Genomic DNA, 57,077 nt, shown 5'->3' on the forward strand with positions numbered 1-57,077 from the left:
AACTACTCCCAAGCCAAGCTCAATGCAGTGGCAAGGAAACTAAATGAACGCCCTAGAAAAACACTAAACTATCAAACACCGGCAGAACGTTTTGCTCAATCTGTTGCGTTGACCGGTTGAATCCAAGACCCAAAGCAGACATCCAAATAAAAAACCACCCGAAGGTGGTTTTAGTGTTTCTTGGTGGCCCGGGGCGGAATCGAACCAGGGCAGAGGATATCTAGACATAATAACTGTCGTTTAAATAGATATTTTTAATATTAGAGGCTTATTATTGCTTTTTATACAGCCTTGGATTCTAGAAAACGATTATCCTAAGACCATGAAAAAATATTTGTCCACCTTAAGCATATCCCTGATCTGGTTTGGAATTCCTATGGTAGGCCATGCCCAACCTGATGGAGTCGCACAAAATGATGCTATTAAGGCTACGGTTAGTGTTACGGGAATAAACCAATTTAATACCAGCCTAAATACGGGTGGGAATTTTGGGTGGTCTAGTGCTGGCGCCACGCTCAATTTGCTGAAACCCATTTCAGCGGCAACTTCAATTGGCGTCTCTGTTCGCTATGGCAGCCAGTTTTGGAACTGGAGCAATATGAATAGCTACGGCTATGGTGGGAAGAGTCCATGGACGACGATTAGCACTCCGGCACTGGGCCTCAGCTATTCTCACAAACTCGACTCTGATTGGAGGCTCAACTTTATTCCCACAATAGAGTCTTCTGCAGAGACTGGCGCCAATCTAAATAACTCCCTTACTTATGGCGCTATTTTTAATGGCTCAAAACAACTCTCGCCCACCTTAAATCTAGGCCTGGGTACTGGCGTCTTTCGCCAGATTGATACGAACCGAGTATTTCCATTTATTGTGATTGATTGGAAGATCTCTGATCGCTGGAATCTAAATAATCCATTCCCAGGTGGTCCAGCGGGTGGCGCAGGTCTGGAGCTAACCTATAAGGTTACTAGTGACTTTAAAGTGTCGGGCGGTGCAGCCTATAATAGCTATCGCTTTCGCCTAAATGATTCAGGCCCTTACGCTGGTGGCGTTGGTCAAAACAAGTTCATTCCCGTATTTGCCAAGTTTTCCTATGCGATTGATAGAACCACAGCCCTAGATCTTTACGCCCTTGCCAATATGGGAGGAAGTGTGACTGCCATTAACACCAACGGCAATACTGCCCTTAGCACCAATTACAGAACTGCTCCCGCAGTCGCTCTAAACCTCGTTAAGCGTTTTTGATTTCAGCGTCTAATTTGTCGTTTAAAACGACATCGACTGACGCAGGGATGTCTAACTGATTTGTCCTTTTAAAGGACGCTTCTTAATCAGGGTATCCGAAAGTAATGGTGGCTAACCATGCCAAGCCTTAAAAGAAAATAGCCCAACAAGTAGGCTATTGAGATTCTTGGTGGCCCGGGGCGGAATCGAACCACCGACACAAGGATTTTCAATCCTCTGCTCTAGCGGCTGCTATTGGCCGAACTGAGACTGTCATACTCCTTAAAAATACCTGTTGTTGAATGACTGGAATATATCTATAAATGGACATTAGTTGAAAAAATGACTAATCGTTTGAGCAGATTAATGTGCAAGGGTTATCTGTATGGGACCCTTTTCAAAAATGGGGGGTGCCGGGTGGGTGGGGGTCAGTTTTCAAGAAATTCGTATGGGGTACCCCTTAGAAAATTTGATAGAGTAATCTCATGGACTTTGATAGCTCAGACAATAGCGGCACCCACTATTCTAGTAAGGTAAAAATCAAAACCTTCGAGGAGTTCCAGTTGGAACGATTAATAAAGGAAGGGAAGGTTATGCCAGCGTCGAAGCTGGCCGAAGTCAAGGCTAACGAGCTGCAACGCATTAAGGAATTTGAAGAGGCAGCTCAAGAGGAGCGGCGGCAACGCAGAGCCATTTCTCGTGTAGCCCCTCAAAATTTAGATCCCCCATTAACCAGAGAGCGTTTTGAGGAGTAGTGCTTGTGGGGAAACTTGTGGGGAAAAAGTAGAAAAGGGCCCGAAGGCCCTTAATCTACTTGACAAAATGGTGGAGTCGGCGGGAATCGAACCCGCGTCCGCAAATCCTCTACAACAAGTTCTACATACTTAGTCATATCATTTAATTTAGCTAGCTAGTCACAGACTGACATGTTCCACGCTGGCGATTCACTAAGTTTTCGAACCATTCCCCGTGACATGAAATGATCTTATCTCTTGTAAATGACCCTGATCTAGCTTGCGCTAGCTGACCCAAGAGAGAATCAGTTCAGGGGCAACCGCAATTAAGCGGCTAGTGCGAAACGTTCGTCGTTTGCAGTTATTACATTCCCATTGATTTACGAGATAACGGGTCCTCGGTATGCCCTTGATGCTTTGTAATCCACGTCGAAACCATGTCGACCCCGGAGTTCATGCATTGGAAGCTCTATTTTAAGGCTCTTAGCCTTAAATTGTTGGATATCTTGCAGATTCCTAATTAAGCCCTACTGCGGGAAGATGATTTGGAGTAATTCTTTTGGGTGGCGCACTAGATAGTCAGCGCCCCAGGCTTCTGGCGGCTCTTCACAGCCGCAATAGCCGTAGGCAGCTGCAATCGTCTTCATGCCTGCCGCTTTGCCCGCCACGATGTCTCTAATGTCATCACCAACGTATACCGAGTTACTTGGGTCAATATTGGCGATTCTGGCGGCATGCAGTATGGGCTCAGGATGTGGTTTTGAATAAGGGGTGGTATCACCAGAGACTGTCGATGCTGCTCTTTGGCGCAGACCCATTAAGTCAGTAAGGGGGTTGGTAAAGCGCTCGCTCTTATTGGTCACAATGCCCCAAGGAAGCTTAGCGCCATCCAGTTGATCCAGTAAGTGATCTACGCCCTCAAAAAGAACACTGTTGACTAGTAAAGCCTTCTCATAGTTCGCAAAAAACTCATCCCGCAAGGGAATGAAGTCGGGGTGGTCGGGGTCAATTCCAAAAGCACCGCCGATTAGTCCGCGAGCCCCAGCAGATGCGCAGGGGCGCAAGACCTCATATTGTTTAGGGGCGAGATTTCTGGCAATGAGGAGCTGATTTGCAGCTGCCACAAGGTCTGGGGCAGTATCGGCAAGGGTGCCATCTAGGTCAAAAAAGACTCCCTTGAACGGACTTGCAAAGGCGCCGCTCATTTGCATACAGCAATCATGTAGTTCACATCGACATCATCACCGAGGCTGTAGACCTGGGTAATGGGGTTGTAGCTCATTCCCTTCATGCCAATCATTTCCAAGCCTGCTTGGCGAGTAAATGCGACCAGCTCTGAAGGTTTGATGAATTTGGCGTATTCGTGAGTACCTTTAGGGAGTAGGCGCAGGATGTATTCCGCGCCAATAATGGCAAATAAGTAGGACTTAGGACTGCGATTGAGGGTGCTAAAAAAGAGGGTGCCTCCCGGTTTGCAGAGCTTTGCGCAAGCCCGAACTACTGAGGCGGGGTCTGGAACATGCTCTAGCATCTCCATGCAAGTAACTACGTCATACTGCTCTGGCTCTTCTTCAGCTAGCGCCTCCGCTGATATTGAGCGGTATTTGAGGGTAGCGCCTACTTCAAGGGCGTGTAATTCAGCAACCTTGAGGGCCTTTTCAGATAAATCAATGCCGCAGGTATCAGCTCCAGATTGCGCAATAGATTCCGCTAGAATTCCGCCGCCACAACCGACATCCAGCACTTTCCTGCCTTCTAGATCAACAAAGGATTTAATCCAATTAAGGCGCAACGGGTTGATTGCATGCAAAGGCTTGAATTCGCTATGGGGATCCCACCAGCGATGGGCTAGGGCACTAAATTTAGCAATTTCGGATTGATCGACGTTCATAAGGATAAAGGCGCGAGAGGCCTACTGGGATAAATGAATTACGAATATAGCGGAAATAAAAAAGCCCGGCAGAACCGGGCTTTTTTACAAGTAAAAAGAATTACTTAACTGCAGCTGTACCAACAACTTCGATGTCGGTGCGGCGGTTCTTAGCGCGGCCTTCAGCAGTTGCATTTGATGCAACTGGATTGCTCTTGCCTTTTGATTCTGTGTAAATACGGCTACCGTCAACACCTTTGCTTACCAAGTAAGCTTTAACGGACTGAGCACGACGTTGGCCGAGAGCCATGTTGTAAGCATCAGTACCAACGCTATCAGTGTTACCAACAGCAATAATTACTTCTAATTTGATCTTGTTCAAGTCAGCAGCGATCTTGTCCAATGTAGCTTTACCTTCTGGCTTCAATGTAGCTTTGTCGAAGTCATAGAGTGTGTCAGCTTGCAAAGTGATCTTGCTTTGGCTAATGCCAGGAGCAGCTTTAGGAGCTAACCAGCCATCACAACCCTTAGCAGCAGTTGCAGGTGTCCAGTTGTTATCACGCCAGCACAATGTGCCGTCGCCGTTTTTCCAATTCAAGCCAGAGCTGTTTTCCCAGTTATCAGAAGCCATCGCTGCAGAAGCAGAAACAGTGATAACAGAAGCTAGCAACACTTTTAGGGTTTTGTTCATTTTTAGTCCTCAAAAATCTCTTTTTTAATTAAAGTCAAACTTAAATGTAATTCGCCCTACTTTGAAGCAAAAAACCGCAAAGCGACACATCTCAATTTCGTACAAACTGACAGAATATTAGCATAGGGGCTATCAGTCATCAAAATGATATTATTTCTAAATGGAACAAGCCGCTAAAGAAACACTACCAATATCCCTAGAAGACGAAATGCGGCGGTCCTATTTGGACTACGCAATGAGCGTCATTGTCGGCAGAGCCCTGCCAGACGTACGTGACGGCCTCAAACCGGTTCATCGCCGGGTCTTATTCGCGATGTATGAATTAAACAACGATTGGAACCGTGCTTACAAAAAATCTGCCCGTATAGTTGGCGATGTGATCGGTAAATACCATCCACATGGCGATTCTGCGGTGTATGACACCATTGTTCGCATGGCCCAGGACTTCTCCCTGCGCTATATGCTGGTTGACGGACAGGGTAACTTTGGCTCCGTAGACGGTGATAACGCTGCTGCAATGCGGTATACCGAGATCCGCCTTCGTAAGATCGCCCATGAGTTATTGGCCGATTTGGACAAAGAAACCGTGGATTTTGGGCCAAATTACGACGGTAGTGAGAAAGAACCCCTGATTCTTCCTGCAAAAGTGCCTAATTTGCTGATTAACGGCAGCTCAGGCATTGCTGTGGGTATGGCGACCAATATCCCCCCACACAACCTGGATGAGGTGGTTACAGCCTGTTTACACGTCCTTCACAACCCAGATTGCACTATTGATGAGCTGATTGAGATCATTCCAGCCCCAGATTTCCCGACCGCCGGCATCATTTATGGGGTTCAAGGGGTTCGCGAAGGCTATCGCACTGGCCGTGGCCGTGTTGTGATGCGCGCTAAGACGCACTTTGAAGACCTTGATAAGGGTGCTCGTCAAGCGATCATCGTTGACGAGTTGCCATACCAGGTAAATAAAAAGAACTTGCTCGAGCGTATTGCTGAGTTGGTGAATGAGAAAAAAGTAGAAGGCATTTCTGATCTGCGCGATGAATCTGATAAGTCAGGTATGCGCGTAGTGATTGAACTCAAGCGTGGTGAAGTGCCTGAAGTCGTTCTTAATAATTTGTACAAGAGCACTCAGCTACAAGATAACTTCGGTATGAATATGGTGGCATTGGTTGATAACCAACCGCGCCTATTGAACTTGAAGCAAATGCTTGAGTACTTCTTGCAGCATCGTCGTGAAGTAGTTACACGTCGTACGATTTTTGAATTACGCAAAGCGCGTGAACGTGGTCATGTCTTGGAAGGCTTAGCTGTTGCATTAGCAAACATTGATGAATTTATTGCCATCATTAAAGCTGCTGCAAACCCAGTGATTGCTAAATCAGAATTGATGAGCAAGGCATGGGATTCTTCCATGGTGCGCGAGATGTTGGCGCGTGCTGAGGCGGATACTCCGGGCGGTCGCAATGCCTATCGTCCTGAAGGTTTATTGCCTGAGTACGGCATGCAATCTACTGGTCTCTATCGTTTGTCTGATAGCCAAGCGCAAGAAATTTTGCAGATGCGTTTGCAACGTTTGACTGGCCTTGAGCAAGACAAGATCGTTAATGAGTATAAAGATGTGATGGCAGAGATTTCTGACTTGCTCGACTTACTTGCTAAGCCAGAGCGCGTCACTCAAGTCATTGAGTCTGAATTGAAAGAAGTGCAAGCTGAGTTTGGTATTGCAGGTGGTGACTCCGGTCGTCGTTCATTCATTGAGATGAATGCAACTGAGTTGTTCACAGAAGATTTGATCACTCCACAAGATATGGTGGTCACACTTTCTAATACTGGTTACATGAAGAGTCAGCCTCTGAGTGAATACCGTGCGCAAAAACGTGGTGGTCGTGGCAAGCAAGCTGCCGCTACGAAGAATGAAGATTGGATTGAAACACTCTTCGTTGCGAATACGCATGACATCATTTTGTGCTTCTCAGATCGTGGACGCATGTATTGGCTCAAAGTGTGGGAGGTTCCACAAGGTAGCCGCAATTCACGTGGTAAGCCGATCGTCAACATGTTCCCATTGATTGAAGGCGAAAAGATTACTGTGATTCTCCCAATCAAGGGGTATCAAGATGATCATTACGTCTTTATGGCAACGAGCCTGGGTACAGTGAAGAAGACACGTTTGTCCGACTTCTCTAATCCACGTAAGGCCGGAATTATTGCTGTTGATTTAAATGAAAACGACTTCTTGGTTGGTGCAGCCATTACTGATGGTCAGCATGATGTGATGTTGTTCTCAGACGCAGGTAAAGCGGTTCGCTTTGATGAGAATGATGTTCGTCCAATGGGCCGTACAGCACGCGGTGTGCGCGGTATGAACTTGGGTGAAGGTCATCAAGTGATTGCCATGTTAGTTGCCCCGGCTGAAGCTGCTGAAGGTGCCGAAGCAGTTGTCGTTGATGCGAATGGTCTTGCTATTCCAAGCAGCGTATTGACTGCAACAGAAAATGGTTTTGGTAAACGCACTCCGATTGGTGAATACACCCGTCATGGTCGCGGCACCAAAGGCATGATTGCAATTCAGACAACTGAGCGTAACGGTAAAGTGGTAGCCGCTGCTTTGGTATCTCCTGAGGATCAAATTATGTTGATCACTACGGGCGGTATCTTGGTTCGCACACGTGTTTCAGAGATTCGTGAAATGGGTCGCGCTACTCAGGGCGTCACATTGATCAACGTCGATGAAGGCACACGTTTGTCTGGCTTGCAGCGTATTGCTGAAAGTGATTCTGATGATGAGAATGATTTGGATGATGGTGAAGACGGAGAAGGTGGAGATGTTTCCGCTGATCCAGCAGTTGACTCCAATTCTGATGAAGCTGGTGATGCCTAATTGGCATTCATACAAGGTTAATTAATTCATCATGACGTTTGACCGCCGCATTTTCAATTTCGCTGCGGGGCCTGCTACCGTACCTGAAGAGGTATTAAAGCAGGCTGCTGCAGAGATGTTGAATTGGCAGGGGCTTGGCACTAGTGTGATGGAAATTAGTCACCGCAGTAAAGAGTTCATGGCAGTTTACGAAGAGGTGTTGCACGATTTGCGCACCTTAATGAATATTCCCGACACTTACGAAATCTTGTTGCTACAAGGCGGTGGCCTTGGTCAAAATGCGGCGATCCCAATGAATCTCATGGGTCTAGCTAAGAATGGCCCTGAAGCTGACTTCTTAGTAACTGGTATTTGGTCAGAAAAGTCTTTTAAAGAAGCTGATAAATATGGTGTTGCGAATTTAGTAGCATCTTCTGCTGCAGAAAAATTCAATACGATCCCGGCACGTTCTACTTGGCAGCTCTCAGATGATGCTGCCTATGTTCATTACTGTGCCAATGAAACCATTGGCGGTGTAGAGTTTCCAGATGTGCCTGATGTGAATGGCAAAACTTTAGTTGCGGATATCTCTAGCAATATTCTTTCTAAAGAGATGGATGTCAGCAAGTGCGGCGTCTGGTTTGGTGGAGCTCAGAAAAATATTGGCCCGTCTGGCGTAACAATTGTGATTGTTCGTAAAGATCTGATGGGCCACAGTATGAAGATCACCCCATCGATTTGGGATTGGTCAAAGCAGGCTGCTAATCAATCCATGCTCAACACACCCCCGACCTTTGCAATCTATATGGCTGGTCTAGGCTTCAAATGGCTGTTAAAGCAGGGTGGCGTTAAAGCAATCGAAAAGCGTAATCAAGAAAAAGCGGACTTGCTCTACAACTTCTTGGATCAAAGTAGCTTGTATGAAAATCGCGTTGCAAAAGAATATCGCTCCCGCATGAATGTCACCTTCTTCCTGAAGGATGAGAATTTGAATGCTCAGTTTTTAGAGCAATCTAATGCAGCAGGCTTGGTTGCCTTGCGTGGGCATAAGGCGGCTGGTGGTATGCGCGCCAGTATTTATAACGCAATGCCGATTGAAGGCGTTAAGGCCTTAGTGGAATTTATGCGTGACTTTGAAAGGCGTGCCTAATGAGCTCTAAAGATCAGAGTACCGAAGAACAGCGCCTTGCGCCAATCCGCGACAAGATCGATGCGCTCGATGCGCAGATTTTGGATTTGTTATCCCAGCGTGCAAAAGCCGCTCAAGAGGTTGGTCATATCAAGGGTGGTTTTTCATCGCCGGTATTTAGGCCAGAGCGTGAGCGTCAAGTTGTCGCGCGCTTGCAAGAACTCAGCAAGGGCCCGCTACTAGCAGATGGCATCGCAGCAATCTGGCGTGAAGTCATGTCTGCCTGTCGCGCCTTAGAGGCTCGTCAGACAATTGCCTATCTTGGGCCGGTAGGAACATTTTCTGAGCAAGCGGCGCAAACCTATTTTGGTCACTCGATTGCTGGTTTGCCTTGCAATAGTCTCGATGAAGTATTCAAAGCGGTAGAGAAGGGCGCAGCTCAATTCGGAGTAGTGCCGGTTGAGAACTCTAGCGAGGGTGCTATCTCCCGAACTTTAGATTTACTTCTAGATTCTCCAATGCGTATTAGTGGCGAAGTGGTGCTGCCTATTCGTCATCACCTCTTAACTAAGAGTGGAAATTTGGATGGAGTTACAACCGTTTGTGCGCATGCCCAGGCTTTAGCGCAATGTCAACAATGGTTGAGTTTGCATGCCCCTCAATTAAAGCGTCAGGCTGTCAGTAGCAATGCTGAGGCAGCGCGCATGGCCTCGATCGATCCAACGCTTGCAGCAATTGCTGGTGATCCTGCGCAAGAGGCCTATGGATTACAGGCAGTAGCCGCACAGATTCAGGATGATCCGCATAATCGCACTCGTTTTGTCGTGGTTGGCACCTATGAATGTCAGCCAACCGGCAAAGATCAAACTTCTTTGGTGTTGTCGGTAGATAACCAGCCGGGTGCAGTACACCGCTTGTTAGAGCCCTTGGCTAAGCATGGTGTTTCCATGAATCGTTTTGAGTCTCGTCCAGCTCGCAAGGGAACTTGGGAGTATCACTTCTATATCGATGTTGCTGGTCACGCTGAAGATGCAAAAGTAGCCAAAGCATTAGATGAATTAAAAACAACAGCCGCTTTTTATAAAAACCTCGGCTCTTATCCCCACTCAGCATGAGCTCTAAGTCCAATATTGGTTTAAAGCATATTCATGCGATAGCACCCTATATCGGCGGGCGACCTATTAGTGAGGTTGCGCGCGAATACGGCCTTGATGAAAACAAGATTGTGAAGTTGGCCTCCAATGAGAATCCATTGGGTATGCCAAAGTCAGCGCAAGACGCCATGCTTAAGGCGGCGGCAGACTTGGGTCGTTACCCAGACTCCAATGGCTTTGAATTAAAGAATGTATTGTCAGCGCGCTTAGGTGTTCCAACTGATTGGATTACCTTGGGCAATGGTAGCAACGATATCTTAGAGTTGGCTGCACGCGCAGTTGCTCAAGCTGGTGATGAGGTGATTTTTTCTAAACATGCATTTGCTGTTTATCCACTAGCCACTCAAGCTGTTGGCGCTAAAGCGGTTGAAGTAGCTGCAACTGAAATGTATGGCCATGACCTGCCTGCGATGCTTCAGGCGGTAAAAGCTGCTGGTGATAAAGCCAAGTTGGTATTTGTGGCTAACCCAAATAATCCTACTGGTAGCTACTTAACTGCAAAAGAGATCGAAGATTTTCTTATTGCGGTTCCAGCTCATGTGGTGGTGGTCTTAGATGAAGCTTATAACGAATATCTCGCTGCTGATCAACGCTATGATGCGATTGCTTGGGTGAGGCGTTTCCCAAATATGATTTTGTCGCGCAGCTTTTCTAAGGCATATGGTTTAGCGGGCTTACGTATTGGCTACGGAGTGGCGCAACCTGCTTTGACCGATTTGCTGAATCGCATCCGTCAGCCATTTAATGTGAATAGCCTTGCACAAGCTGCGGCGATTGCAGCATTTCAGGATTCTGCATTCTTGCAACAAGGCTTTGAACTTAATCGTGCTGGCTTTGCCCAATTAACTCAAGCCTTTGATGCACTCGGCCTGACTTATCTCCCGTCGGCTGGAAACTTTGTGCTGGTGAAGGTGGGTGAAGATGATGGCGCTGGCGCTCGCATTAATTTAGAGCTCCTCAAGCGCGGCATCATTGTTCGCCCAGTTGGAAATTACGGCCTGCCACAATGGTTGCGTATTTCAATTGGCTTGCCCGAAGAAAATGCAGCTTTTATTGCTGCGCTTAAAGATGTTTTGGCAAAGCAGTAATTCAATCGTAAATAGACAACCTTCATCAAGCAATGGCCATCATTAATCCATCTAGTAATTACGGTACCGTCACCATTGTTGGTGTTGGCTTGATCGGTGCCTCTTTGGGTTTGGCTCTTAAAAAAGTAGGTGTGGTCAATAAGGTCTTGGGCGTTGGTCGTAGCGCTGCAAATTTAGATCAAGCGCTCAAGATGGGTGCTATTGATGCAGTAGTCGATTTAGTTGAAGCAGCAAAACAATCTGATGTGATTGTGTTGTGTGTGCCAGTGGCGCAGATGCGCGCCGCTTTTGAAGTAATTGAGCCGCACTTAGAGTCTCGGACCATGCTGACAGATGCTGGCAGCACTAAGGGTGATGTGATTTTGGCTGCTAAGGAAGTCCTGGGTAAAAAAGCTTGTCAGTTTGTGCCAGCCCATCCGATTGCAGGTGGCGCGCAACATGGTGCGAGTGCTGCAAAAGCAGATCTCTTTGAGGGTAAGCAAACCATTCTTTGTCCGCTACAAGAAAACTCTCCGCAGGATACCGATTTGATCGAAGGCTTTTGGCAGTCCGTTGGATCTATCGTGAAAAAGATTTCTTGTGTGCAGCATGATGCGATCTACGCAGCTGTTTCTCATTTGCCACATATTCTGTCTTACGCTTTGATGGCGAGCGTAGTGAATTCTGAAGATGCCGATCAAAAACTGAGTCATGTTGGCGCTGGCTTTAAGGATTTCACGCGCATCGCTGCCTCGAGTCCAGAGATGTGGCGCGATATTTGTTTGGGTAATCGCACAGCAGTTCTGAAAGAGCTTGATCAATATCTACTCATCGTCAATCACATGCGTAAATTGATTGCTGATAATGATGGCGCAGGCTTAGAGAAATTATTTAATAAAGCCAGTAAAGCACGTCAAGATTTGGATGTGCTTTGATGAGTGGCTTGCCTGATATCAACATTGGACCATTCAATCGAGCACAAGGCTCGATTATTTTGCCTGGATCAAAAAGTATTTCCAATCGCGCCTTATTGTTGGCAGCTTTGTCTTCAGGCACGACAACTCTTAAAAATCTACTAGATGCTGACGATACTCAGGTGATGCGTAATGCGCTTCGTCAATTGGGTTTGTCGGTAACTGATCAAGCAGACAAAGTCTGCATAGTTGAAGGTTGTGGTGGTAAGTTCCCGATTCAGAATGTAGACCTCTTTATGGGTAATGCAGGTACAGCGATTCGTCCCTTAACGGCGGCTTTGGCGATGCAGGGTGGCAATTACCGTTTATCTGGTGTGCCCCGCATGCATGAGCGTCCTATTCGGGATCTAGTAGACGGATTACGACAAGTCGGCGCAAAGATTGATTACGAATTGCAAGAAGGCTATCCGCCTATCAAGATTCTTGCTGCTGATATTGAAATTAAAGATGTTGTGAAGGTGCGTGGAGATGTTTCTAGTCAGTTCTTAACTGCCTTATTGATGGCTTTGCCTTTGGTAGCAATAGAGCCTGTCAGGATCGAGGTGATTGGTGAATTGATTTCTCGTCCTTATATCGATATCACGCTCAAGCTCATGGCGCGCTTTGGCGTCAAAGTGGCTTGCCCTGATGCGCAGTCGTTTGTCATTCCCGCCAAGACTTCTCACTCGGTATATCAAAGCCCTGGTGTCTTATCGGTTGAGGGCGATGCATCCTCGGCTTCTTACTTCTTAGCGCTTGGTGCGATTGGTAGTGGACCGGTGCGCGTCTTGGGTGTGGGTAGCGAGAGTATTCAGGGTGACGTTGCTTTTGCTGACGCACTCGCATTAATGGGCGCAAAGATTTCTTCTGGTGAAGATTGGATTGAAGTTGCTGGCGTCAATAATGCGAATGGCAAGCTCACGGGTATCACGATTGATTGCACAGAAATTCCGGATGCCGCGATGACGCTCGCTGTTGCTGCATTGTTTGCTGAGGGTCCGACCCGCTTAAACAATATTGCCAGCTGGCGCGTAAAAGAAACTGATCGTATTGCAGCGATGGCAAAAGAATTGAAAAAAGTTGGCGCTATCGTTGAGGAGGGTGCGGATTACATCGTGGTGCAAGCCCCTCAATCACTGGCCGATTGGAGGTCTCCTGCTGAAGGTATTGATACATACGATGACCACCGTATGGCAATGTGCTTCTCATTAGCCGCTTTTGGTCCTAATGCGCTACAGATCAATGATCCCAACTGCGTTGCAAAAACCTTCCCAACTTACTTTGCAGAGTTTGCAAAGATCGTCTTCTAGAAATTTCTTTTCATGAGTTTGCCTCCAGTCATCGCCATTGATGGACCTACCGCCTCGGGCAAGGGGACGGTTGCCTCCTTGGTAGCTGAAAAGCTGGGTTTTCATTACCTGGATAGTGGAGCCTTGTATCGGTTGGTTGCCTTAGGTAGTCAAAAAGCATCCATTGACCCCCAAAATGGCCCAGAACTGGGTATTTTGGCCAAAAAACTGGTGATTTCCTTCAAAAATGGCCAAATTTTGCTCAATTCTGAAGATGTGACTGAAGCCATTCGCACTGAAAGTATCGGTTTGCGTGCTTCGGCAATCGCAGTGCATCCAGAGGTTAGACAGGCTTTAGTGGGTGTTCAGCATGGTTTTAGGGTTGTTCCAGGCTTGGTTGCTGATGGGCGCGATATGGCAAGCGTCATATTTCCCGATGCGGTATTGAAGGTTTTTCTCACTGCAACAGCTGAAGCTAGAGCCGAACGTCGGTATAAGCAATTGATAGCTAAGGGAATTTCTGCTAAACTAGACGACTTGCTGCAGGATTTACAAGAGCGCGATGCCAGAGACAGTAGTCGAGGTACCGCACCTTTGTTGGTTGCAGACGGCGCCAAAGTGCTTGAAACATCAGAATTAACGATAGATCAAGCAGTTAAGACGGTTTTAGATTGGTATCAATCAAAAATAGCTTAATTTTTTGGTGGGCAGTAGAAGTTGTTTTGGCGTCTTAAGAAACTCTACAACGCGATTTTCTAATTTAGCGTGTTTCTTGGGGCTTTTTTAACCTAACCCGTCAGGCCTTCTGGCGGCACAAAGTGAATATATAAATGTCTGAATCATTTGCAGAACTATTTGAAGAATCATTAACCCGATCGAATATGAAGACCGGCCAAGTTATTTCGGCTGAAGTACTTCGCATCGACCATAACTTCGTCGTTGTTAACGCTGGATTGAAATCCGAAGCGTTTATTCCTGTTGAAGAATTCCATAACGACGCTGGTGAGATTGAAGTAGCTCCTGGCGATTTCGTTTCTGTTGCTATTGACGCTCTTGAGAACGGCTATGGCGACACAATCCTTTCCCGTGACAAAGCTAAGCGCTTGGCATCATGGATGAACTTGGAAAAAGCTCTCGAGCAAGCTGAGATTGTTACCGGTACTGTTACTGGTAAGGTTAAAGGCGGCTTGACAGTCATGGTTAACGGTATCCGCGCATTCTTGCCTGGATCACTCGTTGATACACGCCCAATCAAAGACACCAGCCCTTACGAAGGTAAGACGATGGAGTTCAAGGTTATCAAGCTTGACCGTAAGCGTAACAACGTAGTGTTGTCACGTCGTGCAGTTGTTGAAGCTAGCCAGGGTGAAGAGCGCGCGAAGTTGATGTCTAACCTCAAAGAAGGTAGCGTTGTTCAAGGTATCGTTAAGAACATCACTGACTACGGCGCATTCGTGGACCTCGGTGGTATCGATGGCCTCTTGCACATTACCGATTTGGCATGGCGTCGTGTGCGTCACCCAAGCGAGATGTTGACTGTTGGTCAAGAAGTTACAGCTAAGATTTTGAAGTTCGATCAAGAGAAGAACCGTGTTTCACTCGGCGTGAAACAACTTGGTGATGATCCATGGGTTGGTATCGCTCGTCGTTACCCACCAAACACCCGTTTATTCGGTAAGGTTACTAACCTGACTGACTACGGCGCATTCGTAGAAATCGAATCTGGTATCGAAGGTTTGGTACACGTTTCTGAAATGGACTGGACTAACAAGAACGTTGCTCCAAGCAAAGCTACTGCATTAGGAACCGAAGTTGAAGTAATGGTTCTGGATATTGATGAAGACAAGCGTCGTATCAGCTTGGGCATCAAGCAGTGCAAAGCTAATCCATGGGAAGAGTTCTCACGTGGCCAACAAAAAGGCGACAAGCTGACTGGCGCAATCAAGTCTATTACTGACTTTGGTGTGTTCATTGGTTTGCCTGGCGGTATCGACGGTTTAGTTCACCTCTCAGACCTCTCATGGAATGAGCCAGGAGAAGAAGCTGTTAAGAAATACAAAAAAGGCGACGAAGTTGAAGCTACTGTATTGGCCATTGATGTTGAGAAAGAGCGTATCTCTCTCGGTATCAAGCAATTGTCTGGTGATCCATTCAATAACTACACATCCGTAAGCGACAAGGGTAGCCTTGTAACTGGTACTGTGAAGGCTGTTGATGCTAAGGGTGCAACTATTCACTTGGCTGATGAAGTTGAAGCTTACTTACGTGCTTCTGAGATCTCAACAGATCGCGTTGAAGATGCACGCAATGTATTGAAAGAAGGCGATAGCGTAACTGCAATGATCATCAACATTGATCGTAAGTCACGTGTAATCAATCTTTCAATCAAAGCTAAAGATAGCTCTGACCAACAAGACGCTATGAGCAAACTCCAAGGTGATGCGCAGTCCGGCACAACCAACTTGGGTGCTTTGTTAAAAGCGAAGTTGGACAATCAAGGCTAAATCAATATCGCCGCTTTCCACTAGGAGAGCGGCGGTTTTTTATTGATAGATCATGTCAGATCAAGAGCAACAAGCAATTACTCGCTCCGAACTCGTGGAGAGCTTGGCGGAACAGTTTCCCCAGCTACTACCTAGAGATGTGGAGTTGGCAGTAAAAACATTGCTAGACACCATGACTCACGCTTTAGCCGAAGGCAAGCGGATTGAGTTGCGCGGTGTTGGTAGCTTTGTTTTGCATCACCGTCCTGCGCGTACTGGCCGCAACCCAAAATCTGGTGAGAAAGTATTGATCCCAGAAAAACGGGTGCCCCATTTCAAGCCTGGAAAAGAATTACGTGAGCGCGTGGATTACAAGCCTCTGAAGCAAGTGAGCCCTAAAGAGGGTTCTGGTGCCTAGTCACATAGCGCATATCCAGTGGTCCATTCGGACCATTTTTTTATTTAAGTTCTGCACAGCATGATTCAGATCGCAACCTCCTGGCTACTGTTATTACCAGTCATATTTGGTATTGGTTGGTTGGCTTCGCGCTGGGATTTGCGTCTTGAGAATCGCATGGATGAGCGTGAGCGCATGCGTCAGCAGCGTTCAACTTTTAAAGGTTTAAGTCTCTTATTAAATGAGCAGCCAGATCAAGCGATTGAGACCTTGGTCAAGATCGCTCAGCTCGATCCTGAAACAATCGAACTTCATTTTGCTTTAGGGAGTTTATTCCGTCGCCGTGGTGAGACCGAGCGTGCAATTCGAGTTCACCAGCACCTGGCTAATCGTGATGACTTAAAGCCGCGTGATCGCGATCATGCTGCTTATGAGTTGGGCCGTGATTTTCTGCGCGCTGGCTTATTAGATCGCGCCGAAGCATCATTAAATCGTGTTGGTGAAGGTAAGTTCGCTGCTCCTGCAAAAGAGAGCTTGCTCGAGATGTATCAGATCGAGCGAGACTGGAAGAAAGCCATCATTGCTGCTAGTGAGCTTGAGGGCTTACAGGGCAAATCACATCATACCGAGATCGCCCAGTTTCATTGTGAGTTGGGTCAGGAGGCCTTGCGTCGCAAGGATTTACCAGAGGTAGAGCAATCCGTTCAATTGGCCTTACAAGCCGTGCCGCATCATGCGCGTGCGCTGATTTTGCAAGGGGATTATCTGATTGCAATGGATCGTCCAGCGCAAGCTATTGAGGTATGGGCTGTGATTGCTAAAACACATCCTGCTTATATGCACCTACTCGCAGATCGTTGGATGGCGGCGCACACCGCTCTGAATAAAGCGGATGAAGGTTTAAGTGTGCTCTGTGAACTATTAAAAACCCAGGCTTCTGGTGAGTTGCTCGATATTGTTCAAAAGCACATGACTCAAATTCGTGGTGCTCAAGCTGCTGAAGTAATGCTGGTTGAAGTGATGCAGCATTCACCAAGCTTGAGTGCACTTTCTAAGTTGGCCGAGACCCGTTTGGCTTTAGCAGAAAGCAACGGTACGCCAGAGCGAGTATCGGATTTACAGGCAACACTCAGTTTATTAAAGCAGCGCACAACCAGTTTGGCTCGGTATACCTGTGGCAATTGTGGTTTCCGTGCAAGACGTTTTTACTGGCAGTGCCCAGGTTGCAATCATTGGGAGGCGTACTCCCCAAGACGTAGTGAGGGAGCCGTTCCTAGCGGCCCTTCAATGTAATCTAAATTACTTGGAGATATCTTGAAAGTCACCATCATCGGTAGCGGTTACGTTGGTCTTGTTACCGGCGCTTGTTTAGCGGAGCAGGGTAACAACGTCTTTTGCGTTGACGTAGATCCTAAGAAGATCGAGATTCTCAATTCAGGTGGTGTACCGATTTACGAGCCGGGCCTCAAAGAGATGATTGAGCGTAATCGCGCTGCTGGACGTTTGCAGTTCTCTACTGATATTGCCGCTTCTGTTGCGCATGGCGACATTCAATTTATCGCTGTTGGCACCCCTCCTGATGAGGATGGTTCGGCCGATCTTCAGTACGTTGTCGCAGCGGCTCGCAATATTGGTCGTCATATGACCACCCCTAAGGTGATCGTAGATAAGTCGACTGTACCCGTAGGCACTGCTGATAAGGTTGGCGCTGCTATTACTGAAGAGCTCCAAAAGAGAGGCCTCTCACCAGAATTATGTTCTGTAGTCTCCAACCCTGAATTCCTTAAAGAGGGCGCGGCAGTAGAAGACTTTATGCGCCCAGACCGGATTGTGATCGGCACGCAAAATACGCCAGCAGGTCTGAGAGCTAAAGAGCAGATGCGTAAACTCTACGCACCTTTTAATCGCCATCATGAGCGTACCTATTACATGGATGTGAAGAGCGCTGAGCTCACTAAATACGCCGCTAATGCCATGTTAGCTACCCGCATTTCCTTTATGAACGAGTTAGCCAATTTGGCCGACTTGGTTGGCGCTGATATTGAAGCTGTACGCCAGGGTATTGGTTCGGATTCTCGTATTGGCTATGGCTTCTTGTACTCCGGTACTGGCTATGGCGGTTCTTGCTTTCCGAAGGATGTTTCCGCTTTATCCAAAACGGCTATTGAGCATGGCAGAGATCTGAAGATCCTCGATGCCGTAGAAGCGGTCAATGAAGCCCAGAAATACATCTTGGTAGAAAAGATTGAAAAGCGCTTTGGCGCCGACCTTAAAGGTAAGAAGTTTGCTCTCTGGGGTCTAGCCTTCAAACCCAATACCGACGACATGCGCGAAGCACCTAGCCGTGTGATTATTCAAGAGCTAGTCAAGCGCGGAGCCCAGATTGTGGCTCACGATCCAGTAGCCATGCCAGAAACCAAACACTGCCTCGAGACGGACTTTAAAGGCAATCCAGAAGGCCTTAAACAAGTGACTTTGGTAGATGATCCTATGGCAGCCACCCAAGATGCGGATGCATTAGTGATTGTTACCGAGTGGAAAGCATTCCGCAGTCCGGATTTTGACCTTCTCAAAGCCAAACTCAAGAACCCCATTATCTTCGATGGCCGCAATCTGTATGAGCCACAAGCTATGCAAGAATTAGGCATTGAGTACCAAGGTATTGGCCGTCATAATTAATTACAAGTAAAAAAGTATCCATTAGAGAGATTAGTTATATCGTGGAAAAAGCTAACCGAGAACAATTTTCTAAAGCCCGCTTATTAGTGGTGGGTGATGTCATGCTTGATCGCTATTGGTTTGGCGATACGAATCGGATCTCTCCTGAGGCGCCAGTACCCGTTGTTCAGGTGGGTAAGATTGATGAACGTTTAGGTGGCGCTGCCAACGTGGCTCGCAACGTTGCTGCCCTCGGTGCGAAGACAACGATCTTGGGTGTGATTGGTGATGATGAGCCGGGTAATCGCGTTAATGAATTGTTGAAGTCAAGTGGCGTTGACAGCCAGCTTGAAATCGATAGCAAAGTTCCGACTACAGTGAAGTTGCGTGTGATTGCAAGACAACAGCAATTGATTCGTTTGGATTTTGAAGAGGCTCCTAGTGAGGCTGCTTTGGCACATAAGCTAGAGCGCTATGAGAAGCTTGTGGGCGATGCTGATGTGGTGATTTTGTCTGATTACGGCAAAGGCGCATTAGGCCAAGTTGCCCTGATGATTGAGCAAGCACGCGCTCAAAAGAAAATGATCCTAGTCGATCCTAAGGGTGATGATTACGCTAAATATCGTGGTGCTACCGTGCTCACACCTAACCGCAGTGAATTACGTCAAGTAGTTGGTCAGTGGACTAGCGAAGAAGATCTCACAAAGAGGGTGCAGGATCTCAGAAAATCTTTAGATCTTGAGGCACTTCTGCTTACCCGCTCTGAAGAGGGTATGAGTTTATTTACCGATGCTGGAGTGAGTCACGTTAAGGCGCAGGCACGTGAAGTGTTTGATGTTTCTGGTGCGGGTGATACGGTTATTGGCACGCTCGCAGTGGCCTTAGCAGCTGGCTGGCCACTTGAAAGAGCGATGGCTTTGGCAAACCGAGCTGGTGGCATAGTGGTAGGCAAGTTAGGTACAGCCACCGTTACTTCTGAGGAATTGCAATGACAATTATCGTAACTGGCGCTGCTGGGTTTATTGGCGCCAATATTGTTCAAGCGCTCAATGTGCGTGGCGAGAAAAATATTATTGCGGTCGATGATTTACGTCCCGCTGATAAGTATCGCAATCTTGCGGACTTAGACATCATTGACTATCTTGATAAAGACGAATTTCTGGAAGCATTTAGAAGTGGTCGCTTTGGCAAGGTGAGGGCAGTGTTTCATGAAGGGGCTTGCTCCGATACGATGGAAACTGACGGCATCTTTATGATGGCGAATAATTTCCGTTACACCATGAACTTGCTCGATATCTGTACTGAACAAAAAGTGCAATTACTCTACGCCTCTTCAGCTGCTACCTATGGTGGTTCTGATGTATTTGTAGAGAGTCGCGAGCATGAGAAGCCATTAAATATTTATGGTTACTCTAAGTTCTTATTTGATCAAGTGATGCGCAAGCGCTTTGCTGAAAAATCGAATGCTGCTCAAGTAGTTGGATTTAGGTACTTCAATGTCTACGGCCCACGTGAATCCCACAAGGGTCGCATGGCCTCTGTAGCCTTTCATCAATACCACCAGTACAAGGCCAATGGCAAAGTTAAGCTCTTTGGCGAATATGGTGGTTATGGTGCTGGCGAGCAAAGTCGTGACTTTGTCTCGGTAGAGGACGTAGTAAAAGTGAATTTGTATTTCTTGGATCATCCAGAAATCAGCGGCATCTTTAATTTGGGTAGTGGCCGTGCGCAACCATTCAATGACGTTGCTCATGCAGTGGCCAATGCCATGCGCAAAATCGATAATGCCAATCCCGCTAGCTTAGAAGAGTTGGTCAAAGAAAAAGCAATTGAGTACATTCCATTTCCAGATGCACTCAAAGGCAAGTACCAGTGCTTTACACAAGCGGATTTAACCAAGCTACGCGTGGCTGGATACTCAGAACCCTTCCTGAATGTGGAGCAGGGCGTCAGTCGTTATATTGCCTGGCTATCGGCTAATGCAGATTTCTTGGCAAGCCCACTGTAGGTAGTTAAAAACAGTCAACCGACTGAATCTTCATTCGTTGTAACTGATCCACTTGCACTTCGTGTAAGTGGATTTTTTATTAACCGATGGAGATTAAATGAATCAATTATTAAAGTCTTTGGTATTTTCAGTATTGGTAGCTGTCTCAGGATTGGCTGCTGCTTCACCAGTCAATGTCAATACTGCTACTCAGTCTGAGTTAGAGAGCATTAAGGGAATCGGACCATCAAAAGCAAAAACAATTATTGCTGAACGTTTAGATGGTGGACATTTTCAGGATGCCAATGATCTACAAAAACGGGTGCGCGGCATTGGCATGAAATCTGTAGAAAAGATGGTGGATAACGGTTTAACCATTGAGGCCCCGAGTTCTTTTCGTGAGCCGCACGGCAGGACTGATAAAGAGGGCTCCAAGGCTAGCAGACGTGGCTCACGCGGTCAAAGCGGTTCGCGCCATCCTTCGGATCGTGCGGAACCAAGTCGCCGAAATTAAACCCTTTACCGTCTAGCCTGGCTTATGGCTAAAATGGTTTCATGAGCACACCTTCTTACTTAACTATTTCACAGACCGTGGGTAATACACCCTTGGTTCGTTTGCAACGCATTCCTGGCGCAGAAAATGATTCCAAAAATAATCTGATCTTAGGAAAGTTGGAGGGTAATAATCCAGCGGGGTCGGTGAAAGACCGGCCTGCGCTGTCGATGATCCTGCGCGCCCAAGAGCGTGGCGAAATTAAACCTGGTGACACTCTCATTGAAGCCACCAGCGGCAATACTGGCATTGCTTTGGCGATGACTGCTGCGATGTTGGGTTACAAGATGGTTTTGGTGATGCCTGAGAACCAGAGTATTGAGCGTCGACAAAGTATGGCTGCTTATGGTGCTGAGTTAATTTTGACGGCAGCCTCTGGTGGTATGGAATTTGCCCGTGACTATGCGCTGCAATTACAGAAAGAGGGCCGCGGTAGATTACTGGATCAATTTGCGAATCCGGATAACCCACGTGCTCATATCGAAACTACTGGTCCAGAAATCTGGCGTGATACGGATGGCCAAGTTACCCATTTCATTTCAGCGATGGGAACCACCGGAACAATCACTGGAGTTTCTACTTATCTGAAGTCCATGAATCCCAATATCCAAATTATTGGTGCTCAACCGGAGGAAGGGTCGCAAATTCCGGGTATCCGTAAATGGGCTCCAGAGTACCTGCCGAAGATTTATCAAGGTGATAAGGTTGATCGCATTGAGTATGTGAGCCAAGCAGACGCTGAAGAGATGGCTCGTCGCCTTGCTGCTGAAGAGGGTATTTTCTGTGGGATTTCAGCTGGGGGTGCTTTAGTTGTTGCTTTACGAATCGCTCGCCAGGTAGAGAATGCAACGATTGTATTTATCGTCTGCGACCGTGGTGATCGCTATCTTTCGACTGGGGTTTTTCCAGCGTAAGACATTCAGTCGAGGGTAAATTAAGTCTGCTTTGGTTTTTTCTTGCTAGCAGTCTTCTTGGGTTTGGATTTAACCGCTTCACCTGACTTTACTTCTGACTTTGCTTTGGTTGGGGCGGCTGGTACTACGCTTTTGTTCTTGTATCCCAGCGCTTCTGCAAACTCAGCAACGCTTTGGGCGTAAAAGTAACTGCGGTTGTACTGCACAATTGTTAGGAAATTATTTAAACCAACTACATAACGAACCTGATCATTGCCATCTTTATCGGGGTAGGGAAGGTCGACAATGAGCGCCTTGCTTTGTGGCTCAACTCCACCCGCTTGAAGATCGCCTTGCTCTTTAGTCAAAATGCCTTTTGCGATGAGTTCTTGAACTGAGTATTTGAGTTGAGGTTCGCCGTCAGCTAGGGCTCTTGCCTCACTAATGGCCCCCTCCTGCACAGGGAAGTAAATCGGCATTCCCGGTTGCCAGCCATGCTTTCTCATAAAGTTAGCCACGCTAGCAATCGCATCTTTGGGGCTCTGCTTCAGGTCAATATGCCCATCACCATCACCATCTACTGCAAAGCTGCGAATACTACTTGGCATGAATTGGGGCAGGCCAATGGCGCCTGCATAAGAGCTGTTCTGATTTAAGCAGGCATTAAAGCGAGTTTGGTTCAATCCTTGCTTGCTATTGTTGGCGGGCAAGCTGCCGCCACCCTCGGTCCAGCACATGAGGATGAGTTCCTTAAGCTGGTCTTTAAAGAGTTGTTCTCGGCTGGCTTTGTTGGGGGTATCTGGATAGCTGAAGGCTAATGTAGAAAGTACATCCTTTACCCGGAAATTACCAGTTTGACGGCCATAAATGGTTTCAATCCCAATAATGGATACGATGATTTCGGCTGGAACCCCTGATTCTTGTTGAACCTTGGTCAAGTAGGCCTGGTTTTGCTCCCAAAAGGCCTTGCCGGCCTTAAGGCGAACCGGCTCAATGAAACGCTTGCGATAGGCCACCCAATTCTTTTTAAAGGTGCCTGATGGGGGTAACACCAATTTGCGTATGGATGGAATCGTTTTAGCATCTGAGAAGCCTGATTCAAGGCTTGCCTGAGGGATCCCCTGGGCTTGGGCAATTTGAGTGATTAATTGATTGAGGTTTTGGCTAAAGCGGGCTTCTGTTGCTGCATCCTCAGACTGGTTTACGATAGTCTCTGTAGGGCTAACTTGCTGGGTGGGGGTGCTTGAGCAAGCGCCAAGCAGTAGCGTTATGAACAGTGTTGAAGCAAGGTAGGAGACACGAAAATTCATGGATAAGAAAATGGGTTTTTGAAGGGTTGGCAGGTTTTATTAGATTATAAAAATTATAGTTTTGCTATTGAGGATTTCTAGTAATGACAACAGGATACATAACTCATCCAGACTTTCTAAAACATGAGATGGGCAGTCATCATCCAGAGTGCCCAGAACGTATTCAGGCAATCAATGATCAGTTAATTCGCAGTGGCATCGATCGCTTTTTGCACCATCTCGATGCGCCGCTAGCAACTGAAGATCAACTGGAGTTGGTTCACAGCCCAGATCACATTGCCTTTGTTAAAGAGCGCTCACCAGCCAGCGGGTATTTCATGCTCGATGGCGACACCATTATGAACCCCCATACCTGGAGCGCTGCGCTACGTGCCGCAGGTGCTGCTATTGCGGGTGTTGATGCAGTAATGAAAGGCGAAGTTGAAAATGTATTTTGTGCAGTTCGCCCCCCAGGCCACCATGCAGAACCAACTCGATCCATGGGCTTTTGTGTTTTTGATAACGTCGCTGTAGCTGCGCGCTATGCAATGGAGACGTACGGTATCGAACGTGTAGCCATCATCGATTTTGATGTGCATCACGGCAATGGGACTGAGGCGGCATTTTTTAATGATCCCAATGTACTGATGTGCAGCTTCTTTCAGCATCCGTTTTATCCATACAGCGGCTTGGATGGAGCCAATAATATGGTGAACGTACCCTTGCCGGCCTCTACTCGAGGTGATGTAGTGCGCTCGATAGTAGAGGAGCAGTGGTTGCCGCGTCTAAGGGATTTTGAGCCAGAGCTCATCATCATCTCTGCAGGCTTCGACGCTCACCGTGAGGATGATTTAGGGCAAATGGGCTTGGTAGAAGACGACTATGCTTGGATTACCAAGCAGCTTAAGGTGATTGCAAACCAATACGCGCAAGGCCGCATTGTCAGCTGCTTGGAGGGTGGTTACAACCTTTCCGCTTTGGGTCGCAGCGTGGTGGCTCATGTCAAGGCACTTGCTGATATTTAAACGTCACCGAAATTCAGATTAAAAAAAGACCAATATTTAAGGAACGCATGGCTAATATTTTTGAGCAGGGTTTAGATCGTAACCCAGCGAACTTCACTCCAATCACTCCACTATTATTTCTTGAGCGATCAGCTGAAGTCTATCCAGATCGCCTGGCAATTATTCATGGCAAATTACGTCAGACTTGGAGTCAGACTTATGAACGTTGCCGTCGCTTTGCAAGCGCACTGCAAAAGCATGGCATTGGCTTGGGGGATACGGTTGCCGTGATGTTGCCCAATACGCCGCCTATGGTTGAGGCGCATTTTGGGATTCCGATGGCAGGAGCGGTATTAAATGCCTTGAATACGCGTCTTGATGCAGAGTCAGTTGCCTTTATGTTGAATCACGGCGAAGCAAAAGTCGTGATCGTAGATCCAGAATTCTCCGGGGTAATGAAAAAAGCCCTTGAGATCGCCAAGAAGGAAAGTGGGCGCGAGTTTTTGGTAATTGATGTCGAGGAAAAAGAATTTGATGTTCCTGGCGAAAAGCTTGGCAAGCTTACTTATGAAAAGTTCTTATCCGAAGGGGATCCTCAATTTGATTGGCAGGTGCCTGCAGATGAATGGCAAGCGATTTGCTTAAATTACACATCGGGAACTACTGGCAATCCTAAGGGCGTGGTGTATCACCATCGTGGCGCAGCAATTAATGCCGTGTCGAATATTTTGGATTGGGATATTAATAAGCATCCCATTTACCTCTGGACACTCCCAATGTTCCATTGCAATGGCTGGTGTTTCCCGTGGACGATAGCTGCACGTGCCGGTATTAACGTGTGTTTGCGTCGCGTAGATGCGCAACATATTTTTGCCGCTATTAAAGAGCACGCTGTCACGCATTACTGCGCTGCCCCGATTGTGCACAACCTATTAGTCAATGCTCCCGATGAATTGAAAGAGGGGGTGCCTGCTGGCGTAAAAGGCTTGATCGCAGGCGCTGCACCTCCAGCTTCGATTATTGAGGGCATGGAAAAGCTTGGCTTTGATTTGACACACGTCTACGGCTTAACTGAAGTCTATGGTCCGGCAGCTGTTTGTGTGAAGCAGGATGAGTGGAATGAAGTGGATATTGGTGAGAGAGCTCGCCTTAATGCTCGCCAAGGTGTTCGTTATCACATGCAACAAGCGATTGCCGTTCTTGATCCTGAAACCCTTGAACCCGTTCCCGCCGATGGCGAGACGATGGGTGAGATTATGTTTAAGGGCAATATCGCCATGAAGGGTTACCTCAAGAATGAGAAGGCAACCAAAGAGGCTTTTGAGGGAGGCTGGTTTCATTCGGGCGACTTAGCCGTAATGAATCCGGACGGCTATGTGAAGATGAAAGATCGCAGTAAGGACATCATCATCTCTGGTGGCGAAAATATTTCTTCCGTAGAGGTTGAAGATGTTCTATATCGCCACCCAGCAGTGATCGCGGCGGCAGTGGTTGCCAAGCCCGACGATAAGTGGGGTGAGACACCTTGCGCTTTCTTAGAAATTAAGCCTGGCATGGAAGTTACCCCTGCTGACATCATCACCCATTGCAAACAGCATCTGGCTGGATTTAAGGTTCCCAGAGCGATTGTATTTTGTGAGCTACCGAAGACCTCTACCGGCAAGATCCAGAAGTTTGAACTTCGTAAGCAGGCAGGATCTGCTTCAGCAATCGACGTCTAACCTTACTTGGCGCTAGACGGGTAAAATAGAAAAGTTACTCAAAAATAGAGAATCCAGCATGAAAATCTTAGTGGCAGTAAAACGCGTTGTTGATTACAACGTCAAAATTCGGGTGAAATCAGATAACTCTGGTGTCGATCTGGCAAACGTCAAAATGAGCATGAATCCTTTTGATGAGATTGCAGTAGAAGAGGCGGTGCGATTAAAAGAGGCTGGAGTTGCTACTGAGGTAGTAGTAGTTTCTGCTGGCCCAACTCAGTGCCAGGAAACCTTGCGTACTGCTTTAGCAATTGGGGCTGATCGTGCCATCTTGGTAGAAACCGATGCTGAATTACAGCCTTTAGCAGTTGCAAAAATTCTTAAAGCGCTCTCTGAAAAAGAACAGGCGCAGATCGTGATCTTGGGTAAACAAGCGATTGATGACGATAGCAATCAGACGGGTCAGATGTTGGCGAGCTTGATGGATATTCCACAAGCTACCTTTGCTTCCAAAGTGCTTGTTGCAGACGGTAAAGCGAGCGTGACTCGTGAGGTAGATGGTGGCTTGGAAACGATTGCAATTACTTTGCCCGCAGTCATCACGACTGACTTGCGTTTGAATGAGCCCCGTTATGTGACTCTGCCAAACATCATGAAGGCCAAGAAGAAGACTTTGGAAATTGTGAAGCCTGAAGAGCTTGGTGTTGATATTGCTGCGCGCCTCAAAACACTCAAAGTAGAAGAGCCGCCAAAGCGCTCTGCTGGTGTGATGGTTGCTGATGTAGCAGCTCTAGTAGATAAACTTAAAAATGAAGCGAAGGTGATTTAAATGGCCGCACTTGTTATTGCTGAACACGACAATCAATCCTTAAAGGCGGCTACGCTCAATGCGGTAGCAGCTGCCCTGCAGTGCTCCCCTGAGGTAGATGTATTGGTGGCTGGTAGCGGTGCTGATGGCGCCGCTTCTGCCGCAGCTCAAATTGCTGGAGTACGTAAAGTGATTCAGGTGGATGCCCCATCTTTGGCTGATCAATTGGCTGAGCCTTTAGCTGCGCAGATCCTTGCGATTGCCGATAGCTATAGCCATATCCTCGCGCCAGCAACGGCTAATGGTAAGAATGTATTGCCACGTGTTGCTGCTAAGTTAGATGTCGCGCAGTTATCGGATATCACTAAGGTTGTCTCGCCTGATACCTTCGAGCGCCCGATTTATGCAGGTAATGCAATTGCTACCGTGCAATCCGCCGACCCAGTGAAGGTGATTACAGTTCGTACAACTGGATTTGATCCCGTTGCTGCAAGTGGTGGATCAGCGACAGTAGAAAAACAAGCTGCTACTGAGGTTCCCAGTAAATCATCTTTCGTGGGTCGCGAGCTCACCAAGTCAGATCGTCCTGAACTCACTGCCGCCAAAATCATCGTATCCGGTGGTCGTGGTTTAGGTTCTGGTGAAAAGTATCAAGAGATTGTTGTGCCTTTAGCCGATAAGCTTGGTGCAGCGCTGGGTGCATCACGCGCCGCTGTCGATGCTGGTTATGTTCCGAATGACTATCAAGTGGGTCAGACTGGCAAGATTGTTGCTCCACAGTTGTACATCGCAGTCGGAATCTCAGGTGCGATTCAGCATTTGGCGGGCATGAAAGACTCTAAGGTGATCGTAGCCATTAATAAAGATCCTGAAGCGCCCATCTTTAGTGTGGCTGATTACGGCCTCGTTGCCGACTTAAATACCGCCGTACCTGAATTGACTAACTTGCTCGGTTAAGGCGACTCGACATACCCCTTTAATTATCTTCACCTCCGATCTATAGGAATACTTATGCCGTATGTAGCCCCAGTAAAAGACATGTTATTTGTGATGAACGAACTAGCGGGGCTAGCTGAGGTTGTTTCCTATCCCTCCTACGCTGATGCTGGCGCTGATGTGGATTTGGCCCCAGCGATTCTGGAGGAGTCTGCCAAATTCAATCAAGACGTTGTAGCACCATTGAACTGGCCTAGCGATCAAAGTCCTAGTTCACTAAAGGATGGAGTTGTAACAACTGCGCCAGGCTTTAAAGGGGCTTTCGAACAATTTGCTGCAGCAGGTTGGCAGGGTGTTGTGCACCCTGCGGAGTTTGGTGGTCAAGGTTTGCCTAAACTCATTGCTACTGCCTGCTTTGAGATGGTGCATTCAGCTAGCTTGTCATTTGCTTTGTGTCCGACGCTGACCGATGGTGCAATTGAGGCCTTATTAACTGCAGCAAGCCCTGAGTTACAAGAGCGCTATGTGCCTAAGATGATCTCTGGGGAGTGGACTGGATCCATGTGCCTCACTGAGCCTCAAGCAGGCTCCGATTTATCGATGGTTCGTTCTCGTGCCGTGCCGGATGCTGATGGCACATACAAAATTTTCGGTACCAAGATCTACATCACCTATGGTGAGCACGACATGGCAAAGAATATTGTCCATCTCGTATTGGCAAGAACGCCAGATGCGCCAGAAGGCGTGAAGGGAATCTCTTTATTTGTAGTGCCGAAGTTCTTGGTGAATGCAGATGGTTCACTTGGCGAGCGTAACGACGTTCATTGTGTCTCGATTGAGCACAAGCTTGGCATTAAGGCTAGCCCAACTGCAGTCTTGCAGTTTGGTGATCATGGTGGCGCAATCGGCTATTTAGTTGGCGAAGAAAATCGCGGCCTGGAATACATGTTTGTCATGATGAACGCCGCTCGCTTTGCAGTTGGCATGCAAGGTATTGCAGTTGCAGAGCGTGCATATCAAAAGGCAGTCCAGTATGCGAAGGACCGAGTTCAGAGTCGCGATCTAGCAGGCTCTCCAGGTCCTGTTGCAATCATTCATCAGCCCGATGTGAAGCGCATGCTGATGACTATGCGTGGCTACATTGAGGCATCTAGAGCCTTGGCGTATTACGCGGCAGCTGCTTATGATGCGCAACATGCATCCCCTGATGAGGCAGTTCGCAAGCAGAACCAGGCCGTATATGAATTCCTGGTCCCGATCGTGAAAGGCTTTTCAACCGAGATGTCGATTGAGGTTGCAAGTTTAGGTGTGCAGGTTCATGGTGGTATGGGTTTCATTGAAGAGACGGGTGCAGCACAACACTATCGTGATGCCCGTATTCTGACAATCTATGAAGGCACTACAGCGATTCAGGCAAATGATCTGATTGGCAGAAAAACAGTGCGTGATGGTGGTGCAACTGCAAAGCTGTTCTCTGAAAAAATTCAGCAAACTGAAAAAGATCTCGCAAGTAGCGGCACCGCAGATGCAAAAGCAGTGTTAAAGCAATTAACTTCAGCACGAGAAGCATTTGAGGTATCGGTGGCTTACATTGTGGCGAATGCAAAGACGGATATCAAAGCAGTCTATGCAGGCAGTTTTGCTTACCTGCGCTTATGCGGCCTAGTATTGGGTGCTTGGCAAATGGCGCGCGCTTTACTTGCTGCGCAAGAGTTACGTGCGGGTGATCCGAATTTCTATGATGCCAAGATTGCTACTGCTCGCTTCTTTGCGGAAAATCTATTGCCACAATCGCAAGCTCTCGCAACATCGATCTTAGAGAGCGGGCATTCCACGAATGCGCTGACAGCGGAGCAGTTTTAAGATTTAAAAAACTGCCACCGCTATTCAAAAAGCTATCCGCATTACTGGGATAGCTTTCTTGCTTCTTGGAGCTGGGAGATGAAGAATTGTTCAAATGCAATTGCCAAGAAGGTCATCATGACGCCTGCACCAAACACCAAAGAAAAAATCACAGTCAGTACAACTGGCCAACCAGATTGAGTTGCTCGGCTAGGTTCTAAACCTGGATTAAATTGGGCATCCCATTTTTCATCAGCCCGCAAGCCATAGGCGATGGTGGTTAACCAGCTTGCCTCAAGGGTGATGAAGCCGAAAGTGATGAGAACCCAACCCGGTGCAGAGTGGAAGTGGGTATCTTTGAGAATCAACCAGCCAGCGATACCGCCAACAAATGAAAGGAGTTGAGCCCATCCCCAAAAGGATTTAAATCCTTGCAAATAAAAACAGTTCAAGCCAGTCCCGGGAAAAAATAATCCGAGTGAGCAGAATAGGAGCTTGTATTTTTTCATGCAGACTTTCAGTGATGTGCTTGTATGAGTATTGCGTTATTTTGCAGAATTATTTTTTTTGCATGAAGCTTAAAACTTCACGATCTGCGCCAATCATCAGAAGTTGATCGCCGTTGCGCACAATCGAGCGGTAATCATTTAATTCATAGAGAAAGTCATTCTCTAGCTCCATGCGTTGTGGTGTGCAGGCCATCTTTGTAGCGGCAATTTGATCCAGCGTAAAGCCTCTGGCATCTTCAGTAATGCGAGCGGTAAAGCGATTGCATCCTGTAGATCCACTCACACGCTCACCATTGGCATCAAAGATGATTTGGATTGGGTTGCTATTGTCGCCCTGAGGGATTTGTCGGGCACGAACCTCACCTTTGGCATTGGGTGCGAGATTCCAGCGTACTAACTCCCATTTAGTGTTTCTGAATTCACTGCTTGGAGGACTGGTTTTGGCGTTGCAGGGTGGAATGACATTGGCACAGGCGGTCAAAAAACCCAAGCCAAGGCAAGAAAGAATGAGAAAAAAGCGCTTTATAGGGCCTCTGGAGGGGCTAAAAATGGCAGTTTTCATAGCAGTATTTCTGTAAGTTATTGTTTTTAATAATTATTTTATGAGCTACTGGGTTCTATTCTACTGTTGAAGCCAAAAGGGTGCCCGCTTAAATAGGTGGATCAAGTAGGGGTTTTCGTCTAGAATATGAGGTTTTCCGCTATACCGTGCATTTGTTTTGTTAATTTGCTCAGTTAGTTGGAGCCCAAGATTTTGTAGTAATTTCATTGGGTTGTAATCAACCTGTTTTCATTTTAGATTTTAAGGAATAAGTATGGTCGTCATTCGACTGGCACGCGGCGGTTCAAAGAAGCGCCCTTTTTATAGCATCGTGGCTACAGACAAGCGCAATCGTCGCGACTCGAACTTTATCGAGCGTATTGGTTACTTCAATCCACAGGCAGCAGCGACAGAGCAAGCAATGCGTATTGCTCAAGATCGTTTGACCTATTGGACTGGTGTTGGCGCGCAGATCTCTCCAACAGTAGTTCGTTTGATCAAAAACAATCCTGCGGTCTAAAGACTTCAAATCCAAAGACTTTTTCTTGGTGATGAAGTCTTTGGTAGCAGAATTTACTTGTAGTGTTATTTGGGGAGTTGAGGTGGCTTCAATATGAATACACCTTCCCTAGATGATTTGATTGAGCTCGGTGCAGTTCAGGACGCTCAAGGCTTACAGGGTCAGATTAAGGTTCGCCCTCATTCTTCCGATCCCGTAGCACTCTTATCTAGCAAAGAACTTTGGTTATCTCTCATTCCTCGTCGGAGTGCGGGTGTTGCTGCGTCTCATGAGCAGGCTTCATTAAAGCTTTACAAGGTGAAGCAGTCCAAGATGCATAGCGGTACCGTAGTGATCGCTTTAGATGGCATCACTGATCGTGACCAGGCTGAGGCTTTAAAAGGTGCTCGCATCTTAGTTGCACGCGAAGTGTTTCCAAAAGCAGAGAGCGATAGTTATTACTGGATTGATCTGATTGGTTGTAAGGCAATTAATCTTCAAGGCGAGAGTCTGGGTGAGGTGATTGATATCAACGATAACGGTGCCCATGGAATCATTGCTCTTGGCGATCCAGAAACCAAAGCAGTAAAACAGTTGGTACCCTTCGTAAAAGAAGCGGTGCAAAACGTTGACTTGCCGAACAGGCTCATTACTTTAGATTGGCAAGCCGACTGGTAGTTGGCGCCAAATGCAAAACAGTAATTGATCTTCCATTTCTAATATGCGCTTTGATGTAGTTACCTTATTCCCTGAAATGTTCCCCGCTTTAACGCAGTGGGGTATTACTGGGCGCGCTTGTGAGCAGGGTCTTGCCAGTGTCAATCTCTGGAATCCCCGTGACTATTGTTCTGATCCCCGTAAGACTGTGGATGATCGCGCCTATGGTGGTGGTCCTGGTATGGTCATGATGGCAAAACCATTGGAAGACACGATATCTGCTGTTAAAGCGACTCATCAAGCTCAGAATGTCTCTTCTGGGCCAATTTGCCTCTTGGCACCCCAAGGGGAGGTCTTTTCTCAGAAGATAGCGACAGATATCCTCAATTACGGCAATTTAACCTTTATTTGTGGTCGATATGAGGCTGTTGACCAGCGTTTTATCGATCGAAACGTCGATTTACAGCTCTCTATGGGTGATTTTGTGGTTTCCGGCGGGGAATTGCCTGCTATGACCATGATGGATGCGGTCATTCGCCTCATTCCAGGAGCCTTAGGGGATGGAGAATCTGCCGTCCAAGATAGCTTTATTAATGGTCTTTTGGACTATCCGCACTACACCCGCCCTGAAATATATGAAAATTTATCTGTCCCAGACGTGCTTTTGGGCGGACATCACGCTAAAATAGCGGATTGGCGTCGGCACAAGTCTTTAGAGCTGACGCTAAGGCTTAGACCTGATTTAATTAAATCAGCAAGAGTTAATGGGTTGCTAAGTAAAGAAGATGAGCAATTTCTTCGAACGCTGTAAGTAATTATGGTTTTGAATGAAGTGTTTGTGTTTTGATTTAGTGAAATGGTTTTAACTGCATCCTCTGTCTGGTCCGTTGATGAAAGTCTCGGGATTAAACGCTGACAAGATGTTTAAGGATTAATAATGAATTTGATCGAAAAAATTGAGCAAGAAGAAATTGCTCGCTTAAGTGCTAACAAAGTACTCCCTACTTTCGCTCCTGGCGATACAGTAGTTGTTGGCGTAAACGTAGTTGAAGGTACACGTAAGCGTACCCAGGCCTTTGAAGGCGTTGTGATTGCTAAGCGCAATCGCGGACTGAACTCTAGCTTTATCGTTCGTAAGATTTCATCTGGCGAAGGTGTAGAGCGTACATTCCAAACTTACTCACCATTGATCGCTAGCATTGAAGTGAAGCGTCGCGGTGATGTACGTCGTGCCAAGTTGTACTACTTGCGCGATCGTTCAGGTAAGTCTGCACGTATTAAAGAAAAACTTCCTGCACGCAAAGTTAAAGCAGTTGCTGAGACTGTAGCGGAATAAGGTTTGCTTTAATCCAAAAAGAAGGCGGCCTAGGTCGCCTTTTTTATTGCCCTAAAATAAGCCAATGACTCAGAATCAGAAACCCCAAGAGCAAAAATTGAGTGCAGCCACTCCATTGAGCTTTGATGCGCAGGCGATTCCGATTCATCGGGTATGCGCAGATCAACCCATCGTAGCTACCCATCATTTACATCCAGAGAATCTAAAGAGTCGTTTTCTAAGCCCTCCTGATTGGCAGCCAGAGATCACGGATGAGAATCGACAGGTTATTGCAGCAGGCATTATTCAAAGCCGCCAAGCTGCTGGAAAAATAACCCAGGCGGCAGTCCTGATCCCTTTACTCCTGAAGAGTGATGGACTCTCGGTATTGTTAACCCAAAGAACCGATCATTTACACGACCATGCTGGTCAAATTAGCTTTCCGGGCGGACGGATGGATCCGGGTGATTCCAGTCCTAATGACACCGCTTTACGAGAAAGTGAAGAGGAAATCGGCCTGGATAGGCAGGGGGTGGAAATCATTGGCCATTTGCCTCAGTATTTAACGGTTTCGGGCTATAGTGTGACGCCAGTTGTGGGATTGGTAAAACCTCAGGCAGAATATGTCTTAGATGCTTTTGAAGTCGCAGATGTTTTTGAAGTGCCTTTACATTTTTTAATGGACCCCGCAAATCATCAAGTGCGAGTCTGGGAGAGTGATCGGGGTAGTCGTCGGTTTTATTCAATGCCCTATGAAAATCGTTTTATCTGGGGTGCTACTGCTGGTATGTTGCGTAACCTTTATCATTTATTAAAAGTATGACTTTCTTTTCTATTCTCTTCGCCCTCATTGCTGAGCAATATCGCCCAGTAACTTCGACCCATTGGATCGCGCGCATGAGCGCTCGCTGGTTAGATTGGGTCGCCGGTGAATTCGGTGGCAAGACCGAAGAAGGTGCGAGCCCAGTGGGTGCTCGTATGGCGTGCTTGGTAGCTTTCATTCTGCCAACATTTTTAGTATTTGTACTCTATGTTGTGTTCATGGTGACCTTCCCAATTTTGGGATTCTTGTGGAACGTATTAATTGCGTATCTATTTTTTGGCTTTCGCCAATTTAGTCACTCCTTCACATTGGTCCATGAGGCGATTGCAAATCATGATTTGCCAGCGGCGCGTGCGGCTCTGGGTGAGTGGTATGGCCCTGAATTAGATGTATCCAATCTCACAGAGACAGAAGTAATTTCTCTTGCACTAGAGCGCGCCATCATTGGTTCGCATCACCATGTATTTGGTGTGCTTTTCTGGTTCTTAATGCCAATGGGTCCAGCGGGCGTGGTCTTGTATCGCCTGGCTGATACAGCTGCTCAGCGCTGGTCAGAAAAGGGCGATTTCAATTTAAGTGAAGCAGCGCGTCATTTCTTCTACGTATTGGATTGGGTTCCTGCACGTATTACCGCGATGGGCTTTGCGATCGTGGGTAACTTTGAAGGCGCAGTCTATGCATGGCGTCACTTGACTGGTAAATGGTCTGACTCTTTATCAGCAGTGATCTTGGCATCCGGTAGTGGTGCCCTGGGTGTTCGACTGGGTGAGCCGATGAGCGAGCCTGATAGCGATGAAGCTTTGCGCATGGCTGAAGCTGGTGAGCCCGTAGTTTACGAAGTAGGCCTTGAGCCGAATGAGCGCACGATGCGCTCTGCAATTGGTTTGGTATGGCGTTTAGTTATCGCTTGGATGGCTTTATTGCTAATGCTGACCATCGCTCTTTGGCTTGGCTAATTCCCTGAATCTGCGTATCGGCCGTTTTTGAGTCGGACCGCAATTGCCTAAATAGCGCCAGTCTTTCTGGCGCTATTTCATTTCTGTCCACAGCTTCTCGTATTGCACAGTCCGGCTCAGATTGGTGAGCGCAGTTATGAAAGCGGCACTTACCAAGTAAGTCATGAAACTCCCTAAAGGCATGCTCGAGTTCGCTTACTGACATATGCGCCAAGCCAAACTCCTGAAAGCCTGGAGAATCGATTAAAGCGCCCAATTTGCCATTGGCATCACGTCCCCAGGCCTCAGGCAACTCAAAGTATCGGCAAGCGGTGGTGGTGTGTTTGCCGGTATCGAGGCGAACTGAGTACTCTTGAGTAATTGCTGCTGCATTTGGAACCCAGGCATTGAGTAGGCTCGATTTGCCCATACCGGATTGACCTACAAAGACCGACACTTTGCCGCAGATAGCAGGGCGCAATGCTTCGATGGAGGCTTCGTCAAACTTAGCGGATACCTCTGTTACGGGATAGCCCATACGTGCGTAGGGCGCAATGATTTTGCGAGCGTGCTCTAAGTTATCTTTGAGATCACATTTGTTCAATAGGATGTGCAAGCCAATTTGATTAGTCTCTGCGGCGACAACAGCCCTTCCCAAAAGATCGGGGGAGAAAGCGGGTTGCGTAGCTAGCACAACTAATATTTGATCCACATTCGAGGCGATCAATTTACTTTTAAAGGCATCGGATCGATAGAGTAAATTTTCTCGTGGTTCGATGCGAACAATACGCGCTTGATCTGCTGAGGTCATCTCCAGGAGCATGCGATCACCTACTGCCCCAATGTGCTGCTTGGCTGGGGTGCTTACCTGAATTAATTCATCGACAGGGGATTCATTTCCGCGCTCATCTTTGACTAAGCGTTGCGCTAAATAATGCCTTCCGTAGGAGGCAGTAAGTAGCGCGTGAAATTGTTCCATTAACTAAATATGTTCCGGGTTACTCAGTTAAAACGTTTGAGATTGGCAATGCGCAATGGAGCAGGAGGATGCGAGCTATAGAACGCGGTGTAGATCGGATCTGGCGTTAAGGTCGATGCATTGTCTTGATAGAGCTTGACTAAGGCAGAGATCAAATCACTTGCGGAGGATTTGTCTGCAGCGAAACCATCTGCTTCATATTCATGTTTACGTGATGCCAAGCTCGATAGCGGAGTCAGGAAGAAGCTAAAGACGGGCGATACCAACATGAAGAGCGCTAAGGCCAGACCACCGTTATAGCCATTAGGGTTGGGCATCACACCAAGATCGCTATAGAACCAAGGCTGAGTGCTGATCCAGCCAAGGAGTGCGAAGGTCGCAAAACTCAAGGCAAATGACACTAGTAAGCGTTTGCGGATATGGTTGCACTTGTAGTGACCCAGTTCATGAGCCAGAACCGCTTCCACTTCGCCAGGGTTGAGTTTTTCAATTAAGGTATCAAAAAAGACGATGCGCTTGGCTTTACCCATGCCGGCAAAAAATGCATTGCCGTGCGCGCTGCGTTTGCTGCCATCCATGACGAATAGGCCTTGGCTTGCAAAATCACAACGCGTCAACAGAGCTTCAATTTGCGTCTTGAGAGCACCTTCTTCTAGTGCTTCAAACTTATTAAAGATGGGCGCGATAAAGGTCGGAAATATCCACTGCATCAGCAAGCTAAAGGCAGTAAGAACACCCCACGCCCATAGCCACCAGAAGTCACCTGCTTGAGCCATTAAGCTGAGAATGACCCAGAGGAGTGGTACGCCAATTGCGCCACCAACACCTAGGCCCTTAAACATGTCGCTAAAAAAGAGCTTGGCATTCATGCGGTTGAAACCAAAGCGCTCTTCTAGGTAAAACTGTTTGTACCAGGAGAAGGGTAGGTCAATAATTCCGGAGATCAAGACAATGGATATCAATAGGGCCATTTGCTGTGCAATGCCCTCTCCCAATAACTGCAGAAGAGAGAAATTCAAAATCTGTAAGCCGCCCAAGAGTGTGAAGCCGATCAACACAAGTGCGCTGAAGCCATTCTCTAAAATACCGAGGCGTAGTTTGGCAATCGTGTAGTCGGCAGCTTTTTGGTGTTCAGCTAAGGAGATCTGAGAGGCGAACTCAGCGGGCACCACATCACGGTTAAGTGCAACGTGACGAATTTGGCGTTGGGATAACCAGTGGCGTAGACCAAAGCTGGCGATGAAGGCGATTAGAAAAACAATTGTGAATGTCATGAGATGATTATAGATATGAGTGAAAAAACAAGTACCCCTGCACCAAAGGCTGCGCCGGCTAATGAACACCTAATTTGGGTGGATATGGAAATGTCGGGCCTAGACCCTGAAAAAGAGCGTATTTTGGAAATTGCTGTGATCGTGACTGATGCACACCTCAATACGATTGCTACTGCCCCTGTTTGGGTGGTTCACCAAGACGATGCCTTATTAGATACTATGGATGCCTGGAATAAGGGTACCCATGGACGCTCTGGTCTCATTGACAAGGTCAAGGCATCGACAACTGATGAGGCTACTGCCGAAGCTGAATGCATTGCCTTCCTGAAGAAATACATCAAACCTGGAATTGCGCCAATGTGTGGCAATACGATTGGTCAAGATCGACGCTTCATGGCGAAATACATGCCTAAGCTTGAGGCATTTTTTCATTATCGGAATATTGATGTTTCCACCCTCAAGGAGCTCTGCAAACGTTGGCATCCTGAGTTGGTGAAGGGCTTTACCAAAAAGCAGGCTCATACCGCCTTGGCAGACATTGAGGAATCTATTGAGGAACTCAAGTACTACCGAGAAAAGTTCATCGTGCCTTTGCCGGAGTGAGTGGCATTTAAAAGTGCGTAACGAGTAATAAAAAAGGGTCTATCAATGAACTGACCCCCTTGAGTTGGATTTGGTGTCCAACTTTTGTGGGTCAGTTCACAATAAACCCTTTCTGTTTTTCAAAATAACTGTTTGCCTTATTTCTTAATGGCACTCTTGGGTCTAAAAGCCTTGATGATAGATTCATCTGTCTCGATATAGGGGCCACCGATCAAGTCGATGCAGTAGGGGACGGCGGCAAAGATACCGGGAACAATGGATTTACCTTCGGCATCCTTTAATCCTTCGAGTGTTTCTTTAATGGATTTGGGTTGACCTGGCAGGTTGATGACCAGGGCAGCGTGACCATCGATTTCTCGTAAAACAGCCGTTTGGCGCGACAAAATGGCGGTGGGTACAAAGCGTAGGCTAATTTGGCGCATTTGCTCGCCAAATCCGGGCATTTCTCGGGTTCCGGCATCCATGGTGGCCTCAGGGGTTACATCTCTGCGAGAGGGCCCTGTACCGCCTGTGGTGAGGACTAAATCGCAACCGAGATCATCGGTTAGCTCTACGATGGTTTCGGTAATGACCTCCCGCTCATCGGCAATAAGGCGCTCATGAAAGACGCAGGGGGTGCTAATGGCGGTCTGTAGCCACATTTGCAGGGCAGGGATGCCCTCGTCGGTATAGACGCCCTTGCTCGCTCTGTCGGAGATCGAGATTAGGCCGATTTTGATCTCGTTTGGGTAGGATCTTTTCCAGGCTTCGGTATGCTTCATGTTTCTATTCTAGCTATTATTAGGGCATGTTTACATACTCATCAAATCAGTTTCAAGAAATCATTGATTTCATGCTCACAGAAGCCAAAAGGCGGGGCGCCTCGGATGCTGTGGCTGAGGTTTCTGAGGGGCAAGGTCTTTCCGTCACCGTCCGCAAGGGCGAGGTTGAAACCATTGAGCAAAGCTTGGATAAACAAGTTGGCGTTACGGTCTTTTTGGGTCATCGTCGCGGCAATGCCAGTACGAGTGATTTTTCTAAAGATTCTTTAAAGGCGACAGTTGAGGCTGCGTACCATATTGCCCAACATACAGCTGAAGATCTATGTGCCGGCCCCGCTGAAAAAGAGCTTCTTGAAAAACATGCACGTGACCTAGATTTATTTCATCCATGGGATTTGGATTCGGCAACAGCAATTGATATTGCACGTACCGCCGAAGGCGCTGCCTTTGCGGTCAGCAAGCAAATTAAAAATAGCGACGGTGCTTCGGTATCGGCACATCATGCGCATTTCATGATGGGGACAAGCCATGGGTTTATGGGCGGCTATCCATTCTCACGCCACTATATTTCTTGCGCACCAATTGCGAGCGAGGGTGGCAAGAAGTCACTCATGCAACGAGATGACTGGTATTCCAGTTCGCGCATCCCTGAGGAGTTGGCTGATCCAGCATCGATTGGCAAATACGCTGCTGAGCGTGCGCTCTCACGTCTCAAGGCAAGATCATTAACCACTCGCCGTTGCCCTGTGATCTTTGAGGCACCTTTGGCTGCAGGCCTATTGGGCGGATTGGTGCAGGCGGTATCCGGGGGCGCTTTGTATCGTCGCTCCAGTTTTTTATTGGATAGCTTGGGTAAACAAGTCTTACCAAAGCACGTTAGCCTTTTTGAAAACCCTCATCTGAAGTCGATGACAGGTAGCGCACCTTTTGATGAAGAGGGCGTGAAGACAAATGCAAGGACGGTAGTTGATAAGGGCGTGTTGCAAGGCTATTTCTTATCCACTTACTCCGCCAGAAAACTGGGTATGAAGACTACCGGCAATGCTGGTGGTTCTCATCACCTGACATTACAAAGTCGCAAGACGCCTAAGGGTGGATTGCCTGCACTCCTTAAAGAGATGGGCACAGGTTTGCTGGTTACTGAGCTCATGGGGCAGGGCGTGAACTATGTCACCGGTGATTACTCTCGCGGCGCTTTTGGTTACTGGGTAGAGAACGGCGAGATCCAGTATCCAGTGGAGGGTATTACGATTGCGAGCAACTTACGCGATATGCTGATGGATATTCAGATGATTGGTAGTGATTCATTAATCCGCGGAACCAAAGAAACGGGTTCTATTCTGATTGGATCCATGACTGTTGGTGGTAAATAATTTTGGAGGAGAAGAAGATGCAAAGACGTTCTTTTTTAAAGAAAGCCACTATTGGTGCAGGTGCAGCAGCATTAGCTGCCCCATCCATTGCGCAGAGCTTGCCAACACTCAATTGGCGCTTGGTCTCGAGCTTTCCTAAATCTTTAGATACCTTATTTGGAACGCCCGAAGTATTTGCTAACGCATTGCGTAAAGCTACTGACGGTAAGTTCAATGTCAAAGTGTTTGCCGCTGGTGAAGTGGTCCCAGCACTGCAAGTATTGGATGCCGTGCAAAACGGCACGGTGGAGTGCGGTCACACCGCCAGCTATTACTACTTGGGTAAGAACAGTGCATTTATTTTTGATACTGCCGCACCTTTTGGTATGACGGCACGCCAGCAATCTGCTTGGATGTTGCATGGCAATGGCATGAAGTTGATGCGTGAGCTCTATGCAAGTTACAACATCGTGAATTTCTTGGGCGGACAAACCGGGACGCAAATGGGTGGCTGGTTTCGTAAAGAGATTAAATCTCCAGAGGATCTCAAGGGGCTTAAATTTCGTATCGCTGGCTTTGCTGGACAAGTGCTTGCCAAATTAGGTGTAGTGCCCCAACAGTTACCTGCTGGTGAAATTTATTCAGCCCTAGAAAAAGGCACGATTGATGCTGCTGAATTTGTGGGTCCTTACGATGATGAGAAATTAGGCCTAGCTAAGGTTGCCAAGAACTATTACTACCCTGCATTCTGGGAAGGGGCTGCTGGGCTCTCATTCTTGGTGAACAAGAAGCAGTGGGATTCATTACCACCTGCATACCAGGCAGCATGGCAGGCGGCATGCTTTGAGGCTCACACTGATATGTGCGCCAAGTACGATGCTTTGAATCCACCGGCATTGCAACGCCTTGTTCAGGGTGGCGCAGTATTGCGTAAGTTCAATACCTCAGTAATGGATGCCTGCTTTAAGGCTAGCCAAGAGACCTATGCTGAGGAATCTGCAAAGAATCCCCAGTTCAAGAAAATCTTCGAAGACTATCGGGCCTTCAGAAATATGGAAGCGCAATGGTTTAACGTGGCTGAGCAAGCATTTGCACAATACAGTTTTGCTAAGAAGCTTTAAGGCTGGGTTGCTGAAAGCGCTGCATCAATTGCAGATAAAGAAAAGCCACCCTAGGGTGGCTTTTCTTATAAGGGCAGAAATAAAAATCTTTACTGCTTCTTAAATACCTGCTGTCCATTAACCCAGGTTTCATTCACTTCAATATCTCTAATCTTGTAAGCATCCGTTTTCATGGGATTCTGATTCACGATAGCGAAGTCAGCGTACTTACCCGCCTGAACTGATCCAACCTTGTCATCCATCTTCAGTTGATAAGCGGCATCAATAGTGACCGCTTTTAAAGCATCATTAATGGATACCTTTTGATTGGGATTTAATACCTTTTGCGGCGCTACTTGCCAAAGCCTTGAGGCGCCCTCAGAGGCGTACTTTAATGGGTGGATAGGAGAAACTGGCGAGTCGCTATGGTACGCAAAATGCATGCCATTCTTTATCAAGCTAGCACCAGCGTCAATACGGTTGGCTCTCTCAGGTCCAAGCAGGTGATCATGAAATGCTTCACCCCAATAATCTGTATGTCCAATAGTGAAGCCAGGAACAACACCTAACTTTGCTGCTTTTGTAATCTGCGCCTCAGTAGGGACGGTGAAATGCTCAATTCTCAATCTAGTCTTAGCATCACTTGGCTTGGCAACTAGCTTCTGAAAAAAATTGAGGGTCTGCTCAATTGCTCTGTCGCCATTGGAATGCACCGAGATTTGCCAACCCTGATCAAATCTTGGTTTAGCAAGATCATAGAGTTCTTGTTCGGTAAAGTTGAGACTGCCTGTATTCGTAGTCCCCGCAGGATATGCGTAGGGTTGAATCATTGCGCCAGTCAGACCTTGGTCGGATCCATCGGACACAATCTTGACCCCAATAAGCTTATAGACATCATCACCCTGACCTGGCTTATAGTTATTGTTAGTCAGAGGATATGAATTTGAATACATATACCCCCTGACACGAACTGGAAGCTTGCCACTGTGAGTCATGTCGTTTAATAAAGCATTTTCTTTATCAACACCAAGGTAGCCGCCGAGAGAAATTTCTGCCGAAGTGGTCACACCCTTGCGCACCATTCTCTGACCAACCTTTGCAACTGCTTGTTCAATTAAATCCTGGTTAGGGATAGGCATCTTTGATAAGAACAAATAAAAGGCGGGCACCTCATAAATTACGCCAGTTAAACGCCCCTTGCCATCTTTTAGCAATTTGCCACCCTTAGGGTCTGGAGTGGAGTCAGTGATTCCTGCCATCTCCATAGCCTTATGGTTTACATAGGCAATGTGCATACTTTGGTTCATGACGAAGATTGGCTTAGTAGTGGATACCTTATCCAAGATATCGGCCGTTAACTCAGCCATGAAAGGGTCAGTCCTAGAGGGATCAACACCGAACGCAGTGATCCACTCCCCATCTTTAACATTCTTGCTGTACGTTGTCAGTTTTGCAACCAAACTGTCTAAGGTGTCATGCGGCATTTCGAAGTTAGACATGTTTTGCCAAAGTTCTTCTGAAAATGCTGTGCCAAAGATATGTACATGAGGCTCAACAAAACCTGGCATTAAAGTTTGACCATTCAGATTGATGAGCTTGGTATCTTTACCTTGTAAGCTTTTAACCTGGGACAAAGAGCCGACCTTGGCAATCTTTCCGCCCTGAATAGCCACAGCTTCAGCTGCAGGCTGCGCCTTATTCATTGTGACAATATCGCCACCATAAAAAATAGTATCGGCATTCCCAGCAGCGCTAGCTATTTGGCTAGCAGAAAGTAAACAGATTGATGCGAGAGTGATGCGGCTTAAAAGATGCATTTTTTAACCTTGGTATTGTGGGTAATTAAATAAAACGGCTTTTAATGGGGTGCGATTTTTCTATTTACGCTCAAGCGTGATGAAATTAAACGTAATTTCGCCTTCAGATGCTGGAGTACGCTCAATCTCTTTCCATTCGGATTGGTTTGGAACTTCAAAGAAGGTGTCGCCACCATCTACATCGATTTCAATCTCGGTGATGTAAAGGCGGTCCGCCTTGGGAAAAGCTTGGGTAAAGAGTTGTTCTCCACCAATCACAAATACGCGGGGGAATTCATTTAAAGTGACAAGTGCTGCATCGAGTGAGTTAACTACTTCTGCGCCGGTCAATTTGAGATCGGTATTGCGACTCACAACGATATTGCGGCGTCCAGGAAGCGGGCGACCGATAGATTCCCAAGTCTTGCGACCCATGATGACGGGATGGCCCATTGTTACTTTTTTGAAGAACTGCAAATCAGCAGAAATCTTCCAAGGCATTTGATTGTCACGACCAATCACGTGATTACGTGAGCGGGCAACAATCATTGAGATAGCGGGATGCTTGGCTACAGTCATGAGGATCTAATTTCTTAAACAGCTACAGGAGCTTTAATGGCGGGATGGGATTCGTAGCCAGCGATTTCAAAATCTTCGAATTCATAATCGAAGATGGAATCTGGCTTGCGTAGAATATTGAGCTTAGGTAACGGGAAGAAGTCTCTGGATAGCTGAAGATCAACTTGCTCTAAGTGGTTGCTATAGAGATGACAATCACCACCAGTCCATACAAAGTCACCCACTTCTAAATTGCATTGCTGAGCCATCATGTGGGTCAGTAGGGCATAGCTAGCAATATTGAAAGGTACGCCTAAGAAAATATCCGCACTACGTTGATAGAGTTGGCAAGACAACTTGCCATCAGCAACGTAGAACTGAAAGAAGGCGTGGCAAGGCGCTAAAGCCATGCGGGGAATATCAGCTACGTTCCACGCAGAAACAATAATGCGACGTGAGTCAGGATTCTTTTTAAGGGTCTCTACAACCTCTGCGATTTGGTCAATATGCTCACCATTAGGTGCAGGCCATGAACGCCACTGGTAGCCGTAAATCGGACCTAGGTCACCATCTGGGGCTGCCCATTCATTCCAAATAGAAACACCACGCTCTTTGAGCCAGTTGTTATCAGTACTGCCCTTGAGAAACCAAAGTAACTCCAAGATGATGGACTTGAGATGGAGCTTCTTAGTGGTGACCATCGGAAAGCCTTCTGCCAGATTAAAGCGCATCTGGTGGCCGAAGATAGATATCGTTCCGGTTCCGGTCCTATCGGATTTTTGGACGCCCTTTTCGAGGACTTCCTTCATGAGATTGTGATATTGACGCATAGGTATATTCAGCTAAATGATTCAGTGATATTAAGAGCTTACTCGAATGTTGGCGGGCTCACCCCAAGCGCTTTATGAAGCTTTGGGGAGGTAGTGGTGTACTGGAGTTGAATCTGCTTTTCAGGGGCTATATAGGCTGCTGCCGCAAATGCCGCCAAGGCTGCCTCATGAAAGCCTGACAGAATCAACTTTTTCTTGCCTGGGTAGATATTGATATCTCCAACCGCATAAATACCGGGCGTACTGGTCTGAAAGCAGGCCGTATCCACAGCAATTTGCTTGCGATCAATATCGAGACCCCAGTCGGCAATTGGGCCCAATTTGGGCGAGAGGCCATAAAACAATAAGAGCGCATCTAAGGCAATGTTTTGAACTTCACCATCAATATTAGTGACGGCAATGTCAGTGAGTTTGTCATTGGAGGATTCAAGGCCGGTAATTTGTCCGATGATGAGTTGCATCTTGCCGGACTCGCAAAGCGCGCGCATCTTAGTGATAGATTGAGGTGCTGCTTTGAATTCATCTCTGCGGTGAATGAGTGTCACGCTTGCGGCTTGATCAACAAAATGTAAGGCCCAGTCCAGAGCAGAATCTCCGCCACCACAAATCACGATACGCTTGCCATTTAATTGCTCAGGATTTCTAACGCGATAGAAGATCTGCTTATCTACAAATGCCTCAATGCCATCCAGATTGAGAGTGCGCGGCTGAAATGCACCTACACCGGCAGCAATAAAAATAGCCTTACTTAAAAATTGTTGATCTTGGGATGTGCGAATCAGAAATCGACCATCAGCCTGCTTCTCAAGGGTGGAGACCTCTTGATTTAAGTGGAACTGTGGTTTGAATGGCTCAATTTGTTTGAGCAGATTGCTAACGAGCTCTCGACCAGTGCAAACCGGAATCGCCGGAATGTCGTAAATCGGTTTATCCGGATAGAGTTCGATGCATTGACCACCTACCTCGGGCAGGGAGTCAATGACATGCGCTTTAATTTCTAGGAGTCCAAGCTCGAAGACTTGGAAGAGTCCCACCGGACCGGCGCCAATAATGACTGCATCGGTTTCAATGGGGGAGTGCAATTTACTTTACCAGTTGGTCAAGTTTATTTTTAACGTCTTTCCACTCTTCAGCTTCTGGCAATGCAGCTTTGGATTTAGTAATCGATGTCCAAGATGGCGAAAGCTCAGCATTTAATTTGATGAATGCTTGTTGATCTCCTGGTACATCATCTTCAGCATAAATTGCATTGACCGGGCACTCAGGTACACATACTGCGCAATCGATACACTCGTCGGGATCGATTACTAAAAAGTTAGGACCTTCGCGAAAACAATCGACTGGGCAGACATCAACGCAATCGGTATATTTGCAACGGATACAGGCTTCGGTAACAACGTAAGTCATGATGGTTAACAGGTGAGGAGTCCAGATCAATGGACTGCTAAGTTATAAAACTCAATTTTAGCCGAATCAGCCTATTTTTCAGGCAAAAGCATCAATTTACTTGAGGTAAAGTCACGCTATGAATACACCATCCATTACCCCCACAAGCACCTCCAAACCGAAGATTTTGGTTGCAAGGGCCATATTTCCTGAGGCGTTAGCCAAATTGGAGGAATCCTATGAGGTTCACTCCAACCAGTCCGACAAAATTTTGACCCCTGAGGAGCTTCAAAAGGCATTTTCAGAGGTGGAGGGCGCCCTAGTGGCGGGAAGTGAGCGAATTGATGCTACAGCCCTTGCTCAGGCCAAGAGTTTGAAAGTGGTTGCCAATATTTCTGTTGGCTACAACAACTTCGATGTCCCAGCGATTACTGCTGCTGGTGTCATGGCTACTAATACCCCTGATGTTCTTACGGATACAACAGCAGATTTTGGTTTTGCATTGTTGATGGCAACTGCAAGGCGTATTACAGAATCAGAACACTGGGTTAGAGCGGGCAAATGGGATCAGTGGTCGATTGTGAATAATCCATTAGGCATGGATCTGCATCACAGTACTGTTGGCATTATTGGCATGGGCCGTATTGGTCAAGGGATCGCTAAGCGCGCCTTGGGTTTTGGTATGAAAGTGATTTATCACAACCGTAGTCATCTCTCTGATGCTGATGAAAAAGCCTGTGGTGCAACTTATGTTTCAAAAGAAGAATTACTCCGCACTGCTGATCATGTGGTGTTAGTGCTGCCTTACACTGCACAAAATCATCACACGATTGGCGCTGCAGAAATTGCGATGATGAAACCGTCTGCAACCCTGATTAACATTGCCCGTGGCGGCATTGTGGATGATGTGGCTTTGGCACAAGCATTGCAAAGTGGAAAGATCTTTGCAGCCGGCTTAGATGTTTTTGAAGGTGAGCCTCAAGTGCATCCAGAGTTGCTCAAGTGCAGCAATATTGTGCTGGCTCCGCACATTGCGAGCGCTACAGAAAAAACACGTAGAGCGATGGTAGATCTCGCAGTAGAAAATTTACGAGCAGCGCTTGATGGAAAAAAACCACCAAGCTTAATTAATACTGAAGTACTAGAGGGTAAAAGTCAGACTTAAAAAATGAAACGAAGTCGACTGAATAATTAGTCGGCTTCGATTTCTTCTGGGAGCTCGCGAAGAGCAAGTTCAATCCCACCAAATTTACCTGCTACCCAGTTGTAAACCTTGCAGGCAATCCAGAGCAAAGCGAAACCAAGTAAGGCATTAAGAATTAATGCGGAGAGAACGGTAAATCCAGGAATGGCGCCGTCACGAATGAAGGCTACAAACAAGGCCAACAACACGATCGGTACAGAGAAGCAGAGATAAACCAAAACCAAGGTTTTGGCGGTATGCATTGGATCTACGAAGGCAATTTCTTTTTTGGTGAGTTTCATGAGGTGCAATCTTAAAGCAGTCCGTCGAAAAGCGCCACATCTACCCAGTCACCAGCGGCAACATTTCCTTGCTCGTGAGACAAAATGACAAAGCAATTTGCTTCACTCATGGAGCGCAAAATTCCAGCACCTTGGCTACCAGTCAGTTTGACCGTAGGCTTTCCGTCTGGACCACGCACCAAGATGGCGCGTTGATACTCTGTTCTTCCGGGGCGCTTCCGAATGGGGGTCTCTGCAATCGCCTGCATCATTGGTGGTTCAGTCTGACTTGCACCATTGAGTTGCAATAATGCAGAACGGACAAACTGGTAGAAAGTCACCATGACCGCTACTGGGTTGCCAGGCAAACCAAAGAAGAGTGTCTTATGCTTTGACCCCTGAACTGGCTTCAATACTCCAAAAGCCATGGGGCGACCTGGACGCATGGCGATTTTCCAAAAACCCACATCACCTAGTTCTTGCATGATTTGCTTGGTGAAGTCTGCTTCACCAGCGGAGACTCCTCCAGATGAGATGAGTACATCCGCTTTGCTGGCTGCCTCTATAAATGCCGCCTTGAGTGAGCTTGGATCATCTCGCACAATCCCGCAATCAATGATTTCGAGATCAAGACGTTTGAGTAGTCCGATTAAGCTATAACGATTGCTGTCATAAATATTGCCAGCCTCTAAAGCTTGTCCTAGTGGGCGCAATTCATCGCCTGAAGAGAGAATGGCGACCCGCAATTTTCGATGCACATGAAGCTCGGACATGCCAAGTGAGGCTGCTAGACCCAGATCAGAAGGTCGCAATAAACGCCCTGCAGTAATTGCTGGCTTGCCACTTTGTAAGTCTTCTCCACGCAAGCGACGGTTTTCTCCGCGCTTCACTCGGTTTTGCTTAAATGAAACGATCGAGCTATTGTCAGGGTTCTGGGGTTCTGTAAATTCTTGAGGAATCACGGTATCGCAGTCACTCGGCATTAGAGCGCCGGTCATGATTTTGAGACATTCGCCAGGAGCAACGCTGCCTTCATAGGGCTTGCCAGCATAGGCAGTGCCCACCACCTTCAGAGTTACGAGATCCTCGCCATCGCTCAGACAATCACCATTGAATGCAAAGCCATCCATGGCCGAGTTATCGGCGACCGGAACATCAATCGGCGAAAGCAAGTCTTTTGCAAGAATGCGATTAATTGCTCGATCTAGGGTGATGCATTCAACTGCATCAGACTCAGATCTCTCATGAGATTCTGCGATCAAGTCTTTTACTAAGTCGGAAATCGCTATGCGAGCTTGATCGACATGTAGTGAGCCGCCAATGTAAATGGGGTCGCTTGGGGGAATACGCTTTAGGTCGGACATGGAGAAATTCTTTCTAAAGCAGCTAACTCTTCTGGAGTGTTGACGTTGGCAAATGCCTGTGGGTTTTCAAATAGTACCGTGCCAGAACGCAATTCTTTAAACCAGCGGTCAATCTTTAAATCCCCATTGTTTAAGAAGGCATTCAAAGAATCTTCCAGACTGCTTTTCATTAAGCAAAAAACGGGTTGAGCCCATATCTTTCCATCAGCTTCTTTTGAGGATGCAAAGACGAGTTCTAAATTATTTTCTTCCAGTTCAATTGCCATATTTTTGGCGAGATCGGTTGGCAATAAAGGTGAGTCGCAAGGCGATGTTAGCAAGTAGGGTGTTTTGCAATGCTTCAGGCCGATTGAGAATCCAGCTAATGGCCCAGAGAAGTCTGGAGTTTCATCCATGAATACTGGGTAGCCGTAGTAGGAATACTTCGTAATACTGCGGTTGGCATTGATCAAAATAGTGCTGACCTGGGGCTTGAGTCGATTAATAGCAGACTCAATCAGAGGTTTGCCATGAAAGGGGATTAAGCCCTTATCTATGCCACCCATTCTTTGGGCGCGGCCTCCTGCCAGAATGAGTCCAGTAATTTGTGCTGAAGTAATCATTAGCCGCCGATGTAAGACATCTCTACTTTGCGAGAAGATTTCGATCCGGCGGTATTGGATCCCCGAATTTCTGAATAGTGATCATTGCGTCCGAACCATGTTGACATGATGGCATTAGCAATTTCTAAATCACTTCTATCAGAGCGTAATAGCGTTTTGAAATCAAAGCCTTCGTTTGCAAATAGGCAGAGATACATCTGCCCATCTGTTGAGATGCGCGCACGGGTGCATTCATGACAGAAAGTTTGCGTCACGCTAGAGATAAAACCAATTTCACCGGAGCCATCTACATAGCGCCAACGTTGGGCAACTTCGCCGGGATAGTTGGCTTCAATGGGTTCAATTGGAAAAACTGCATTAATGCGATTGGCGACTTCTTGCGAGGGAAGCACTTGCGACATATCCCAGCCGTTAGAGCTACCCACATCCATGAATTCAATAAAACGTAGCGTCACGCCGCTGCCCTTGAAGTGCTTGGCCATGCCAATGATCTCTTGATCGTTCGTACCCTTCTTAACGACCATATTAACTTTGAGATTGGTAAAGCCTACTTCTTGAGCTGCAGCAATTCCGTCGAGCACATCCGTGACTGGGAAGTCGACATCATTCATTTTCTTGAAGATCTCATCGTTCAGCCCATCAAGACTAATAGTCAGACGCTGCAAGCCTGCCGCCTTTAATGCAGCCGCCTTCTTGCGCAAAATGCTGCCATTGGTAGTAAGTGTTAAATCGAGAGGTTGATCTGCAGTGGTGCGAATCTTGGCCAGCATTTCAATCAGCACTTCAAGATTTTTACGCAACAAAGGTTCGCCACCAGTGAGGCGAATTTTTTCTACGCCTAGAGAAGCAAAGATCGTTGTCAAACGGGTGATCTCTTCGAAGCTCAGTAAATCGCTATGCGAGAGATAGGGATAATCTTTGTCGAAGATTTCCTTAGGCATGCAATAGGTGCAGCGGAAATTGCATCGATCCGTTACGGAGATTCGTAAATCACGTAAGGGGCGTCCCCGAGTATCTTTAGTTGAAGTATTGGCGGCAACGAGCTGTCCGGGAATGGACGGCGTCAGGCCTTTGCCTTCATCTAAACGTATGGGGATTACTTTTTCAACCATGTCTAATTATGGCTGTGAAACGGTGTTTCTGCCAAACCGCCAAATATCCTTGTGGGATAAATAGCAGTCTGGAGAAATTGGATTAAACCGTTTTTTCTTGGCCGCCGGTTTCAACTAAAACCATTGGACCATTTTGCAGGCTAACTGGAGCTTTAGGAGTTCTGCCCATTGGCAAAATTTCTGGCTCAGCTTTGATTTGTGATTGTGCTTCTTGATGCTTGCTAGAGTCTGTGGCTACCCAAACCATGCCGGCAGATTGAACTACGCTATGCAATGGAGTTTCTTCGAGCGCCTGGAAAGCAACCTTAGGAAGCTCAGGCATCGGCTTTGCAATTACCTCAATAGCTGGAGCTGGCTTAGCTGCTGCCTGTGGGGCAGGAGCTGCAGCAGTGTTATCAGGGCGATTGCTTTGACGTGGTGCACGTTGCTCTCTTGGCTCTCTAGGTGCGCGGGGTGCGCGCTCTTTTACTTCGTTAGAGGCTACAGGCGCAACAGTATTTCCAAAGCTTTGGGCAATATTCTGAATCGGCATTGAAGCGGATGCTCCCGCCATTCCTGCTGGTGGGCCTGAGAATGAAGTTGCTATTGCAACAACAGAAGCAATCGCTGCATCACCATTGGACTCAGTACGCTCACCACGTTGGCCGCGACCACGACCACGACGGTTGCGACCACGACCACGACGCTCTTCACCATCCGCACTTGGTGCTGCATCAGTGCCGGGAGCAGCCTCAGTAGCTGGAGTTACCGCAGCTTGATTTTCTGGTTTTGGATTTTGATTGTTCTGATTGCGATTGCCGTTGCGGTTACGACCGTCTTGACGACCTCTGCCTGAACCTGCTTCGCGTGGAGCGCTTGCACCTTCAGTACCTGCTGCACCTTCAGCTGGACGCTCAGCGCGATCATTGCGTTCGCCACGACGACCGCGATTGCGGTTATTGCCATTGCGGTTGTTTTGATTGCGACCACGTGGTGCACTAGGAGCAGGTTTTACTTCTGGCGCAGGCGCTGAAGAGAATAGGCTCTTGATGAATCCAAAGAATCCACCAGTGCTTGCAGTTTCAGTATTTGCTTTTTCAGTGCGCGCAGGACGTGGCTGACTTACTGGGGCTGGTGCATTTGGCGTAATACCTTTTACAGCAGCTTCAGGGCGAACTTTAACGTCGGCATCTTTACGGCTTACTGCAGTATCAGTCTCGAGTTCAGCAGCAGCTCCTTCAGCCATCACATAACTTGCTTTTTGATCATCAAGACGTGGATCGTCATGACGCAAACGCTCAAGCTTGTAATGCGGAGTTTCTAGATGCTTGTTCGGAATCATCAAGACATTGACCTTGAAGCGTGTCTCAATCTTGATGACTTCAGCGCGCTTCTCGTTGAGCAAGAATGCAGCCACTTCGACTGGAACTTGACTATGAATAGCGGCAGTGTTTTCCTTCATTGCTTCTTCTTGGATGATGCGCAAGACTTGCAATGCAGAAGATTCGGTATCACGGATGTGGCCTGTGCCGTTACAACGTGGGCAGGTTACGTGGCTACCTTCAGAGAGGGCAGGGCGTAAACGCTGGCGTGACATCTCCATCAAGCCAAACTTGGAGATCTTGCCCATTTGAACGCGAGCACGGTCATGACGTAGAGCATCACGTAGGCGATTCTCAACATCCTTCTGAGCCTTGCTCGACTCCATATCAATGAAGTCGATCACGATCAAGCCGCCCAAGTCACGTAAACGTGCTTGACGGGCAATTTCATCGGCAGCTTCTAAGTTGGTGCGAGTAGCAGTCTCTTCAATGTCAGAGCCGCGGGTTGCGCGTGCAGAGTTAACGTCAACTGAAACCAAAGCTTCAGTGTGGTCGATCACAATCGCGCCGCCTGATGGCAATGGCACGGTACGTGAGTAAGCAGTTTCAATCTGATGCTCGATTTGGAAGCGTGAGAACAATGGAACATCGTCCTGGTAACGCTTCACTCTAGGTAAGTTATCTGGCATTACTACAGACATAAAGGCTGCAGCTTGCTCGTAGATGTCATCCGTATCGATGAGGATCTCACCGATATCTGGTTGGAAGTAATCACGAATCGCACGAATCACTAGGCTGGATTCGAGGTAAATCAATAATGGTGCTGAGTTGCCTTTAGCGGCTTCATCAATCGCTGTCCACAACTGCATGAGATAACTTAAATCCCATTGCAATTCAGTAGCGTCGCGACCAATACCAGCTGTACGAGCAATGATGCTCATGCCATCTGGAACTTGTAATTGGGACATTGCTTCACGGAGCTCTTGACGGTCTTCACCTTCAATGCGACGAGAAACGCCGCCTCCACGTGGGTTATTTGGCATTAATACCAAATAGCGACCTGCTAGAGAGACAAAAGAGGTGAGGGCAGCGCCTTTTTGGCCGCGCTCTTCTTTTTCTACCTGAACAATGATTTCTTGGCCTTCGCGTAAGGCTTCTTTAATAGAGGCGTTACGGACATCAATACCCTCTTTAAAGTAGGTGCGGGCAACTTCTTTAAATGGCAGGAAGCCATGGCGTTCTTCGCCGTAATTTACAAAGCAAGCCTCGAGCGAGGGCTCAATGCGGGTAATAACACCTTTGTAAATATTGCCTTTACGTTGTTCACGACCGGCAGCTTCGATATCGATATCGATGAGTTTTTGACCATCGACGATGGCAACTCGCAACTCTTCTTGTTGAGTTGCATTAAATAACATGCGTTTCATAACACTCTCCTATTGGGAGTGCGTCGTTGCGCGCTGCGTTAGGGACAAGTTAAATACCGCTTGGGGCATAGCCCATTGGCGGCTTTGGAGTGTGGATCAAACAAATCCAGGCATTTATTGCCTGGTACACCAAGTTCAATGTTGTTAAACCGGTGCCACACTTGACGATCGCCGCAGAGACCTCCTTTAGGTCATCAATGCAGGCGCGCGCCTGAAAACTGTCTTCTAATCGCGGGTCGCGGCATACGGCACACCAACCCTGCGCCTCATTACAACGGGGGAGGGGCAACCCCGGGAGTCTATTAAGGGCGACTCCAAGCTCCACGATTCGAACCTGAATCAGGTCAGTCTCGGGCCAATAAATTGGCTAGAGCGTTGATTATACGGCACAAGTTGAACGACAATGGGGTATTGTTGAGTCCCTTGTCGACCCCTGTCGAGGCGACAAAAGAGATAAATCATGAAATCCGAACCCATTTCCAAGCCTTCACAGGTAAAAACCACCGCTCCAGCTGCCGTTCATCTCCAGACTATTGGTCCGGAAGAGGCTGGCCAGCGACTGGATAACTACCTCTTACGTTGGGCTAAAGGGGTTCCCAAAAGCCACGTTTATCGGATTATTCGCTCTGGCGAGGTTCGGGTAAATAAGAAAAGGGCTGAGCCAACTACGCGCTTGGTTGAGGGGGATGTAGTTAGGGTTCCTCCAGTTCGGATCGCTGAACCCGCCCAAATGGCTGCAGTCAATACCGCTCAAACCAAGTCTCGGGCGCAAGGATATTCCGACAAAATGCCCATTTTGTTTGAGGATGAAGCTCTATTAATAGTCAATAAGCCCGCGGGTTTAGCAGTTCATGGTGGCTCAGGTATTGCCCTGGGTGTCATTGAAACCCTACGTATTACCCGCCCAGAGCTCAAATTCTTGGAATTGGTTCATCGTTTGGATCGGGATACTTCTGGTGTTTTGCTCTTAGCAAAAAAGCGCAGCGCTTTGGTGGAGCTCCATCGCCAGATCCGCGAAGGTCAAACTGATAAGCGCTACTACTTGCTAGCCCATGGAGAAATTGCACAAGGTGCGGGCACGATGCAGCTGAAGTTTGCATTGCATAAGTACTTATTGGCCAATGGCGAGCGTCGTGTTCGTGTTGATCCAGATGGCCTGCCAAGTCATACTGCTTTGCGTGTTACGAAAGTGATGAAGCGCGGGGAGCTAGCTATTACCTTGGCCGAGGCTCAATTGAAAACCGGGCGTACTCACCAAATTCGCGTACATCTCCAAAAACTAGGCCACTCGATTTTGGGTGATGATAAGTACGGTTTTGAAGATCAAGACAAGCTTGTGAAATCCAAGCGCTTGTATCTACATGCTCATTTAGCCGGCTTTACTCATCCACGTACTGGCGAGAAAATGCGCATCGAATCACCATTACCCGCTGAATTTGCAGCGATGATGAAAACTTTTGAAGTGCCCAGCAATGCCTGAAGAGCAAAAACCCGACAGACGTTATGACCTGATTGTGTGGGACTGGGATGGAACCATTATGGATTCCACGCCGACGATCGTGAACTGTATTCAGCAGGCGTGTCGCGATTTGGGTTTTAAAGAGCCTGACGACACTTTGGCCAGCTCTGTTATTGGCTTGGGTATTCAGGATTCATTGAGAAGGGCGGTGCCGTGGATTGAGCCGGCACATTTCCCAAAATTGACCGAACGCTTTCGTTATCACTACCTTGCTAAAGATCACGAGCTTGATCTCTTTCCAGGTATTCGTGAGTTACTTCACAGCTTGCGTGAGGATGGTTACCTATTGGGTGTTGCCACAGGTAAATCTCGCGTGGGATTGGATCGATCTTTAAAGCACCACCAGCTTGAGCAGATGTTCCATGAAACACGTACTGCAGACGAATCCTTCTCCAAGCCCCATCCCGGAATGCTCCTTGAGCTCTCGGATGTTATGCAAGTGCCAATGCGCCGCATGTTGATGATTGGCGATACCACTCATGATTTAGATATGGCGGCAAATGCTGGAGTTGATGCGGTTGCGGTAACTTATGGGGCGCACCCACCGAGCACCTTAAAAGAAGCGCCATCACTGATTCATGTGGATGATGTCTCGCAGTTAGGCCAATGGCTTAACGACAATCTCACCGTTAAAAACTAGTTAGTCATTAAGGATTAAAAAGATGGATCAAAATCAATCCGAGAACGCCAATCAAAATTGGGAGCGACAAGCTCTCGAACATTTATTGCTAGAGAATTTAAAAGAGACTCGCAAGACACGTCGTTGGAAAGCGGTGTTTCGTATTCTGACTCTCATTGTGTTTGTTGGCGCAGTGCTCGCAGTATTTGATTTCCATCTGCCAGGACGCGGCATGGGAATGGAGAAGCACACGGCTTTAGTCACACTAGAGGGTGAGATTTCCTCAAGCTCAATGGCTAATGCATTGGATATCAATTCATCTTTAACAGCCGCTTTTGAAAATGAAAATAGTGCTGGCGTAGTCTTGCGCATCAATAGTCCTGGCGGTTCTCCGGTTCAGGCGGGCATGATGAATGACGAGATTCATCGCCTACGCAAACTTTATCCAAGTAAGCCATTTTATGTTGTCGTGGAAGATATCTGCGCTTCAGGTGGTTACTACGTCGCTGTTGCTGGGGATCAGATTTTGGTTGATAAGGCAAGTTTGGTTGGATCGATTGGTGTAATCATGGAGGGCTTTGGTTTCACTGGCTTGATGGATAAGTTAGGTGTAACTCGTCGCATGATTACTGCTGGCTCAAACAAGGGGATGATGGATCCGTTCTCCAAAGAAAATCCACAGCAAGTGGAAATGATTAAGACCATGATCGATGAGATTCACCAGCAATTTATTGCGGTGGTTAAAGCAGGTCGTGGGGATCGCCTAAAAGAAACTCCAGAAATGTTCTCGGGCCGCGTTTGGAATGGCGAGCAGGCAATCAAAATTGGCTTGGTAGATGGCTATGGAACAGTAGAGACTGTAGCGCGCGATATCTTTAAAGCGCCGGATATTCTGGACTACACCATGAAAGAGAATTTCGCTGAACGTGTTGCTAAACGTTTTGGTGCTGAGGTGGGCTCTGCGGCTGGCAAGGCATTAATTAAAACACCAGATCTAAAGTAAAAAAACGATAGATCAACGCATTAGCAAACAAAATACCTAGGCCAGCAATAGAAATACTGCTGGCCTATTTTGTAATGAAGCGCAGGCAGCTTCATTCGGAAAGCGCTTGCGCCAGTCTGCAATCGAAAGCGTTGTAATCGTTTCACTTGGAAGACTGAGATCCATACCAAGACAGAATAATGATTGCGGTGACAGTGCACTCAGGCAGGCCATCAGCATGGCAGTATTGCGATAGGGTGTCTCAATCCAAATTTGCGTCTGCTGCAACTTTCTGGATTCCACTTCCAACTGCTTCAGTCTTGCAATGCGATCTTGCGCATCATGTGGAACATAACCCTGAAATGCAAAGCGTTGACCATTTAAGCCGCTAGCCATTAGGCCTAACAAAATCGAGCTTGGGCCAACCAATGGTTTTACTTTGGCGCCCAGCTTATGTGCAGCTAACACGAGCTCTGCGCCGGGATCTGCAACTCCTGGAACACCTGCCTCTGACATCAATCCCATATCTTTGCCGGCGATGAGCGGTTTGAGTAAATCGATTGGTTTGACTGCATCACCATACTTAGCATTGCGAGCAACGCCACGCCACTCGCTCATTTGCATTTCTTGAATAGTGCAGGCTAAAGGTGAAACGCTATCGACTGCTTTTAAAAAAGCACGGGCGGTTTTTGCATCCTCAACAATCCAGTTGGTGAGCTTGGCGGTTTGGGTAATAGTTTCATTTGGTAAAACCCAAGGTAATTGCTCAGCGCGAGAATCATCACCCAAAGTATTGGGAATTAAAAAGAGGGTGCCTAGTGTCGAACTCATGTAATTGCTTAACTTTATGTTTGTTTTATTTCTTTACTGGAATAACAAAGCCAGCATCACGCAAGAGGCCGCTCAGCGCTATCAATGGCAGGCCGATCAAGGCTGTAGGATCATCGCTCTTAATGGATTCCAAGAGTGAAATTCCTAAGCCTTCAGATTTGGCGCTACCAGCGCAGTCGTAGGGCTCTTCGGCATGGAGGTATGCCTCTAGAACGTCATCCGATAGTTTGCGAAAGGTAACTTCCGTGGGAATATTGATTGTGGTTTCGACATTGCCACGCATTAGACACAGCGCTGTTTGAAAAGTCACTGTTGCACCGCGCATGAGTTGTAGTTGCGCCATGGCACGCTCAAAGTTTCCTGGTTTACCAATAGCGGCTCCACAAAGGTCGGCCACTTGATCGGAGCCAATG

Annotated in this window: 55 protein-coding genes, 1 other RNA gene and 2 pseudogenes (1 of these 58 running past the window's edge); 36 read left to right on the top strand and 22 right to left on the bottom strand. The window is 47.3% G+C overall.

Going from position 1 to position 57,077, the window contains the following annotated elements; all coding sequences use genetic code 11:
• The 3 genes and pseudogenes from ICN30_RS03590 to ICN30_RS03600 form a co-directional block, all read left to right on the top strand.
• Positions 1-120: pseudogene (locus tag ICN30_RS03590) on the top strand (IS30 family transposase); the annotation flags it as partial.
• 202 nt (positions 121-322) lie between these two features.
• Positions 323-1,246 carry a DUF6268 family outer membrane beta-barrel protein gene (locus ICN30_RS03595; RefSeq protein WP_215347901.1) on the top strand — a complete coding sequence of 308 codons (924 nt, stop codon included), beginning with the start codon at positions 323-325 and terminating at the stop codon, positions 1,244-1,246.
• Positions 1,247-1,710: 464 nt separating this feature from the next.
• Positions 1,711-1,980: a hypothetical protein gene (locus tag ICN30_RS03600; protein WP_216273260.1), complete on the top strand. Its 270-nt coding sequence runs from the start codon at positions 1,711-1,713 to the stop codon at positions 1,978-1,980.
• Positions 1,981-2,048: 68 nt separating this feature from the next.
• On the opposite strand, the gene ssrA is transcribed toward ICN30_RS03600, so the two are convergent.
• The 4 genes from ssrA to ompA form a co-directional block, all read right to left on the bottom strand.
• Positions 2,049-2,407: a transfer-messenger RNA gene (gene ssrA / locus ICN30_RS03605) on the bottom strand.
• A gap of 79 nt (positions 2,408-2,486) precedes the next feature.
• Positions 2,487-3,164 (bottom strand): HAD family hydrolase, encoded by a 678-nt coding sequence (locus ICN30_RS03610; protein ID WP_216273262.1) that lies wholly within the window; start codon positions 3,162-3,164, stop codon positions 2,487-2,489.
• The gene (gene ubiG / locus ICN30_RS03615; protein WP_216273263.1) at positions 3,161-3,850 is read right to left on the bottom strand and encodes a bifunctional 2-polyprenyl-6-hydroxyphenol methylase/3-demethylubiquinol 3-O-methyltransferase UbiG; all 690 of its coding nucleotides are present in this window, start codon (positions 3,848-3,850) and stop codon (positions 3,161-3,163) included. Before ubiG ends, ICN30_RS03610 begins: the two co-directional genes overlap by 4 nt.
• Before the next feature lie 100 nt (positions 3,851-3,950).
• Positions 3,951-4,520, bottom strand: a complete 570-nt coding sequence (gene ompA, locus ICN30_RS03620; RefSeq protein WP_216273265.1) for an outer membrane protein OmpA — start codon at positions 4,518-4,520, stop codon at positions 3,951-3,953.
• A 160-nt stretch (positions 4,521-4,680) separates the two neighbouring features.
• Between ompA and gyrA the strand changes: the two genes are divergently transcribed.
• From gyrA to cysM, 15 genes and pseudogenes are all read left to right on the top strand, one after another.
• Positions 4,681-7,404 (top strand): DNA gyrase subunit A, encoded by a 2,724-nt coding sequence (gene gyrA / locus ICN30_RS03625; RefSeq protein WP_216273267.1) that lies wholly within the window; start codon positions 4,681-4,683, stop codon positions 7,402-7,404.
• A 31-nt stretch (positions 7,405-7,435) separates the two neighbouring features.
• Positions 7,436-8,533 carry a 3-phosphoserine/phosphohydroxythreonine transaminase gene (gene serC / locus ICN30_RS03630; RefSeq protein WP_216273269.1) on the top strand — a complete coding sequence of 366 codons (1,098 nt, stop codon included), beginning with the start codon at positions 7,436-7,438 and terminating at the stop codon, positions 8,531-8,533.
• The gene (pheA, locus tag ICN30_RS03635; RefSeq protein WP_216273271.1) at positions 8,533-9,627 is read left to right on the top strand and encodes a prephenate dehydratase; all 1,095 of its coding nucleotides are present in this window, start codon (positions 8,533-8,535) and stop codon (positions 9,625-9,627) included. The genes serC and pheA overlap by 1 nt, the downstream gene beginning before the upstream one ends.
• Positions 9,624-10,754: a histidinol-phosphate transaminase gene (hisC, locus tag ICN30_RS03640; RefSeq protein WP_216273273.1), complete on the top strand. Its 1,131-nt coding sequence runs from the start codon at positions 9,624-9,626 to the stop codon at positions 10,752-10,754. The genes pheA and hisC overlap by 4 nt, the downstream gene beginning before the upstream one ends.
• A gap of 32 nt (positions 10,755-10,786) precedes the next feature.
• On the top strand, positions 10,787-11,668 hold the full coding sequence (locus ICN30_RS03645; RefSeq protein ID WP_216273275.1) for a prephenate dehydrogenase/arogenate dehydrogenase family protein: 882 nt from the start codon (positions 10,787-10,789) through the stop codon (positions 11,666-11,668).
• Entirely contained in the window at positions 11,668-12,996 is a 1,329-nt protein-coding gene (aroA, locus tag ICN30_RS03650; RefSeq protein ID WP_370626585.1) for a 3-phosphoshikimate 1-carboxyvinyltransferase, read from the top strand. Before ICN30_RS03645 ends, aroA begins: the two co-directional genes overlap by 1 nt.
• Before the next feature lie 12 nt (positions 12,997-13,008).
• Complete coding sequence (gene cmk, locus ICN30_RS03655; RefSeq protein WP_216273277.1) at positions 13,009-13,671, top strand: (d)CMP kinase; 663 nt, start codon at positions 13,009-13,011, stop codon at positions 13,669-13,671.
• A 134-nt stretch (positions 13,672-13,805) separates the two neighbouring features.
• Positions 13,806-15,479, top strand: a complete 1,674-nt coding sequence (gene rpsA, locus ICN30_RS03660; RefSeq protein ID WP_015421646.1) for a 30S ribosomal protein S1 — start codon at positions 13,806-13,808, stop codon at positions 15,477-15,479.
• Between the two features lie 52 nt (positions 15,480-15,531).
• Positions 15,532-15,828 (top strand): annotated as a pseudogene (locus ICN30_RS03665) (integration host factor subunit beta); the annotation flags it as partial.
• A gap of 108 nt (positions 15,829-15,936) precedes the next feature.
• On the top strand, positions 15,937-17,148 hold the full coding sequence (gene lapB, locus ICN30_RS03670) for a lipopolysaccharide assembly protein LapB (RefSeq protein ID WP_216273278.1): 1,212 nt from the start codon (positions 15,937-15,939) through the stop codon (positions 17,146-17,148).
• A 21-nt stretch (positions 17,149-17,169) separates the two neighbouring features.
• Positions 17,170-18,534, top strand: a complete 1,365-nt coding sequence (locus ICN30_RS03675) for a UDP-glucose/GDP-mannose dehydrogenase family protein (protein WP_216273279.1) — start codon at positions 17,170-17,172, stop codon at positions 18,532-18,534.
• Positions 18,535-18,575: 41 nt separating this feature from the next.
• A complete protein-coding gene (rfaE1, locus tag ICN30_RS03680; RefSeq protein ID WP_216273280.1) occupies positions 18,576-19,505 on the top strand; it encodes a D-glycero-beta-D-manno-heptose-7-phosphate kinase in 930 nt (309 codons plus the stop codon).
• A complete protein-coding gene (gene rfaD / locus ICN30_RS03685) occupies positions 19,502-20,521 on the top strand; it encodes an ADP-glyceromanno-heptose 6-epimerase (protein ID WP_216273281.1) in 1,020 nt (339 codons plus the stop codon). The genes rfaE1 and rfaD overlap by 4 nt, the downstream gene beginning before the upstream one ends.
• 97 nt (positions 20,522-20,618) lie before the next feature.
• On the top strand, positions 20,619-21,014 hold the full coding sequence (locus ICN30_RS03690) for a helix-hairpin-helix domain-containing protein (RefSeq protein WP_216273282.1): 396 nt from the start codon (positions 20,619-20,621) through the stop codon (positions 21,012-21,014).
• 41 nt (positions 21,015-21,055) lie between these two features.
• Positions 21,056-21,967, top strand: a complete 912-nt coding sequence (gene cysM, locus ICN30_RS03695; RefSeq protein WP_215333666.1) for a cysteine synthase CysM — start codon at positions 21,056-21,058, stop codon at positions 21,965-21,967.
• A gap of 20 nt (positions 21,968-21,987) precedes the next feature.
• Here cysM and mltB read toward each other — a convergent pair whose 3' ends face one another.
• Complete coding sequence (gene mltB, locus ICN30_RS03700) at positions 21,988-23,256, bottom strand: lytic murein transglycosylase B (RefSeq protein ID WP_216273284.1); 1,269 nt, start codon at positions 23,254-23,256, stop codon at positions 21,988-21,990.
• 83 nt (positions 23,257-23,339) lie between these two features.
• Here mltB and ICN30_RS03705 point away from each other — a divergent pair, with 83 nt between their 5' ends.
• The 5 genes from ICN30_RS03705 to ICN30_RS03725 are packed head-to-tail and all read left to right on the top strand — an operon-like array spanning position 23,340 to position 29,546.
• A complete protein-coding gene (locus tag ICN30_RS03705; RefSeq protein ID WP_216273286.1) occupies positions 23,340-24,260 on the top strand; it encodes a histone deacetylase family protein in 921 nt (306 codons plus the stop codon).
• Between the two features lie 47 nt (positions 24,261-24,307).
• On the top strand, positions 24,308-25,960 hold the full coding sequence (locus tag ICN30_RS03710; RefSeq protein WP_216273288.1) for an acyl-CoA synthetase: 1,653 nt from the start codon (positions 24,308-24,310) through the stop codon (positions 25,958-25,960).
• Between the two features lie 58 nt (positions 25,961-26,018).
• A complete protein-coding gene (locus tag ICN30_RS03715; protein WP_015421750.1) occupies positions 26,019-26,768 on the top strand; it encodes an electron transfer flavoprotein subunit beta/FixA family protein in 750 nt (249 codons plus the stop codon).
• Positions 26,769-27,704 (top strand): electron transfer flavoprotein subunit alpha/FixB family protein, encoded by a 936-nt coding sequence (locus tag ICN30_RS03720; RefSeq protein WP_216273290.1) that lies wholly within the window; start codon positions 26,769-26,771, stop codon positions 27,702-27,704.
• Positions 27,705-27,758: 54 nt separating this feature from the next.
• Positions 27,759-29,546 (top strand): acyl-CoA dehydrogenase, encoded by a 1,788-nt coding sequence (locus ICN30_RS03725; RefSeq protein WP_216273292.1) that lies wholly within the window; start codon positions 27,759-27,761, stop codon positions 29,544-29,546.
• A gap of 41 nt (positions 29,547-29,587) precedes the next feature.
• Here the strand turns inward: ICN30_RS03725 and ICN30_RS03730 are convergent, their stop codons facing one another.
• Positions 29,588-30,034, bottom strand: a complete 447-nt coding sequence (locus tag ICN30_RS03730) for a hypothetical protein (RefSeq protein ID WP_216273294.1) — start codon at positions 30,032-30,034, stop codon at positions 29,588-29,590.
• Positions 30,035-30,083: 49 nt separating this feature from the next.
• Entirely contained in the window at positions 30,084-30,596 is a 513-nt protein-coding gene (locus ICN30_RS03735) for an META domain-containing protein (protein ID WP_216863388.1), read from the bottom strand.
• Positions 30,597-30,849: 253 nt separating this feature from the next.
• Here ICN30_RS03735 and rpsP point away from each other — a divergent pair, with 253 nt between their 5' ends.
• The 6 genes from rpsP to ICN30_RS03765 all read left to right on the top strand — a co-directional run bounded on the left by rpsP (position 30,850) and on the right by ICN30_RS03765 (position 34,825).
• The gene (gene rpsP, locus ICN30_RS03740; RefSeq protein ID WP_011902362.1) at positions 30,850-31,095 is read left to right on the top strand and encodes a 30S ribosomal protein S16; all 246 of its coding nucleotides are present in this window, start codon (positions 30,850-30,852) and stop codon (positions 31,093-31,095) included.
• Between the two features lie 93 nt (positions 31,096-31,188).
• The gene (gene rimM / locus ICN30_RS03745) at positions 31,189-31,752 is read left to right on the top strand and encodes a ribosome maturation factor RimM (protein ID WP_216273296.1); all 564 of its coding nucleotides are present in this window, start codon (positions 31,189-31,191) and stop codon (positions 31,750-31,752) included.
• Positions 31,753-31,795: 43 nt separating this feature from the next.
• The gene (gene trmD / locus ICN30_RS03750; protein ID WP_216273299.1) at positions 31,796-32,542 is read left to right on the top strand and encodes a tRNA (guanosine(37)-N1)-methyltransferase TrmD; all 747 of its coding nucleotides are present in this window, start codon (positions 31,796-31,798) and stop codon (positions 32,540-32,542) included.
• A gap of 126 nt (positions 32,543-32,668) precedes the next feature.
• Entirely contained in the window at positions 32,669-33,067 is a 399-nt protein-coding gene (gene rplS / locus ICN30_RS03755; protein WP_215375214.1) for a 50S ribosomal protein L19, read from the top strand.
• Positions 33,068-33,131: 64 nt separating this feature from the next.
• Entirely contained in the window at positions 33,132-33,869 is a 738-nt protein-coding gene (locus ICN30_RS03760; RefSeq protein ID WP_216273301.1) for a CoA pyrophosphatase, read from the top strand.
• On the top strand, positions 33,866-34,825 hold the full coding sequence (locus tag ICN30_RS03765) for a CobD/CbiB family protein (protein ID WP_216273303.1): 960 nt from the start codon (positions 33,866-33,868) through the stop codon (positions 34,823-34,825). The genes ICN30_RS03760 and ICN30_RS03765 overlap by 4 nt, the downstream gene beginning before the upstream one ends.
• On the opposite strand, the gene rsgA is transcribed toward ICN30_RS03765, so the two are convergent.
• Together rsgA and ICN30_RS03775 are read right to left on the bottom strand one after the other, a co-directional pair.
• The gene (gene rsgA, locus ICN30_RS03770; RefSeq protein ID WP_216273305.1) at positions 34,770-35,783 is read right to left on the bottom strand and encodes a ribosome small subunit-dependent GTPase A; all 1,014 of its coding nucleotides are present in this window, start codon (positions 35,781-35,783) and stop codon (positions 34,770-34,772) included. The genes ICN30_RS03765 and rsgA overlap by 56 nt on opposite strands.
• 23 nt (positions 35,784-35,806) lie before the next feature.
• Complete coding sequence (locus ICN30_RS03775; protein WP_216230146.1) at positions 35,807-37,057, bottom strand: M48 family metallopeptidase; 1,251 nt, start codon at positions 37,055-37,057, stop codon at positions 35,807-35,809.
• A gap of 15 nt (positions 37,058-37,072) precedes the next feature.
• Between ICN30_RS03775 and orn the strand changes: the two genes are divergently transcribed.
• Positions 37,073-37,660 (top strand): oligoribonuclease, encoded by a 588-nt coding sequence (orn, locus tag ICN30_RS03780; protein ID WP_216273307.1) that lies wholly within the window; start codon positions 37,073-37,075, stop codon positions 37,658-37,660.
• A gap of 137 nt (positions 37,661-37,797) precedes the next feature.
• Here the strand turns inward: orn and mog are convergent, their stop codons facing one another.
• Positions 37,798-38,421: a molybdopterin adenylyltransferase gene (gene mog / locus ICN30_RS03785; RefSeq protein ID WP_216273309.1), complete on the bottom strand. Its 624-nt coding sequence runs from the start codon at positions 38,419-38,421 to the stop codon at positions 37,798-37,800.
• A 26-nt stretch (positions 38,422-38,447) separates the two neighbouring features.
• Between mog and pmbA the strand changes: the two genes are divergently transcribed.
• On the top strand, positions 38,448-39,794 hold the full coding sequence (gene pmbA, locus ICN30_RS03790; RefSeq protein WP_216273310.1) for a metalloprotease PmbA: 1,347 nt from the start codon (positions 38,448-38,450) through the stop codon (positions 39,792-39,794).
• A gap of 17 nt (positions 39,795-39,811) precedes the next feature.
• Complete coding sequence (locus ICN30_RS03795) at positions 39,812-40,894, top strand: TRAP transporter substrate-binding protein (RefSeq protein WP_216273312.1); 1,083 nt, start codon at positions 39,812-39,814, stop codon at positions 40,892-40,894.
• Between the two features lie 89 nt (positions 40,895-40,983).
• Here ICN30_RS03795 and ICN30_RS03800 read toward each other — a convergent pair whose 3' ends face one another.
• Genes ICN30_RS03800 through fdxA form a run of 5 tightly spaced genes read right to left on the bottom strand, consistent with a single transcriptional unit; the run spans position 40,984 to position 45,464 of the window.
• Positions 40,984-42,690 carry an amidohydrolase gene (locus ICN30_RS03800; RefSeq protein ID WP_216273314.1) on the bottom strand — a complete coding sequence of 569 codons (1,707 nt, stop codon included), beginning with the start codon at positions 42,688-42,690 and terminating at the stop codon, positions 40,984-40,986.
• Positions 42,691-42,750: 60 nt separating this feature from the next.
• Complete coding sequence (locus ICN30_RS03805; protein WP_216230261.1) at positions 42,751-43,248, bottom strand: dihydrofolate reductase; 498 nt, start codon at positions 43,246-43,248, stop codon at positions 42,751-42,753.
• A gap of 14 nt (positions 43,249-43,262) precedes the next feature.
• The gene (locus tag ICN30_RS03810; RefSeq protein WP_216180217.1) at positions 43,263-44,057 is read right to left on the bottom strand and encodes a thymidylate synthase; all 795 of its coding nucleotides are present in this window, start codon (positions 44,055-44,057) and stop codon (positions 43,263-43,265) included.
• 38 nt (positions 44,058-44,095) lie between these two features.
• Entirely contained in the window at positions 44,096-45,139 is a 1,044-nt protein-coding gene (locus ICN30_RS03815) for an NAD(P)/FAD-dependent oxidoreductase (protein WP_216273316.1), read from the bottom strand.
• 1 nt (position 45,140) lies between these two features.
• Positions 45,141-45,464 (bottom strand): ferredoxin FdxA, encoded by a 324-nt coding sequence (fdxA, locus tag ICN30_RS03820; protein ID WP_041485149.1) that lies wholly within the window; start codon positions 45,462-45,464, stop codon positions 45,141-45,143.
• Between the two features lie 118 nt (positions 45,465-45,582).
• Here fdxA and ICN30_RS03825 point away from each other — a divergent pair, with 118 nt between their 5' ends.
• Positions 45,583-46,608, top strand: coding sequence for a D-glycerate dehydrogenase (locus ICN30_RS03825; RefSeq protein WP_216273318.1), 1,026 nt, complete (start codon positions 45,583-45,585; stop codon positions 46,606-46,608).
• A gap of 26 nt (positions 46,609-46,634) precedes the next feature.
• On the opposite strand, the gene ICN30_RS03830 is transcribed toward ICN30_RS03825, so the two are convergent.
• The 5 genes from ICN30_RS03830 to ICN30_RS03850 all read right to left on the bottom strand — a co-directional run bounded on the left by ICN30_RS03830 (position 46,635) and on the right by ICN30_RS03850 (position 52,713).
• Complete coding sequence (locus ICN30_RS03830) at positions 46,635-46,928, bottom strand: hypothetical protein (RefSeq protein WP_015421612.1); 294 nt, start codon at positions 46,926-46,928, stop codon at positions 46,635-46,637.
• 11 nt (positions 46,929-46,939) lie between these two features.
• Positions 46,940-48,271 (bottom strand): gephyrin-like molybdotransferase Glp, encoded by a 1,332-nt coding sequence (gene glp, locus ICN30_RS03835; RefSeq protein WP_216273320.1) that lies wholly within the window; start codon positions 48,269-48,271, stop codon positions 46,940-46,942.
• Complete coding sequence (mobA, locus tag ICN30_RS03840) at positions 48,259-48,873, bottom strand: molybdenum cofactor guanylyltransferase MobA (protein ID WP_216273322.1); 615 nt, start codon at positions 48,871-48,873, stop codon at positions 48,259-48,261. Before mobA ends, glp begins: the two co-directional genes overlap by 13 nt.
• Complete coding sequence (gene moaA, locus ICN30_RS03845; protein WP_216273324.1) at positions 48,873-49,985, bottom strand: GTP 3',8-cyclase MoaA; 1,113 nt, start codon at positions 49,983-49,985, stop codon at positions 48,873-48,875. The genes mobA and moaA overlap by 1 nt, the downstream gene beginning before the upstream one ends.
• A gap of 82 nt (positions 49,986-50,067) precedes the next feature.
• Positions 50,068-52,713 (bottom strand): Rne/Rng family ribonuclease, encoded by a 2,646-nt coding sequence (locus ICN30_RS03850; RefSeq protein WP_216273327.1) that lies wholly within the window; start codon positions 52,711-52,713, stop codon positions 50,068-50,070.
• A gap of 460 nt (positions 52,714-53,173) precedes the next feature.
• On the opposite strand from ICN30_RS03850, the gene ICN30_RS03855 reads away from it, so the two are divergent.
• Genes ICN30_RS03855 through ICN30_RS03865 form a run of 3 tightly spaced genes read left to right on the top strand, consistent with a single transcriptional unit; the run spans position 53,174 to position 55,854 of the window.
• Positions 53,174-54,193, top strand: a complete 1,020-nt coding sequence (locus ICN30_RS03855) for an RluA family pseudouridine synthase (protein ID WP_216273330.1) — start codon at positions 53,174-53,176, stop codon at positions 54,191-54,193.
• Complete coding sequence (locus tag ICN30_RS03860; RefSeq protein WP_216273332.1) at positions 54,186-54,872, top strand: HAD-IIIA family hydrolase; 687 nt, start codon at positions 54,186-54,188, stop codon at positions 54,870-54,872. Before ICN30_RS03855 ends, ICN30_RS03860 begins: the two co-directional genes overlap by 8 nt.
• A 22-nt stretch (positions 54,873-54,894) precedes the next feature.
• Positions 54,895-55,854: a S49 family peptidase gene (locus tag ICN30_RS03865; protein ID WP_216273334.1), complete on the top strand. Its 960-nt coding sequence runs from the start codon at positions 54,895-54,897 to the stop codon at positions 55,852-55,854.
• 36 nt (positions 55,855-55,890) lie between these two features.
• Here the strand turns inward: ICN30_RS03865 and ICN30_RS03870 are convergent, their stop codons facing one another.
• Entirely contained in the window at positions 55,891-56,664 is a 774-nt protein-coding gene (locus ICN30_RS03870) for an SAM-dependent methyltransferase (RefSeq protein WP_216273336.1), read from the bottom strand.
• 25 nt (positions 56,665-56,689) lie between these two features.
• A protein-coding gene (locus ICN30_RS03875; RefSeq protein WP_370626587.1) for a Maf family nucleotide pyrophosphatase crosses the window boundary here: on the bottom strand, positions 56,690-57,077 show its 3' portion. 236 nt of this gene lie beyond the right edge of the window; only the last 388 of its 624 coding nucleotides appear in the window; its start codon lies beyond the right edge, outside the window — the gene reads right to left on this strand; the stop codon is at positions 56,690-56,692.

Source organism: Polynucleobacter sp. 31A-FELB, from assembly GCF_018882405.1.
Classification (GTDB): Bacteria; Pseudomonadota; Gammaproteobacteria; order Burkholderiales; family Burkholderiaceae; genus Polynucleobacter.

Excerpts from the sequence above, each read along its gene's own strand:
- glp (WP_216273320.1), bottom strand. The coding sequence starts at position 48,271 with ATGTCCGACCTAAAGCGTATTCCCCCAAGCGACCCCATTTACATTGGC.
- ICN30_RS03795 (WP_216273312.1), top strand. The coding sequence starts at position 39,812 with ATGCAAAGACGTTCTTTTTTAAAGAAAGCCACTATTGGTGCAGGTGCA.
- ICN30_RS03715 (WP_015421750.1), top strand. The coding sequence starts at position 26,019 with ATGAAAATCTTAGTGGCAGTAAAACGCGTTGTTGATTACAACGTCAAA.
- cmk (WP_216273277.1), top strand. The coding sequence starts at position 13,009 with ATGAGTTTGCCTCCAGTCATCGCCATTGATGGACCTACCGCCTCGGGC.
- moaA (WP_216273324.1), bottom strand. The coding sequence starts at position 49,985 with ATGGTTGAAAAAGTAATCCCCATACGTTTAGATGAAGGCAAAGGCCTG.
- ICN30_RS03870 (WP_216273336.1), bottom strand. The coding sequence starts at position 56,664 with ATGAGTTCGACACTAGGCACCCTCTTTTTAATTCCCAATACTTTGGGT.
- ICN30_RS03720 (WP_216273290.1), top strand. The coding sequence starts at position 26,769 with ATGGCCGCACTTGTTATTGCTGAACACGACAATCAATCCTTAAAGGCG.
- ICN30_RS03705 (WP_216273286.1), top strand. The coding sequence starts at position 23,340 with ATGACAACAGGATACATAACTCATCCAGACTTTCTAAAACATGAGATG.
- fdxA (WP_041485149.1), bottom strand. The coding sequence starts at position 45,464 with ATGACTTACGTTGTTACCGAAGCCTGTATCCGTTGCAAATATACCGAT.
- ICN30_RS03645 (WP_216273275.1), top strand. The coding sequence starts at position 10,787 with ATGGCCATCATTAATCCATCTAGTAATTACGGTACCGTCACCATTGTT.
- ICN30_RS03690 (WP_216273282.1), top strand. The coding sequence starts at position 20,619 with ATGAATCAATTATTAAAGTCTTTGGTATTTTCAGTATTGGTAGCTGTC.
- ubiG (WP_216273263.1), bottom strand. The coding sequence starts at position 3,850 with ATGAACGTCGATCAATCCGAAATTGCTAAATTTAGTGCCCTAGCCCAT.
- mltB (WP_216273284.1), bottom strand. The coding sequence starts at position 23,256 with ATGAATTTTCGTGTCTCCTACCTTGCTTCAACACTGTTCATAACGCTA.
- pmbA (WP_216273310.1), top strand. The coding sequence starts at position 38,448 with ATGTTTACATACTCATCAAATCAGTTTCAAGAAATCATTGATTTCATG.
- cysM (WP_215333666.1), top strand. The coding sequence starts at position 21,056 with ATGAGCACACCTTCTTACTTAACTATTTCACAGACCGTGGGTAATACA.
- ICN30_RS03800 (WP_216273314.1), bottom strand. The coding sequence starts at position 42,690 with ATGCATCTTTTAAGCCGCATCACTCTCGCATCAATCTGTTTACTTTCT.
- ompA (WP_216273265.1), bottom strand. The coding sequence starts at position 4,520 with ATGAACAAAACCCTAAAAGTGTTGCTAGCTTCTGTTATCACTGTTTCT.
- ICN30_RS03775 (WP_216230146.1), bottom strand. The coding sequence starts at position 37,057 with ATGACATTCACAATTGTTTTTCTAATCGCCTTCATCGCCAGCTTTGGT.
- ICN30_RS03865 (WP_216273334.1), top strand. The coding sequence starts at position 54,895 with ATGGATCAAAATCAATCCGAGAACGCCAATCAAAATTGGGAGCGACAA.
- ICN30_RS03830 (WP_015421612.1), bottom strand. The coding sequence starts at position 46,928 with ATGAAACTCACCAAAAAAGAAATTGCCTTCGTAGATCCAATGCATACC.
- mobA (WP_216273322.1), bottom strand. The coding sequence starts at position 48,873 with ATGATTACTTCAGCACAAATTACTGGACTCATTCTGGCAGGAGGCCGC.
- hisC (WP_216273273.1), top strand. The coding sequence starts at position 9,624 with ATGAGCTCTAAGTCCAATATTGGTTTAAAGCATATTCATGCGATAGCA.
- ICN30_RS03730 (WP_216273294.1), bottom strand. The coding sequence starts at position 30,034 with ATGAAAAAATACAAGCTCCTATTCTGCTCACTCGGATTATTTTTTCCC.
- rpsP (WP_011902362.1), top strand. The coding sequence starts at position 30,850 with ATGGTCGTCATTCGACTGGCACGCGGCGGTTCAAAGAAGCGCCCTTTT.
- ICN30_RS03710 (WP_216273288.1), top strand. The coding sequence starts at position 24,308 with ATGGCTAATATTTTTGAGCAGGGTTTAGATCGTAACCCAGCGAACTTC.
- rimM (WP_216273296.1), top strand. The coding sequence starts at position 31,189 with ATGAATACACCTTCCCTAGATGATTTGATTGAGCTCGGTGCAGTTCAG.
- ICN30_RS03610 (WP_216273262.1), bottom strand. The coding sequence starts at position 3,164 with ATGAGCGGCGCCTTTGCAAGTCCGTTCAAGGGAGTCTTTTTTGACCTA.
- ICN30_RS03810 (WP_216180217.1), bottom strand. The coding sequence starts at position 44,057 with ATGCGTCAATATCACAATCTCATGAAGGAAGTCCTCGAAAAGGGCGTC.
- ICN30_RS03760 (WP_216273301.1), top strand. The coding sequence starts at position 33,132 with ATGACTCAGAATCAGAAACCCCAAGAGCAAAAATTGAGTGCAGCCACT.
- ICN30_RS03825 (WP_216273318.1), top strand. The coding sequence starts at position 45,583 with ATGAATACACCATCCATTACCCCCACAAGCACCTCCAAACCGAAGATT.
- ICN30_RS03855 (WP_216273330.1), top strand. The coding sequence starts at position 53,174 with ATGAAATCCGAACCCATTTCCAAGCCTTCACAGGTAAAAACCACCGCT.
- ICN30_RS03600 (WP_216273260.1), top strand. The coding sequence starts at position 1,711 with ATGGACTTTGATAGCTCAGACAATAGCGGCACCCACTATTCTAGTAAG.
- orn (WP_216273307.1), top strand. The coding sequence starts at position 37,073 with ATGAGTGAAAAAACAAGTACCCCTGCACCAAAGGCTGCGCCGGCTAAT.
- pheA (WP_216273271.1), top strand. The coding sequence starts at position 8,533 with ATGAGCTCTAAAGATCAGAGTACCGAAGAACAGCGCCTTGCGCCAATC.
- serC (WP_216273269.1), top strand. The coding sequence starts at position 7,436 with ATGACGTTTGACCGCCGCATTTTCAATTTCGCTGCGGGGCCTGCTACC.
- ICN30_RS03850 (WP_216273327.1), bottom strand. The coding sequence starts at position 52,713 with ATGAAACGCATGTTATTTAATGCAACTCAACAAGAAGAGTTGCGAGTT.
- ICN30_RS03765 (WP_216273303.1), top strand. The coding sequence starts at position 33,866 with ATGACTTTCTTTTCTATTCTCTTCGCCCTCATTGCTGAGCAATATCGC.
- ICN30_RS03860 (WP_216273332.1), top strand. The coding sequence starts at position 54,186 with ATGCCTGAAGAGCAAAAACCCGACAGACGTTATGACCTGATTGTGTGG.
- rfaD (WP_216273281.1), top strand. The coding sequence starts at position 19,502 with ATGACAATTATCGTAACTGGCGCTGCTGGGTTTATTGGCGCCAATATT.
- rsgA (WP_216273305.1), bottom strand. The coding sequence starts at position 35,783 with ATGGAACAATTTCACGCGCTACTTACTGCCTCCTACGGAAGGCATTAT.
- lapB (WP_216273278.1), top strand. The coding sequence starts at position 15,937 with ATGATTCAGATCGCAACCTCCTGGCTACTGTTATTACCAGTCATATTT.
- aroA (WP_370626585.1), top strand. The coding sequence starts at position 11,668 with ATGAGTGGCTTGCCTGATATCAACATTGGACCATTCAATCGAGCACAA.
- rplS (WP_215375214.1), top strand. The coding sequence starts at position 32,669 with ATGAATTTGATCGAAAAAATTGAGCAAGAAGAAATTGCTCGCTTAAGT.
- trmD (WP_216273299.1), top strand. The coding sequence starts at position 31,796 with ATGCGCTTTGATGTAGTTACCTTATTCCCTGAAATGTTCCCCGCTTTA.
- ICN30_RS03735 (WP_216863388.1), bottom strand. The coding sequence starts at position 30,596 with ATGAAAACTGCCATTTTTAGCCCCTCCAGAGGCCCTATAAAGCGCTTT.
- ICN30_RS03725 (WP_216273292.1), top strand. The coding sequence starts at position 27,759 with ATGCCGTATGTAGCCCCAGTAAAAGACATGTTATTTGTGATGAACGAA.
- rpsA (WP_015421646.1), top strand. The coding sequence starts at position 13,806 with ATGTCTGAATCATTTGCAGAACTATTTGAAGAATCATTAACCCGATCG.
- ICN30_RS03805 (WP_216230261.1), bottom strand. The coding sequence starts at position 43,248 with ATGACTGTAGCCAAGCATCCCGCTATCTCAATGATTGTTGCCCGCTCA.
- mog (WP_216273309.1), bottom strand. The coding sequence starts at position 38,421 with ATGAAGCATACCGAAGCCTGGAAAAGATCCTACCCAAACGAGATCAAA.
- ICN30_RS03595 (WP_215347901.1), top strand. The coding sequence starts at position 323 with ATGAAAAAATATTTGTCCACCTTAAGCATATCCCTGATCTGGTTTGGA.
- gyrA (WP_216273267.1), top strand. The coding sequence starts at position 4,681 with ATGGAACAAGCCGCTAAAGAAACACTACCAATATCCCTAGAAGACGAA.